Origin of the sequence: Brenneria alni, from assembly GCF_003666245.1 — a bacterium.
GTDB classification, from domain to species: Bacteria; Pseudomonadota; Gammaproteobacteria; order Enterobacterales; family Enterobacteriaceae; genus Brenneria; species Brenneria alni.
Genome location: NZ_MJLZ01000022.1, coordinates 1 through 57,671 on the forward strand (window position 1 = coordinate 1; position 57,671 = coordinate 57,671).

49 protein-coding genes, 1 tRNA gene, 1 rRNA gene and 2 pseudogenes (1 of these 53 running past the window's edge) are annotated in these 57,671 nt (G+C 50.9%); 26 read left to right on the plus strand and 27 right to left on the minus strand.

Features of this window, described 5'->3' with window-relative positions:
* Window positions 1-109 precede the first annotated feature (109 nt).
* Window positions 110-225 (plus strand): 5S ribosomal RNA (gene rrf, locus BIY29_RS11070).
* 20 nt (window positions 226-245) lie between these two features.
* Here rrf and mobB read toward each other — a convergent pair.
* Window positions 246-785: a molybdopterin-guanine dinucleotide biosynthesis protein MobB gene (mobB, locus tag BIY29_RS11075; protein WP_205680332.1), complete on the minus strand. Its 540-nt coding sequence runs from the start codon at window positions 783-785 to the stop codon at window positions 246-248.
* Window positions 782-1,348 (minus strand): molybdenum cofactor guanylyltransferase MobA, encoded by a 567-nt coding sequence (mobA, locus tag BIY29_RS11080; RefSeq protein ID WP_121575184.1) that lies wholly within the window; start codon window positions 1,346-1,348, stop codon window positions 782-784. The genes mobB and mobA overlap by 4 nt, the downstream gene beginning before the upstream one ends.
* Window positions 1,349-1,470: 122 nt before the next feature.
* On the opposite strand from mobA, the gene BIY29_RS11085 reads away from it, so the two are divergent.
* From BIY29_RS11085 to spfP, 5 genes are all read left to right on the plus strand, one after another.
* On the plus strand, window positions 1,471-1,740 hold the full coding sequence (locus tag BIY29_RS11085; RefSeq protein ID WP_121575185.1) for a YihD family protein: 270 nt from the start codon (window positions 1,471-1,473) through the stop codon (window positions 1,738-1,740).
* Between the two features lie 84 nt (window positions 1,741-1,824).
* The gene (locus BIY29_RS11090) at window positions 1,825-2,811 is read left to right on the plus strand and encodes a serine/threonine protein kinase (protein WP_121575186.1); all 987 of its coding nucleotides are present in this window, start codon (window positions 1,825-1,827) and stop codon (window positions 2,809-2,811) included.
* 23 nt (window positions 2,812-2,834) lie between these two features.
* Window positions 2,835-3,458: a thiol:disulfide interchange protein DsbA gene (gene dsbA, locus BIY29_RS11095; RefSeq protein WP_121575187.1), complete on the plus strand. Its 624-nt coding sequence runs from the start codon at window positions 2,835-2,837 to the stop codon at window positions 3,456-3,458.
* 369 nt (window positions 3,459-3,827) lie between these two features.
* Window positions 3,828-6,617, plus strand: coding sequence for a DNA polymerase I (gene polA, locus BIY29_RS11100; protein WP_121575188.1), 2,790 nt, complete (start codon window positions 3,828-3,830; stop codon window positions 6,615-6,617).
* 154 nt (window positions 6,618-6,771) lie between these two features.
* The gene (spfP, locus tag BIY29_RS21125; protein WP_071892919.1) at window positions 6,772-6,819 is read left to right on the plus strand and encodes a small protein SpfP; all 48 of its coding nucleotides are present in this window, start codon (window positions 6,772-6,774) and stop codon (window positions 6,817-6,819) included.
* Window positions 6,820-6,966: 147 nt separating this feature from the next.
* Here the strand turns inward: spfP and yihA are convergent, their stop codons facing one another.
* Complete coding sequence (yihA, locus tag BIY29_RS11105) at window positions 6,967-7,608, minus strand: ribosome biogenesis GTP-binding protein YihA/YsxC (RefSeq protein ID WP_121575189.1); 642 nt, start codon at window positions 7,606-7,608, stop codon at window positions 6,967-6,969.
* Between the two features lie 216 nt (window positions 7,609-7,824).
* Here yihA and yihI point away from each other — a divergent pair, with 216 nt between their 5' ends.
* From yihI to hemN, 3 genes are all read left to right on the plus strand, one after another.
* Window positions 7,825-8,358: a Der GTPase-activating protein YihI gene (yihI, locus tag BIY29_RS11110; protein WP_121575236.1), complete on the plus strand. Its 534-nt coding sequence runs from the start codon at window positions 7,825-7,827 to the stop codon at window positions 8,356-8,358.
* A gap of 3 nt (window positions 8,359-8,361) precedes the next feature.
* Complete coding sequence (locus BIY29_RS11115) at window positions 8,362-8,580, plus strand: hypothetical protein (protein WP_121575190.1); 219 nt, start codon at window positions 8,362-8,364, stop codon at window positions 8,578-8,580.
* A gap of 100 nt (window positions 8,581-8,680) precedes the next feature.
* Complete coding sequence (hemN, locus tag BIY29_RS11120) at window positions 8,681-10,054, plus strand: oxygen-independent coproporphyrinogen III oxidase (RefSeq protein ID WP_121575191.1); 1,374 nt, start codon at window positions 8,681-8,683, stop codon at window positions 10,052-10,054.
* Window positions 10,055-10,134: 80 nt separating this feature from the next.
* Here the strand turns inward: hemN and BIY29_RS20045 are convergent, their stop codons facing one another.
* From BIY29_RS20045 to glnA, 4 genes are all read right to left on the minus strand, one after another.
* On the minus strand, window positions 10,135-10,257 hold the full coding sequence (locus tag BIY29_RS20045) for a YshB family small membrane protein (protein ID WP_147437154.1): 123 nt from the start codon (window positions 10,255-10,257) through the stop codon (window positions 10,135-10,137).
* A gap of 155 nt (window positions 10,258-10,412) precedes the next feature.
* The gene (gene glnG, locus BIY29_RS11125) at window positions 10,413-11,825 is read right to left on the minus strand and encodes a nitrogen regulation protein NR(I) (protein WP_121575192.1); all 1,413 of its coding nucleotides are present in this window, start codon (window positions 11,823-11,825) and stop codon (window positions 10,413-10,415) included.
* An 8-nt stretch (window positions 11,826-11,833) separates the two neighbouring features.
* Complete coding sequence (gene glnL, locus BIY29_RS11130) at window positions 11,834-12,883, minus strand: nitrogen regulation protein NR(II) (RefSeq protein ID WP_121575193.1); 1,050 nt, start codon at window positions 12,881-12,883, stop codon at window positions 11,834-11,836.
* Between the two features lie 302 nt (window positions 12,884-13,185).
* Window positions 13,186-14,595 (minus strand): glutamate--ammonia ligase, encoded by a 1,410-nt coding sequence (glnA, locus tag BIY29_RS11135; RefSeq protein WP_121575194.1) that lies wholly within the window; start codon window positions 14,593-14,595, stop codon window positions 13,186-13,188.
* Between the two features lie 369 nt (window positions 14,596-14,964).
* Here glnA and typA point away from each other — a divergent pair, with 369 nt between their 5' ends.
* From typA to fabY, 4 genes are all read left to right on the plus strand, one after another.
* Window positions 14,965-16,788 (plus strand): ribosome-dependent GTPase TypA, encoded by a 1,824-nt coding sequence (gene typA, locus BIY29_RS11140; RefSeq protein ID WP_121575195.1) that lies wholly within the window; start codon window positions 14,965-14,967, stop codon window positions 16,786-16,788.
* 146 nt (window positions 16,789-16,934) lie between these two features.
* Window positions 16,935-17,546 carry a glucose-1-phosphatase gene (gene yihX, locus BIY29_RS11145; RefSeq protein ID WP_121575196.1) on the plus strand — a complete coding sequence of 204 codons (612 nt, stop codon included), beginning with the start codon at window positions 16,935-16,937 and terminating at the stop codon, window positions 17,544-17,546.
* A 65-nt stretch (window positions 17,547-17,611) separates the two neighbouring features.
* Window positions 17,612-18,049 (plus strand): D-aminoacyl-tRNA deacylase, encoded by a 438-nt coding sequence (dtd, locus tag BIY29_RS11150; protein WP_121575197.1) that lies wholly within the window; start codon window positions 17,612-17,614, stop codon window positions 18,047-18,049.
* Between the two features lie 31 nt (window positions 18,050-18,080).
* Window positions 18,081-19,022: a fatty acid biosynthesis protein FabY gene (gene fabY / locus BIY29_RS11155; RefSeq protein ID WP_121575198.1), complete on the plus strand. Its 942-nt coding sequence runs from the start codon at window positions 18,081-18,083 to the stop codon at window positions 19,020-19,022.
* A gap of 23 nt (window positions 19,023-19,045) precedes the next feature.
* On the opposite strand, the gene BIY29_RS11160 is transcribed toward fabY, so the two are convergent.
* The 7 genes from BIY29_RS11160 to gmk form a co-directional block, all read right to left on the minus strand.
* Window positions 19,046-20,740 carry an AsmA family protein gene (locus BIY29_RS11160; RefSeq protein WP_121575199.1) on the minus strand — a complete coding sequence of 565 codons (1,695 nt, stop codon included), beginning with the start codon at window positions 20,738-20,740 and terminating at the stop codon, window positions 19,046-19,048.
* A 160-nt stretch (window positions 20,741-20,900) separates the two neighbouring features.
* Window positions 20,901-22,292, minus strand: a complete 1,392-nt coding sequence (locus BIY29_RS11165) for a nucleobase:cation symporter-2 family protein (protein ID WP_121575200.1) — start codon at window positions 22,290-22,292, stop codon at window positions 20,901-20,903.
* Window positions 22,293-22,454: 162 nt separating this feature from the next.
* A complete protein-coding gene (gene recG / locus BIY29_RS11170; RefSeq protein WP_121575201.1) occupies window positions 22,455-24,536 on the minus strand; it encodes an ATP-dependent DNA helicase RecG in 2,082 nt (693 codons plus the stop codon).
* The gene (gene trmH, locus BIY29_RS11175) at window positions 24,536-25,228 is read right to left on the minus strand and encodes a tRNA (guanosine(18)-2'-O)-methyltransferase TrmH (RefSeq protein ID WP_121575202.1); all 693 of its coding nucleotides are present in this window, start codon (window positions 25,226-25,228) and stop codon (window positions 24,536-24,538) included. Before trmH ends, recG begins: the two co-directional genes overlap by 1 nt.
* 5 nt (window positions 25,229-25,233) lie before the next feature.
* On the minus strand, window positions 25,234-27,336 hold the full coding sequence (gene spoT / locus BIY29_RS11180) for a bifunctional GTP diphosphokinase/guanosine-3',5'-bis pyrophosphate 3'-pyrophosphohydrolase (RefSeq protein WP_121575203.1): 2,103 nt from the start codon (window positions 27,334-27,336) through the stop codon (window positions 25,234-25,236).
* Between the two features lie 18 nt (window positions 27,337-27,354).
* Window positions 27,355-27,630: a DNA-directed RNA polymerase subunit omega gene (gene rpoZ / locus BIY29_RS11185; RefSeq protein WP_121575204.1), complete on the minus strand. Its 276-nt coding sequence runs from the start codon at window positions 27,628-27,630 to the stop codon at window positions 27,355-27,357.
* A gap of 54 nt (window positions 27,631-27,684) precedes the next feature.
* Window positions 27,685-28,308: a guanylate kinase gene (gmk, locus tag BIY29_RS11190; RefSeq protein ID WP_121575205.1), complete on the minus strand. Its 624-nt coding sequence runs from the start codon at window positions 28,306-28,308 to the stop codon at window positions 27,685-27,687.
* 469 nt (window positions 28,309-28,777) lie between these two features.
* Here gmk and eptB point away from each other — a divergent pair, with 469 nt between their 5' ends.
* The 6 genes and pseudogenes from eptB to BIY29_RS20640 all read left to right on the plus strand — a co-directional run bounded on the left by eptB (window position 28,778) and on the right by BIY29_RS20640 (window position 33,195).
* The gene (gene eptB, locus BIY29_RS11195; RefSeq protein ID WP_121575206.1) at window positions 28,778-30,457 is read left to right on the plus strand and encodes a kdo(2)-lipid A phosphoethanolamine 7''-transferase; all 1,680 of its coding nucleotides are present in this window, start codon (window positions 28,778-28,780) and stop codon (window positions 30,455-30,457) included.
* 130 nt (window positions 30,458-30,587) lie between these two features.
* Window positions 30,588-30,664 (plus strand) — tRNA-Pro (locus BIY29_RS11200).
* 186 nt (window positions 30,665-30,850) lie between these two features.
* Window positions 30,851-31,900 (plus strand): annotated as a pseudogene (locus BIY29_RS11205) (integrase arm-type DNA-binding domain-containing protein); the annotation flags it as partial.
* A gap of 187 nt (window positions 31,901-32,087) precedes the next feature.
* The gene (gene relB / locus BIY29_RS11210; protein ID WP_121575207.1) at window positions 32,088-32,333 is read left to right on the plus strand and encodes a type II toxin-antitoxin system RelB family antitoxin; all 246 of its coding nucleotides are present in this window, start codon (window positions 32,088-32,090) and stop codon (window positions 32,331-32,333) included.
* A complete protein-coding gene (locus tag BIY29_RS11215) occupies window positions 32,323-32,607 on the plus strand; it encodes a type II toxin-antitoxin system RelE/ParE family toxin (RefSeq protein WP_121575208.1) in 285 nt (94 codons plus the stop codon). Before relB ends, BIY29_RS11215 begins: the two co-directional genes overlap by 11 nt.
* Before the next feature lie 108 nt (window positions 32,608-32,715).
* Window positions 32,716-33,195 (plus strand): hypothetical protein, encoded by a 480-nt coding sequence (locus BIY29_RS20640; protein WP_240630100.1) that lies wholly within the window; start codon window positions 32,716-32,718, stop codon window positions 33,193-33,195.
* Here BIY29_RS20640 and BIY29_RS11225 read toward each other — a convergent pair.
* A complete protein-coding gene (locus tag BIY29_RS11225) occupies window positions 33,148-34,752 on the minus strand; it encodes an EAL domain-containing protein (RefSeq protein WP_121575209.1) in 1,605 nt (534 codons plus the stop codon). The two genes, BIY29_RS20640 and BIY29_RS11225, sit on opposite strands and share 48 nt — an antisense overlap.
* Window positions 34,753-34,953: 201 nt before the next feature.
* A complete protein-coding gene (locus BIY29_RS11230; RefSeq protein WP_121575210.1) occupies window positions 34,954-36,153 on the minus strand; it encodes a BaiN/RdsA family NAD(P)/FAD-dependent oxidoreductase in 1,200 nt (399 codons plus the stop codon).
* 266 nt (window positions 36,154-36,419) lie between these two features.
* Between BIY29_RS11230 and pitA the strand changes: the two genes are divergently transcribed.
* A complete protein-coding gene (pitA, locus tag BIY29_RS11235; protein ID WP_121575211.1) occupies window positions 36,420-37,931 on the plus strand; it encodes an inorganic phosphate transporter PitA in 1,512 nt (503 codons plus the stop codon).
* 317 nt (window positions 37,932-38,248) lie between these two features.
* Here the strand turns inward: pitA and uspB are convergent, their stop codons facing one another.
* Window positions 38,249-38,584, minus strand: coding sequence for a universal stress protein UspB (gene uspB / locus BIY29_RS11240; protein ID WP_121575212.1), 336 nt, complete (start codon window positions 38,582-38,584; stop codon window positions 38,249-38,251).
* Between the two features lie 569 nt (window positions 38,585-39,153).
* Here uspB and uspA point away from each other — a divergent pair.
* Window positions 39,154-39,591: a universal stress protein UspA gene (gene uspA / locus BIY29_RS11245; protein WP_121575213.1), complete on the plus strand. Its 438-nt coding sequence runs from the start codon at window positions 39,154-39,156 to the stop codon at window positions 39,589-39,591.
* A 98-nt stretch (window positions 39,592-39,689) separates the two neighbouring features.
* Here uspA and rsmJ read toward each other — a convergent pair whose 3' ends face one another.
* Window positions 39,690-40,445 carry a 16S rRNA (guanine(1516)-N(2))-methyltransferase RsmJ gene (gene rsmJ, locus BIY29_RS11250; RefSeq protein WP_121575214.1) on the minus strand — a complete coding sequence of 252 codons (756 nt, stop codon included), beginning with the start codon at window positions 40,443-40,445 and terminating at the stop codon, window positions 39,690-39,692.
* The gene (gene prlC, locus BIY29_RS11255) at window positions 40,442-42,484 is read right to left on the minus strand and encodes an oligopeptidase A (RefSeq protein ID WP_121575215.1); all 2,043 of its coding nucleotides are present in this window, start codon (window positions 42,482-42,484) and stop codon (window positions 40,442-40,444) included. The genes rsmJ and prlC overlap by 4 nt, the downstream gene beginning before the upstream one ends.
* 241 nt (window positions 42,485-42,725) lie before the next feature.
* Here prlC and BIY29_RS11265 point away from each other — a divergent pair, with 241 nt between their 5' ends.
* Together BIY29_RS11265 and gorA are read left to right on the plus strand one after the other, a co-directional pair.
* Window positions 42,726-43,568, plus strand: coding sequence for a 23S rRNA (adenine(2030)-N(6))-methyltransferase RlmJ (locus tag BIY29_RS11265; RefSeq protein ID WP_121575217.1), 843 nt, complete (start codon window positions 42,726-42,728; stop codon window positions 43,566-43,568).
* A gap of 151 nt (window positions 43,569-43,719) precedes the next feature.
* Window positions 43,720-45,072: a glutathione-disulfide reductase gene (gorA, locus tag BIY29_RS11270; protein ID WP_121575237.1), complete on the plus strand. Its 1,353-nt coding sequence runs from the start codon at window positions 43,720-43,722 to the stop codon at window positions 45,070-45,072.
* 233 nt (window positions 45,073-45,305) lie between these two features.
* Here gorA and katG read toward each other — a convergent pair whose 3' ends face one another.
* Complete coding sequence (katG, locus tag BIY29_RS11275) at window positions 45,306-47,504, minus strand: catalase/peroxidase HPI (protein WP_121575218.1); 2,199 nt, start codon at window positions 47,502-47,504, stop codon at window positions 45,306-45,308.
* A gap of 360 nt (window positions 47,505-47,864) precedes the next feature.
* On the opposite strand from katG, the gene BIY29_RS11280 reads away from it, so the two are divergent.
* The gene (locus BIY29_RS11280; protein WP_121575219.1) at window positions 47,865-49,070 is read left to right on the plus strand and encodes a serine hydrolase domain-containing protein; all 1,206 of its coding nucleotides are present in this window, start codon (window positions 47,865-47,867) and stop codon (window positions 49,068-49,070) included.
* A 215-nt stretch (window positions 49,071-49,285) separates the two neighbouring features.
* Here the strand turns inward: BIY29_RS11280 and BIY29_RS11285 are convergent, their stop codons facing one another.
* Both BIY29_RS11285 and BIY29_RS11290 read right to left on the minus strand, forming a co-directional pair.
* Entirely contained in the window at window positions 49,286-50,266 is a 981-nt protein-coding gene (locus BIY29_RS11285; protein ID WP_121575220.1) for an HNH endonuclease, read from the minus strand.
* Window positions 50,223-51,353: a DNA cytosine methyltransferase gene (locus BIY29_RS11290; protein ID WP_121575221.1), complete on the minus strand. Its 1,131-nt coding sequence runs from the start codon at window positions 51,351-51,353 to the stop codon at window positions 50,223-50,225. Before BIY29_RS11290 ends, BIY29_RS11285 begins: the two co-directional genes overlap by 44 nt.
* Before the next feature lie 127 nt (window positions 51,354-51,480).
* On the opposite strand from BIY29_RS11290, the pseudogene BIY29_RS20645 reads away from it, so the two are divergent.
* Window positions 51,481-51,573 (plus strand): annotated as a pseudogene (locus BIY29_RS20645) (hypothetical protein); the annotation flags it as partial.
* A 228-nt stretch (window positions 51,574-51,801) separates the two neighbouring features.
* Window positions 51,802-52,719: an EamA family transporter gene (locus tag BIY29_RS11295; protein WP_121575222.1), complete on the plus strand. Its 918-nt coding sequence runs from the start codon at window positions 51,802-51,804 to the stop codon at window positions 52,717-52,719.
* An 85-nt stretch (window positions 52,720-52,804) separates the two neighbouring features.
* On the opposite strand, the gene BIY29_RS11300 is transcribed toward BIY29_RS11295, so the two are convergent.
* The 5 genes in view from BIY29_RS11300 to BIY29_RS11320 are tightly spaced (at most 39 nt apart) and all read right to left on the minus strand, a layout consistent with a single transcriptional unit that may run on beyond the window.
* Window positions 52,805-53,719, minus strand: a complete 915-nt coding sequence (locus BIY29_RS11300) for a polysaccharide deacetylase family protein (protein ID WP_121575223.1) — start codon at window positions 53,717-53,719, stop codon at window positions 52,805-52,807.
* A gap of 39 nt (window positions 53,720-53,758) precedes the next feature.
* A complete protein-coding gene (locus BIY29_RS11305; RefSeq protein WP_121575224.1) occupies window positions 53,759-54,688 on the minus strand; it encodes an ABC transporter permease in 930 nt (309 codons plus the stop codon).
* Complete coding sequence (locus BIY29_RS11310) at window positions 54,685-55,767, minus strand: ABC transporter permease (protein ID WP_121575225.1); 1,083 nt, start codon at window positions 55,765-55,767, stop codon at window positions 54,685-54,687. The genes BIY29_RS11305 and BIY29_RS11310 overlap by 4 nt, the downstream gene beginning before the upstream one ends.
* Window positions 55,760-57,280: an ABC transporter ATP-binding protein gene (locus BIY29_RS11315; protein WP_121575226.1), complete on the minus strand. Its 1,521-nt coding sequence runs from the start codon at window positions 57,278-57,280 to the stop codon at window positions 55,760-55,762. The genes BIY29_RS11310 and BIY29_RS11315 overlap by 8 nt, the downstream gene beginning before the upstream one ends.
* Window positions 57,280-57,671, minus strand: partial view of a BMP family protein gene (locus BIY29_RS11320; RefSeq protein WP_121575227.1) — the 3' portion only. 601 nt of this gene lie beyond the right edge of the window; 392 of the gene's 993 nt are visible here — the last part of the coding sequence; its start codon lies off the right edge, out of view; the stop codon is at window positions 57,280-57,282. The genes BIY29_RS11315 and BIY29_RS11320 overlap by 1 nt, the downstream gene beginning before the upstream one ends.

Genomic DNA, 57,671 nt, shown 5'->3' on the forward strand with positions numbered 1-57,671 from the left:
GGGGAGGGTATCAGGATGATACGAATAGACTCAGAAGATATTCAGCTTGTTTTGAGATTGGTTCCGGTGGTTGCGCGAAAAGCGTAACGGTCGGGATGAAACAGATTTGCCTGGCGGCGATAGCGCGGTGGTCCCACCTGACCCCATGCCGAACTCAGCAGTGAAACGCCGTAGCGCCGATGGTAGTGTGGGGTCTCCCCATGTGAGAGTAGGGAACTGCCAGGCATCAAACGAAGTAGAAAGCCTCAGTCGCAAGACTGGGGCTTTTTGCATTGCTGCGCCAGCCAGGCGGTAATAAACACAGCAATCTGACCGGTATCATCAATATCGAGCTGTGGCAGAGCTGTATTCTGATGATCATCGCTTGCTACGGCCAGCGTATGGCTGTCAGTCAACCCATTGAACGGGTATCCTGTGGCAGCCCGATACAATAGGATCTTAGGGATGGCTTCCTGCTTGAAACCTTCAACTAAAATCAGATCCAGTTTGCCGCTATCCATCCTGCTGGCAAGGTAACGAAGATTGGGTTCCTGTTGCCGGGGCGTTTCGGTCATCAACGCCCAGCGTTCCGCGCTTGCTACCAATGTTTGTTGTGCACCGGCCTTACGCAGTTCATAACTGTCCTTACCCGGTGTATCAACGTCCATCAGGTGATGCGTATGTTTGATCAAGCCGACCCGAATGCCCTGCTGGACCAAAACAGGAATCAGTTTCTTGAGCAGCGTGGTTTTTCCTGTTCCGCTATAAGCAACAATACCTAATATTGGTGGCGCGAGTTTATTCACGTTGTTGGCCATTTCTTTATATCTTCTGGTGTATTGAGATTGTGAAATGCCTCCGGCTGATCGGCGAAAGCGACCGGTTGAGCCTTAATGCGCTCGAGAAACAACATGAGCTTACGGTCACCATGATTAAGATATGCCTCCAGCGCGTTGCAGACGCTGGTATGCAGTAATAAAAGCGTAGGGTGGCTACGTGTGGCGTCAGTAGCAAAGGCTGCCAGCGCACCGTTTTTACCTTCCCTCAGGCGGGTAACCAAATCCAGAGGCAGCGCAGGCACATCGCAAGGAACAAAGACCACCCATTCGGTTTTTGCCGCTTTTAGCCCCGCGAGGATGCCAGCAAGCGGACCGGCAAATCCTTTAGTCTGGTCACGAATAATGCGCAATCCGCTATGCTGATAGCGGACAATATTCTGATTGGCACTGATAATGACCTCATCTACCTGAGGCTGAAAGCGCATAAGGACATGTTGATAAAGCGGCTTTCCGGCAAGCGGCAGCAGGCCTTTATCACTCCCCCCCATGCGTGTTGCCTGCCCGCCAGCCAGAATCACACCTGTGATCATTTTTCGCCCCAATTATCTAAGCCATAGGTTATTTTCTGAAAATAATTACCAAAGACCAAGTTCTTTTCACTCTCTAATAAGACTGTTATTTTGTCATTGTATTGGACTTCTGAGGATAAAAAATGAAATGTCATCGCGTTAATGAATTGATTGAACTGTTACATCCGGCCTGGCAATCAGAGCCTGATTTGAATCTTGTGCAATTTTTACAAAAACTTGCACAGGAGGCCGGGTTCGAGGGGCAGTTTAGTGAGCTGACTGATGATATCCTTATTTATCATCTGAAAATGCGTGGTTCGGATAAAGAACAGGTCATTCCTGGGCTTAAAAAAGATTATGAAGAGGATTTCAAAACCGCATTACTTCGTGCCCGTGGGGTAATTAAGGACTAGTGCGGGTGAAAATGGCGTCCAACTTGAATAACCTGATATCACCACGTATTTATCTTACATCGCATGTTACTGGCAGTGGTTGTTATGAACAATTCCGTTTTTAATTTTCAGACGTTGTTCCCTGAATTGATAATGGATGCATTATTGGACGCAGGGATACGTGTGGATTCTGGTTTAACAGCACTAAACAGTTATGAAAACCGGGTATATCAGTTTACTGATGAAAGCCGGAAGCGTTTTGTTGTTAAATTCTACCGTCCAGAACGGTGGAGTACGGCACAGATTATGGAAGAACATGCGTTTGCCTGTGAGCTTGCAGAAGATGAGGTGCCCATTGTCGCGCCATTAGAGCTTAATGGCCGTACGCTGCATATTTATGAAGGATTTCATTTTGCGGTTTTCCCCAGTGTTGGCGGGCGGCAATATGAAATGGATAATGAAGATCAATTAGAGTGGGTTGGGCGCTTTTTAGGCAGGATTCACCAGACGGGCCATAAATCCTTATTCTCGGAACGGCCTGCGATGGGTTTGAAAGAATACCTGTATGATCCCTATTTGCTATTGGAGAATTGCCCGTTAATACCGAAAAAACATCGAAATGCTTTTTTACAGACCATCAGTAAGTTGATTGATACCGTCAAGGTTTATTGGCATAGCGACTGGCATTCGCTTCGTCTGCATGGTGATTGTCATTCAGGTAATATCTTATGGCGTGATGGTCCTCTGTTTGTTGATTTGGATGATGCACGAAATGGTCCGGCAGTACAGGATTTGTGGATGTTGCTGCACGGCGAACGTCGTGAACAGCGTATTCAATTAGATATTCTATTAGAGGCTTACAGCGAGTTTGCTGAATTTCAGGATAAGGAACTGGCATTAATTGAGCCGTTACGTGCGATGCGCCAGGTTCATTATTTAGCCTGGATTATACGACGTTGGGAGGATCCTGCTTTTCCCCGAAATTTTCCCTGGATAACGGATGGGGATTTCTGGCTTAAACAGACATCGATATTTAACGAACAGGTTAAGCTGTTGCAGGAGCCTCCTCTGCAGCTAATGTCAATGTATTGAAATTGAATGGAGAGAGAGCGTTTATGAAAAAATTATGGTTTGCACTGATTGGCGTAATTCTGGCATTTAGTGCGTCAGCAGCTGATTTCTCTAACGGTAAGCAATATGTGGAATTAGATAAACCCGCGACTCAGGAACCTCAGGTTCTTGAGTTCTTCTCGTTTTATTGCCCGCATTGTTACCAGTTTTCACTGGTTTACCATATTCCGGAAGCCGTGGAAAAAGTATTGCCCACAGACACGAAAGTGACCCGTTATCATGTTGATTTTCTTGGCCCATTGGGAAAAGATCTGACTCAAGCCTGGGCTGTGGCCATTGCGCTGGGCGTTGAAGATAAAGTGAGTCCGTTGATGTTTGAAGCGGTTCAGAAAACACAAACCTTACAAAAGCCGGAAGATATTCGTAGCGTTTTTATTCGTGCTGGCGTCAGTGCGGAAGAATATGATGGCGCGTTAAATAGTTTTGTTGTGAAGTCGTTAGTGGTTCAGCAGGAAAAAGCAGCAGCGGATTTACAATTACGTGGTGTTCCTGCCATGTTCATTAACGGAAAATATATGATCAAGAATGATGGCCTTGATACCAGTTCAATGGATGCTTATGTAAAACAGTATGCAGACGTTGCAAAATTCCTGATCGATAAAAAATAAGTCATTTACGTTATAAACCACGCTGGCTATATCAGCGTGGTTTTATCATCCTTCTTAATCACTTGTTTATCGGTGAACATTAATATTTGATAGATTAATTTATATCCACAAAAAGGGGTTGTCTTTTATTGAGCATTAAAAATGATGATTTTTATCATAACTATATGAAAAATATGGGTATAAAAATAATTATTTTATCTACTGGCATGATAAATAATGAATCTTTTATTTCTATTCACAAACTTATCCACAGGTTGATCTTGCGAAGATCCGCGCAAAAACGATGAATATGGTGCGTTAAGGATCGTCTCTTTCCTTCAGCTATGGCATTCTTAGCAACATGGCAGACGACAAAGATCACAACAGGCTATGGCTCAGATTGCAGAAAACCCTTTAATTCTGGTGGACGGTTCTTCCTATTTATATCGTGCATATCACGCATTTCCGCCGTTAACCAATAGTGCGGGAGAACCAACAGGTGCGATGTACGGTGTATTGAATATGCTGCGGAGCTTGCTGTTGCAATATCGTCCCAGCCATATCGCAGTGGTATTTGATGCAAAGGGAAAAACGTTCCGTGATGAGTTATTTGAGAGCTATAAAGCTCACCGCCCCCCTATGCCGGATGATTTACGTGAACAGATTGAACCCTTGCATCGTATGGTAAAAGCGATGGGGTTGCCGTTACTGGCTATTTCCGGCGTCGAAGCCGATGATGTTATCGGTACGCTGGCACTACAAGCAGAGAAAGCGGGTATTCCGGTATTAATCAGTACCGGTGATAAAGACATGGCCCAGCTAGTGACGCCAAACGTCACGCTCATCAACACGATGAACAATACCATTTTGGGTCCACAGGAAGTGTGTGACAAATACGGTATTCCCCCTGAGTTGATTATCGATTTCCTTGCATTGATGGGTGACTCTTCTGACAACATCCCCGGCGTGCCAGGTGTGGGTGAAAAGACGGCGCAGGCCTTGCTGCAAGGCCTGGGGGGGCTGGATGTATTGTATGCAAATTTAGATAAGATTGCCGGACTGTCATTCCGTGGTGCCAAGACCATGGCGCCGAAGCTTGAGCAGCATAAGGACGTGGCGTACCTTTCCTATCAGTTAGCCACCATTAAAACGGATGTTGAACTGGATCTGACCTGTGAACAATTAACAGTGAACGAACCGGAAGTGGATGAGCTACATGGGTTATTCACTCGCTATGAATTCAGGCGCTGGTTGTCAGAGATCGAGTCTGGCACATGGTTACAGGGTAAAAAGAGTCATCAGCCTGTACAGCCGGTCATCAACGTTGCAGCAGAAAGTGCCGGGGATGATGAGAGAGGAATTACGCTTTCTACTGAAGGTTATGTCACCATTGTGGATGAAAAGACATTACTGGAGTGGATTGCGCGTTTAAAGAAGGCTGATGTTTTTGCTTTTGATACGGAAACCGATAGTCTGGACACCCTTACGGCTAATCTCATCGGGATGTCATTTGCCATAACGCCAGGTGAAGCGGCTTATCTGCCGTTGGCGCATGATTATCTGGATGCGCCGGAACAGTTGGATCGTGATCAAGTTTTGGCGTTGTTTAAGCCGTTACTGGAAGACGAAAAACTGCTCAAGGTAGGTCAGAATCTCAAATTCGATAAAGGCGTGATGGAACGTTATGACATCGAACTACGGGGTATTGCTTTTGATACCATGCTGGAGTCTTACGTTCTGAACAGCGTGGCTGGGCGCCATGATATGGATAGCCTGGCGGAGCGCCATCTGAAGCATAAAACCATCACTTTTGAAGAGATTGCGGGCAAAGGGAAAAATCAGCTTACGTTTAATCAGATTGCACTCGAACAGGCTGGCCCTTACGCTGCTGAAGATGCGGATGTCACGCTGTATCTGCATCAGAAACTATGGGCTAAATTGCAGCAGCACGTGGAACTGCGTAACGTGTTTCAGGCAATTGATATGCCGCTGGTGCCGGTGTTATCCAGAATGGAACGTACCGGCGTTTTGATCGATCCAAATATACTGGCTGAACATTCGAAAGAGCTCACAATCCGTCTGGATGAGTTGGAAGCGCAGGCCTACGAACTGGCTGGCGAAGTGTTTAATGTGTCGTCAACCAAGCAGCTACAGGGCATTCTGTATGAAAAGCAAAAGCTGCCTGTGCTGAAAAAGACGCCGAAAGGCGCACCGTCCACCAATGAGGAAGTGTTGGCTGAACTGGCGCTGGATTATCCGCTGCCAAAACTGATTCTTGAATATCGCGGCCTGGCAAAACTGAAGTCGACCTACACCGATAAGCTGCCGCTGATGATTAATCCATCGACCAAACGTGTTCATACTTCTTATCATCAGGCGGTGACGGCGACCGGTCGATTATCTTCCAGCGATCCTAACCTGCAAAATATTCCGGTGCGTAATGAAGAAGGGCGCCGGATACGGCAGGCATTTATTGCGCCGCAAGAGTACAGCATTGTTGCGGCGGACTATTCACAGATTGAGTTACGCATCATGGCGCACCTTTCTGGTGATAAAGGCCTGTTGAGGGCGTTCTCGCAAGGGTTGGACATTCATCGGGCGACAGCCGCAGAGGTTTTTGGCCTCGCACTGGATAAAGTGACGTCTGAACAGCGCCGTAGCGCCAAAGCCATTAACTTCGGCCTGATTTATGGCATGAGTGCGTTTGGGTTATCGCGTCAGTTGAATATTCCTCGTAGCGAATCACAGAAGTATATGAATCTGTATTTCGAGCGTTATCCCGGTGTTCATGACTATATGGAGCGAACGCGCCAGCAGGCTGCGGAACAAGGCTATGTTTCGACGCTTGATGGCCGCCGCCTCTACCTGCCGGATATTCAGTCGCGTAACGCGATGGCTCGCAAAGCGGCTGAACGTGCTGCGATTAACGCACCAATGCAGGGGACTGCTGCCGATATCATCAAGAAGGCGATGATCGCTATTGATGACTGGTTGCAACAGGACAAGCCATTAGTGAAGATGATCATGCAGGTTCATGATGAGTTGGTTTTTGAGGTTCATGACTCGGTTTTGGAAGCGTCTAAAAGTAAAATCAAAGCGTTAATGGAAGGCTGTATGCAGCTTAACGTCCCGCTACGGGTTGATATCGGCACTGGGCTGAATTGGGATGAGGCGCATTAAGTACGACACATTTCTGTAATTAAACAACAGGATTGTGTGACCTGGTTTAACTTTGTGCAATTGGTCGCCACTTTTCGTGAAAGTAAACAACAAAAAAAACTTTTGTCTCATGAAAAAATAGGGTAGAGTTAAAGACGTAGGGTACAGAGGTAAGATGTTCTATCTTTCAGACCTTTTACTTCACGTAATCGGATTTGGCTGAATATTAGCCGCCCCGGTCAGTTTTGACCGGGGCGTTTTTTATTGGCCGTTATTCAGGTTTTGCGGAAAATAGCTTGCAATGTAGGTGGAACGGTTAAGGAAATAAAGGTGTATATGGATAGGGTGTTACCCGTCACTTGCGTTATGATTACTCGCTTTCCTGTGGATTTTCCTCTTCTGCCTGCGACAGCGTATTGAACCAGCTATCAAGTTTTTGGCGTAGTTTATCGACACCTAATTTCTTTAGTGAAGAAAACGCTTCTACCTGAATATCACCCATAAATGGCAATATCGCTTCGCGCACCCTATTGAGCTGCGCTTTACGTGCGCCAGAAGCCAGTTTGTCTGCTTTGGTCAGCAAAACTAAAACAGGAATTTGCACATCAACCGCCCACAAAAGCATTTGCTGATCGAGATCTTTCAGCGGATGGCGAATATCCATCAGTACGACCAGCCCTTTCAGGCTATTACGTTTCTGGAGATATTCCCCTAATGCGCGTTGCCATTTAAGCTTCATTTCTTCCGGCACTTCGGCGTAGCCATAGCCGGGTAAATCGACCAGACGAATGCCTTCAGCGACCTCAAACATGTTGATGAGTTGCGTTCTTCCTGGGGTTTTACTGGTTCGCGCCAGATTTTTCTGATTGGTCAGCGTATTCAATGCGCTGGATTTACCAGCGTTAGAGCGCCCAGCAAAGGCAACTTCAATACCGCTATCTGTTGACAGGTGGCGAATATCCGGGGCGCTGATGACAAAGTGCGTCATATGGTAGTTATATTGCTGGGTCACAATTATTATCTCTATCTGGATCTATGTCTGGTTGGGGATTATACCTGTAACTGACAATAAAGGCGGTTTTATCTGTATTGAAGCGTTTATGTTTAACTGGTAAATGCTCCTGAATAACGAAAAGTACCATCGGTTGATGTGAGCACTTTTTTATTGCCAGGCTTTCTGCTAGATTCCGCCGCAATTACCTTCACCTGTGTACCTGAGAGCAACATGATGAACCAACCAGTTAAGGGATCTGGTGGTAATGCCACCAAACCAAAAATGAAAAGAAAAACCCGTGAGGAATTGGATCGGGAAGCGCGCGATCGCAAGCGCCAGAAAAAACATCGCGGCCATGCATCGGGAAGTCGTGCTCAGGAAACAGGGCAGGCAGGTAAAACTTACGGACAACATAAGGTTGTCGATCCCCGTATTGGTAGTAAGAAGCCTGTTCCGTTGGGTATTAAAGAAAAAGCCGTAACCAAGCCTAGATCCGTTGCACCGGAGACTAAACCCGTCACGCTGTCGCCAGAGGAAGAGCTGACACTGTTGGAAAATGACGCCCGCCTGGATGTGTTACTGGATCGTCTGGACAACGGTGAAACCCTGAGTGCTAAAGATCAGTCCTGGGTGGATGAAACATTAGATCGTATCGATATATTGATGGAGCAACTCGGCATTGAACTGGGTGATGACGACGATGAAGAAGAGCAAAAGGAAGATATGCTGCAACTTCTGAAACGTAATAGCCCGAAAGACGATTTTTAATCAATGAAGCTGTTGCTCCTGCTGCTAGCATTACTGGTTACGTTTTATCTTTTTTATCTGTTAAGCAAATTATGGCGGCTGTCGAAACGAAAGGCGCAACTACAACGTGCTGTTTTTAAAGGACGGCAGATGTCGTCGGGACGAATAAAAAAACGCCGGGAGCGTTTTTCAACGTCACGCAGTGACGGCCTGAAAGGTGAGTCCCAGGGATGGGACGAATAAAAAAACGCCGGGAGCGTTTTTCAACGTCATGCAGTGACGGTTTGAAAGGGAACGGGCGGGAATAGCCCGCTAATAAAAAAGACTGGGAGGAGTGAGCTGTATGTCTGAGCAGGCAATCGACTGGGACTTGGCCCTGATTCAAAAGTATAATTATTCCGGGCCACGTTACACGTCTTATCCTACCGCGTTGGAGTTCAGTGAAAGCTATGATGAGTCGGCTTTTCGGCAGGCCATTGTACGTTATACGCAGCGACCGCTTTCGTTATATATCCACATCCCATTTTGCCACCGGCTCTGCTACTTCTGTGGCTGTAATAAGCTGGTAACACGTCAGCAGCATAAAGCGGATGAGTATCTGGATGTTCTGGAGCTTGAAATTCGTAAGCGTGCGCCGCTATTTGTCGGAAGAACGGTGACTCAGATGCATTGGGGGGGCGGTACGCCAACCTATCTTGATAAAAGGCAAATCAGCCGTTTGATGTCGCTGTTACATGATCAATTTTCTTTTGCGGATCATGCCGAACTGTCACTGGAGATTGATCCGCGGGAAATTGAGCTCAACATTCTCGATCACTTGCGTGCTGAGGGGTTTAATCGCCTTAGTATGGGGGTGCAGGATTTTAATAAAGAAGTACAAAAACTGGTAAACCGCGAACAAGACGAGGCTTTTATCTTCACACTGATTGCGCGTGCTAAGTCGCTGGGATTTACTTCAACCAATATTGATCTGATTTACGGTCTGCCGAAACAGACGCCGGAGAGTTTTGCTTTTACGCTGCAACGCGTTGCTGAATTGAACCCTCATCGTCTCAGCGTATTTAACTATGCGCATTTACCCACTCTGTTTGCTGCGCAGCGGAAAATAAAAGAAGCGGATTTACCGGGAGCAGAGCAAAAACTGGAAATACTGCAACAGACAATCAGTACCCTGACTATGGTGGGCTACCAGTTTATTGGTATGGATCACTTTGCCCGCCCGGATGATGAGCTGGCCCTTGCCCAGCAGGCTGGAAAATTACACCGTAATTTTCAAGGGTATACGACTCAGGGTGATTGTGACCTGTTGGGTATGGGCGTATCGGCGATTAGTATGATCGGTGATAGTTATGCTCAGAATCAAAAAGAGCTGAAGCACTATTATGCTCAGGTAAAGGAAACAGGAAATGCATTGTGGAGAGGATTACAGCTTACGCAGGATGACTGCATTCGGCGTGACGTCATCAAGACGCTGATTTGTAATTTCCGGTTGACCTACGCTGTGATTGAGGCTGACTACCGCATTGATTTCAAATCGTATTTTGCAGAAGATTTGCAACAGCTTGCGCCTTTAGCTGTCGATGGGCTGGTGGAGATACAAGAATCCGGGATTAGGGTGACGCCGAAAGGCCGTTTATTGATCCGCAATATCTGTATGTGCTTCGATATCTACCTGCGTGACAAGATGCGAACGCAGCAATTCTCGCGGGTTATTTAATAAAAAACAGCCGCAGATACGGCTGTTTTTCTGATGATACGCCTTTAGTCATCATTCTGGCCATTAATACGGCCAGAACACTAGCTAAAGAAGTTAATCAGCGCGGCGCACAGTACGGCGGCGATGGCAGTTTGCGGTGAATGGCTCGCCGCAGAACTTATTTCAGCGCCGTGTACCACCACGGAAATTAATGAATCCAGCATAGTGCTCCTCTGCTCCTCCCGAATCAGCGACACGATCATACTGCTGACTCGGGGCAAGTAAAGGACAAATTAGTGACAATTTCGTGCGCCAGATTGTATTTTTTTGCTCGCCTTGTGCTTGGGGGTTCGTTCTTCGGAACAACGCGCAACGTTTGTTACTCCATTCCCAGCTCTTTCAGCTTCCGCGTGAGGGTATTTCGCCCCCAACCCAGCAAACGGGCGGCTTCCTGTTTATGACCCTGAGTATGACGCAATGCTGTGGTGAGCAGCGTCCTTTCCATCTCTGGTTGTGCTTCCGCCAGCAGGTTTTGATGACCGGAGCGCAACGCTCTGTCAGCCCACTGCGCCAACAATGTCGCCCAACTGTCCGGCAGCATATGTACCGTGGCATCAGGTGCGGTTGTTTCAAACAGCTCAGGCGGTAAATCCTGAATCAGCACTTCCTGTCCGGCAGCCATCACGGTTAACCAACGACAGGTATTTTCTAACTGACGCACGTTACCCGGCCACGGCAGTCGCGTGAGTGCCGTTTCCGTTTCCGGATGAAGATTTTTCGGCTCGACACCCAATTCTTTGGCGGTTGCCTGTAAGAAATAGCGCGCCAAACGGGGAATATCTTCACGACGCTCACGCAGCGGGGGCAAATGAACACGAATGACATTCAGGCGATGAAAGAGATCTTCGCGGAACTTACCTTCCTGTACCCGTAGCTCAAGATTCTGATGTGTGGCGGCAATGATCCGCACATCCACTTTAACTGCGGCATAGCCGCCAACCCGATAAAACTGACCATCAGCCAGCACGCGTAATAAGCGAGTCTGAACATCAAGCGGCATATCACCGATTTCGTCCAGAAACAGCGTACCGCCATCTGCCTGCTCAAAACGCCCCTGACGAATTTGATTGGCGCCGGTAAATGCGCCTTTTTCATGACCAAACAACTCTGACTCGATCAAATCTTTTGGGATCGCCGCCATGTTCAAGGCGATAAACGGTGCTTTGGCTCGTGGGCTGTGGCGATGTAAAGCATGAGCAACCAGCTCTTTACCGGTGCCTGATTCACCGTTGATCAATACGCTAATGGATGAACGTGAAAGTCGCCCAATGATTCGAAACACATCCTGCATGGCAGGCGCTTCGCCGATGATATCTGTCGTCGGGCCGTTAATCGGTTGGCTACGAACGGGCTGTTGCTGTTCCAGATAGTGACTAATCGCACGTTCTACCAGCGCAACGGCTTCGTCGATATCAAAAGGTTTAGGCAAGTAATCAAATGCCCCCTGCTGATAGGCGCTGACGGCGGCATCAAGATCGGAATGCGCAGTCATAATGATGACCGGCAGCATAGGATGCCGTTGTTTTATTTGCTGCAATAACGCCAGTCCATCCATTCCAGGCATACGGATATCAGACAGCAGCACGTCTGGCGTTTGTGTCGCCAACGCGTGCAGAGCCTGGTTTCCATTATCAAACGTTGCACAGGTTAAACCTGCACCAGTGAGCGCACGTTCGAGCACCCAACGGATGGAGCTATCGTCATCGACAATCCAGACTATCCCTCGTTGCATTGTGAACCTCACTGGCGAATGGGCAGGTAAACCGAGAATTCGGTATGACCTGGCCAACTGTTAAATTCAATTTTACCGGAGTGTTGGTCGATAAGGCTGCGGGCAATCGACAATCCCAGACCGGTGCCACCCTCGCGTCCACTTACCATGGGGTAAAACAGCGTATCCTGTAGCTGAGAGGGAACGCCGGGGCCGTCATCTTCTACATCAATACGTGCAGCAAGGCGATAACGCACGCCATGCAAGGTGAGCTGAAATGCGGTGCGGGTGCGTAAGGTAATGGTGCCGCCTTTTTCACCTAAAGCCTGTAGCGCATTACGCGTGATATTCAGCAGTACCTGCTCAATCTGATCCGGGTCGTGTGTGAGTTCCGGAAGACTGGGGTCGTAATCTTTCACCAGCGTTACATTGTCTGGCTTTTCCAGTGAAACGAGTTGGCATACCCGTTCTGCAACCTGATGAATGCTTTGAGTAACATGCAGGCCGGGTTGCTGCGGGCCGAGCAACCTGTCGACCAGATTGCGCAGGCGGTCTGCCTGCTCGATGATAACTTTGGTGTATTCGGTCAGCGACGGATCGGGCAATGCCTTAGAGAGCAACTGCGCAGCCCCTCGCAACCCACCAAGCGGATTTTTAATCTCGTGAGCCAACCCTCTGACCAGATCGCGGGCGGCCTGCTGTTGAGCGTGCTGGAGCTGTTCCTGGCTAAGGCGACGTTGGTTGTCCATTGGCGCCATCTCCAGCAGAATGAAGTTATTTTGTATCCGCTGGGCCGTGAGCGACATGATATGCGCTTTGCCGTCTACAACAATTGTCACTTCGTTATCCGTAAAACCTTGCCCTGAATCCAGGCTTTCGCGCATCAAATCTATATTCAGAGAAAAATATCCCAGCAAATCTGGCAGCGGCGTCCCTGATAATTTACGAGAGCTTTGCGCCAACAGTTGTTGCGCTGCCGGGTTGGAGTAATGAATAGCCAGATCGTTATCCAATAACAAGATGCTGTTTATTAAAGAATTTAGGATCTGCCCAGCATCGGGCAGCGTGCCTGTTGCCATAACGCAGACTCCCGCACCATATCGGTGCATAGTAGTGTAGATGATGGATATGATGTTGCAATTTCAGAGCCTGTGGAGAAAAAAGCCCATCCTGAGATGGGCTGAAAAGTTTCCACGGCAACAAAAAATTTTCAGAAAAAACGTCCAGGAGAGATTTTGCAGTTATGCCACGACAACTCCTGGGTGACGGGCATGGATAGCTCGTCGCAAAAACAAAACATCTTAAAAGCGGTAATTCCGACAGTAGCCTGAACATCAGGACGGTCAAACTACTGTCTTACTGTATGATTCAGCGCGAGTTATTAAACGCTATAGTACAGTTCAAACTCAACCGGATGCGGCGTCATGCGAACGCGGTCATTTTCTGCCTTACGCAGTTCGATGTAGGCATCAATGGTGTCATCCGTAAATACGCCGCCACGGGTCAGGAACTCGCGATCTGCATCCAGTGCGTTCAGCGCTTCTTCCAGAGAGCCTGCAACCGTTGGGATTTCACTTGCTTCTTCCGGCGGTAGATCGTACAGGTTCTTATCCATCGCATCGCCAGGATGAATCTTGTTGATGATACCGTCCAGGCCTGCCATCAGCAGCGCGGAGAATGCCAGGTATGGGTTAGCCGCCGGGTCCGGGAAACGGACTTCAATACGGCGAGCTTTCGGGCTGGCCACGACCGGGATACGAATAGAGGCAGAACGGTTACGGGCGGAATAAGCCAGCATTACCGGTGCTTCGTAGCCAGGGACCAGACGCTTGTATGAGTTGGTGGTCGGGTTAGCCAGGGCGTTAATGGCTTTAGCGTGTTTGATGATGCCGCCGATGTAGAACAGCGCGGTTTCAGACAGGCCGCCGTATTTGTCGCCAGAGAACAGGTTTGTCCCATTTTTGGACAGAGACATATGGCAGTGCATACCTGAACCGTTGTCACCGAACATCGGTTTCGGCATGAAAGTTGCCGTTTTGCCGAATGCGTGAGCGACGTTATGCACAACGTATTTATAAATCTGGATTTCGTCGGCTTTTTTGGTCATGGAGTTGAAACGGGTAGCCACTTCGTTCTGGCCTGCGGTCGCAACTTCATGGTGATGCGCTTCAACCACCAGACCCATTTCTTCCATGGTCAGACACATGGTGGAACGGATGTCCTGTGATGAATCAACCGGAGGAACCGGGAAGTAACCGCCTTTGACGGACGGACGATGACCTTTGTTACCGCCTTCATATTCCTTGTTGGAGTTCCAGGCGCCTTCAATGTCGTCAATCGTGACATGAGAACCGGAGATGCTGCTGCCGAAGCGAACGTCATCAAACAGGAAGAATTCGGGTTCAGGCCCAAACAGGACGGTATCCGCGATACCGGAAGAACGCAGGAAATCTTCGGCACGCTTAGAGATAGAACGCGGATCGCGGTCATAACCCTGCATGGTGCCGGGTTCCAGAATGTCACAACGGATGATCAGTGTGGATTCTTCAAAGAATGGGTCGATAACCGCAGTGCTGGCATCTGGCATCAATACCATGTCGGATTCGTTAATACCTTTCCAGCCGCCAATTGAAGAACCATCAAACATTTTGCCTTCTTCAAAGAAGTCGGCATTAACCTGGTGGGCTGGAATGGTGACGTGCTGTTCTTTGCCTTTAGTATCGGTGAAGCGCAAATCGACAAACTTCACTTCATGTTCATTCAGCATCGTCAAAACATGTTCTGCGGACATACTTGGTTCTCCCGGTTGTCATTTATCGTCGTGGAACGAATATCGTTGTGGATTGATGTTGTGACCGTGAGTAGACTAAAGCTAAAAGTGTGCCAACTTTTTAAATTAGTGCAATGTGTTGCCCTTTGGGGCTTTCCTCATTAAGACTCGCTGCACCATTATAGCCGACAGCACCAAACTGGTGCTTTATATGCGAATTATCGCACTCATTTGGTGCAATAATGATCGTTTGTGGCGTTTTTGCACCGTGAAAGGGATCACAAAGTAAGCAGCATCAGGTTGTTTATCATTGATGCTTGTGATCTTGTTTAGTCCCTCGATTAATACGTGTACAATAGCGCGCTATTTCTAAATGCCTGAGGCAAAGCTGTGATCGAAAATTTGCGTAACATCGCCATTATTGCGCACGTTGACCATGGGAAAACCACCCTGGTCGATAAGTTGTTGCAACAATCCGGAACTTTCGGAGAACGCACTGAAGCAACCGAACGTGTAATGGACTCCAACGATTTGGAGAAAGAGCGTGGAATTACCATCCTCGCCAAAAATACCGCCATTAATTGGAAAGACTACCGCATTAACATCGTCGATACCCCAGGACACGCCGACTTCGGCGGTGAGGTTGAGCGTGTAATGTCGATGGTTGACTCGGTACTGTTAGTCGTTGATGCAATGGATGGCCCGATGCCGCAGACTCGTTTCGTGACCAAAAAAGCATTCGCTAATGGTCTGAAGCCGATCGTGGTTATCAACAAGGTCGACCGTCCTGGCGCACGTCCTGACTGGGTTGTCGATCAGGTGTTTGACCTGTTCGTAAATTTGGATGCAACCGATGAACAACTCGATTTCCCCATCGTTTATGCTTCCGCGTTAAACGGTATCGCCGGTCTGGATCATAACGATATGGCAAGCGATATGACGCCGCTGTTTGAAGCGATTGTCGAACACGTTGAATCACCAAAAGTCGACCGTGACGGCCCTTTGCAGATGCAGATCTCCCAGTTGGACTACAACAACTATGTTGGCGTTATCGGGATTGGTCGTATCAAACGTGGTGTGGTCAAACCGAATCAGCAAGTTACGGTCATCGACAGTGAAGGGAAAACCCGTAACGGTAAAGTCGGTAAAGTGCTGGGCCATATGGGTCTGGAGCGCATCGAAACAACTCTGGCGGAAGCGGGCGATATTATTGCCATCACCGGTCTGGGTGAGCTGAATATTTCCGATACCATCTGCGATCCCGCTGCGGTTGAAGCCCTGCCGGCATTGAGCGTCGATGAACCAACGGTAACCATGTTCTTCTGCGTGAATACCTCTCCGTTCTGCGGTAAAGAAGGGAAGTATGTGACGTCTCGTCAGATCCTTGAGCGTCTGAATAAAGAGCTGGTTCACAACGTTGCGTTGCGTGTTGAAGAAACCGAAGATGCGGATGCTTTCCGCGTTTCGGGACGTGGTGAGCTTCATCTGTCCGTGCTGATTGAAAATATGCGTCGTGAAGGGTTTGAACTTGCCGTATCACGTCCGAAAGTGATTAATCGCGTTATTGATGGTCGCAATCAGGAACCGTTTGAAAACGTTACATTGGATATCGAAGAACAGCATCAGGGCGCCGTCATGCAAGCGATGGGTGAGCGCAAAGGTGATGTTAAAGACATGATCCCGGATGGCAAAGGCCGTATCCGTCTGGATTACCTGATCCCTGCTCGTGGTCTGATCGGTTTCCGTACTGAATTCATGACCATGACATCTGGCACTGGTCTGCTGTACTCCACCTTCAGTCACTACGATGATGTGCGTCCTGGTGATATCGGTCAGCGTCAGAACGGCGTGTTGATTTCCAACGGTCAAGGCAAAGCCGTCGCGTTTGCGCTGTTCGGCCTGCAAGACCGCGGTAAACTGTTCCTGGGCCACGGGGCTGAAGTGTATGAAGGCCAGATTATCGGTATTCACTCCCGTTCAAATGATCTGACGGTAAACTGTCTGACCGGGAAAAAACTGACCAACATGCGTGCTTCTGGTACGGATGAAGCGACGACCCTGGTTCCGGCGATTAAAATGTCACTGGAACAAGCGCTGGAATTTATCGATGACGACGAACTGGTTGAAGTAACGCCGCAGTCTGTCCGTCTGCGTAAGCGTCACCTGACTGAGAACGATCGTAAACGCGCAAACCGCGGCGGTAAAGAAAGCTGATTTATCAGTAACTTCTTGCCAATATCAGGGCGCCTTCGGGTGCCCTGAGTTTTATCTGATTCTCTGCGCTTTGATCTCCTCCCTGTTCAGTGTTGCCATTTCCCGCTACAGTGAAAAACCTACGCTTACGTCAAGAGGAAGGTGTCATGCTTTATATCTTTGATTTGGGTAATGTCGTTATTGATATCGATTTCAACCGGGTGTTGGGCGTATGGAGCAAGCTGAGTAGTGCGCCGCTGGCAACGCTGAAAGAGCGTTTTGTGATGGGTGAAACCTTTGAACAACATGAGCGTGGCGAAATCAGTGATGAAGCGTTTGCTGAACAGTTATGCCGTGAAATGGGTATCTCATTAAGTTTTGAGCAGTTTTCCACAGGGTGGCAGGCTATTTTCGTGGCGTTGCGTCCTGAAGTCATCAATATCATGCAGCAACTGCGTAAGGAAGGGCATCGGGTAGTGATCCTTTCTAATACCAATCGTCTGCATTGTAGTCATTGGCCGGTATTGTTCCCGGAAGTGGAAGAGGCTACCGATCGTCTTTATCTCTCTCAGGATATCGGCTTGCGCAAACCTGAAGCGGCCATCTATCACTATGTACTGACGCAGGAAGGGGTAACGCCCGATCAAGCTATCTTCTTTGACGATAATCCCGCTAATGTTGCCGCCGCGCAGACTCTGGGCATCCACAGCATCCTGGTAACAGACCGTCAGGTAGTTGCAGATTTTTTTGCCGCGCAGATGGTTATAGCCAGTGAGTGATTTATCTTGTGGTTTTGTGGCTATGAATCCTTTCAGAATAGTGAAAACAGAGGCGGTAACATTCGATGATTGCGTTAATTCAACGTGTTTCCAGCGCTAGCGTTACGGTGAAAAATGCCGTTGTTGGTGAAATCGGCGCCGGGCTGTTGGTGCTGCTGGGCGTTGAGCAAGGTGATGATGAGCAAAAGGCCACGCGACTTTGTGAACGGGTTTTGGGTTACCGTATATTCAGTGATGATAATGGCAAAATGAACCTTAATGTCCGTCAGGTTGGCGGAAGTGTACTGGTGGTATCGCAGTTTACGCTGGTGGCTGACACCCAGAAAGGAATGCGTCCCGGTTTCTCTCGTGGCGCGCATCCGGCAGAGGCCGATCGTCTCTATCAGTATTTTGTCGGGCAGTGCCGTGAACAGGATATTCGCACGGAAACGGGGCATTTTGCGGCGGATATGAAAGTGGCATTGGTTAATGATGGGCCGGTGACGTTCTGGCTGCAAGTGTAAAGGCGAACACATTTTTTAATGAGGCATGTTTATGTATCACCTGAGAGTGCCTGAAAGCGCAGAAGAACTTGATGCGTACTATCAATTCCGGTGGGAAATGTTGCGTAAACCCCTGCGCCAACCGCTGGGTTCTGAGCGTGATGCCTATGATGCATTGGCACATCATCAGACGGTGGTGGATGAACACGGGCGGCTGGTGGCGATTGGCCGGTTATCCATCAATGCCGACAACGAAGCGGCGATCCGGTTTTTAGCCGTTCACCCTGATGTGCGAGGAAAAGGTCTGGGAACGTTACTGGCCATGACGTTGGAATCGGTGGCGCGTCAGGAGGGGGTAAAGCGCGTGGTGTGTAGCGCCCGCGAGGATGCGATGGATTTTTTCGCCAAACTGGGTTTTGTGAACCAGGGAGAAATTGCTGCACCGCAAACCACGCCGATACGGCATTTTCTGATGATCAAACCGGTTGCGACGCTGGATGATATTTTGCATCGTCCTGACTGGTGCGGGCAGTTACAGCAGGCCTGGTACGAACACATTCCGTTGAGTGAAAAAATGGGCGTGCGAATAAGCCAGTATACCGGTCAGAAATTTATTACTACCATGCCGGAAACCGGTAATCAGAACCCCCACCATACGTTGTTTGCCGGCAGCATGTTTTCTCTCGCGACCCTGACGGGTTGGGGATTAATCTGGTTGTTACTGCGTGAAAGACATTTAGGCGGAACGATTATTCTGGCCGATGCGCACATTCGCTACAGCACACCGGTGACGGGCAGGCCGAGCGCCATTGCCGATCTCGGTTCGTTGAGTGGCGATTTAGACCGCCTGGCTCGGGGACGTAAAGCCAGGGTTCAATTGAATGTGGATCTGTTCGGAGACGATAAAAAAGGCGCATTATTTGAAGGCGTCTATATTGTGTTGCCCGCTACGCCGGAAGAGCCTCTGGAGCAGGGTGGATCTGAAATAAGGTGATGCGGCCCACCACCCCATGCTTTTCATTGTGACGTTTCTGTTACTGCCCCCTGATGCATCTGTTGCCTGATTGGTTGCCCGTTACTGTCAACGCCCTGCAATGAACCGCTTAACGTTGGTTTCAGCGGCGTATTGTCAGCCAGCCGCCCGTTCAGTTGTAACTGCAAGTTAGCGTTGCCTGACGGCGCGGCTGTCTGTGTGGGCCATCCCCAGCGCGTTAACATATCCAATGGCACTGATCGTCCGGTCATCGTAAGCGAAAATGCTCGGTTGGGATGTTGTTCGATAGTTGCTTTGGCTTCCAGCAAGCCGTTTTGTGTAAAGGCGCTAAGATCGCTGAATGAGATTTGCCCCTCATTGGCTGTTAATGCCAGTGAGGGCCGACGAACATCGACTTTATTGAATGTCGCATCGCTGGCGTTCAGATTCAGTGAGCCTGCCCAGATACCCCACTGGTGATGATGGGCCAGTAGCAGGTCACTGCCGTATCCATCCAGTGCGGTAAGCTGAAATGGAAAATCCGGGTTGATATCAATCAGCAGATTACGGTTGGCGGTGAATTTTTTGATATTCACTTCCGCCAGCCAGGTAGGCAGCGTGGTTTGCCAGCGCTGACGCCAGTCGCCGGGTAACGTGTATTCCATACCCGCGACAACGAATTCGTCCAGTTGTAACCGGTGATTGCTGCGCTGCCAGTTACCGTTGGTGCGCAACAAGCCTCCTTCCCAGCGAGTAGTAAACTGTTTGATTTCAACTCCGTTGGAGGAAAGTGCCAGATTAACGATAGGGTCGATCAGATGCATATTTCCGTTAACGATATCGGTGGCATTGAACGACAGCTCGCCATCATCACTCTGCCAGTCATCCTGTTTGAATGTGACGTTTTGCAGAGTGACGTCAAGATCGATAAACGCCCATCCCGGCCCTTCAATGCGAGCGTCAATCAAATCAAAACGGGAGACGGCAACGGAAGGCAACGCGGTAATCGGTTGCCAGAATTCTTGTATTGTTCTTGGCGTTTGCAAACGAACCTTGCTGAGACGCAGATTGTCGATCTGCCAGCTGCCATCTTCCGCACGGCTGGCGCTGCCGGTTAACTGGCCTTGTGCCACATCCGCACCAAAATTATCTAAAGTGAGTTGATTACGATTTATTTCGCCTTGTACCAACACCTGACTGGCGGGAATATCATTAAGCCGCAATGAACGGGCGCTGAGTTGGAAATGCCCCTGCTTGCCTAATAAATATCCCTTTTCTGGCTGCCAGGGCGTGATACCGCCATTGACCTGTTGACCGTTTAATTGCCAGTTATCATCCTGCGCCTGAAGCGCCATAGTCCGCAGTTGCAAAACATCGGCTTCGATGGGCAGGGTTGCAGCGGTTGGCGACAGATTCAGCGTGCCGCCTTCCAGTTGCAGGCTGGAAAAATGGCGTGGGTCGGTTATCTGCCGCACGCTTAGTCCTGCCGAAATCTGTTTTGCCGTAAGCGTTGGCGGCTGATCCTTATAGCCAAATATGACGTCTTTCAGCAGGATATGATCGGGTTTAGACCAGTTATGGTCAATTTTTCCCAATGAAATTTGATAGTCCGTATGCTGATTCACCCAATTGCTGACCTGGCCTGAAGCCCAGGTGCTTTGCAGTAATACATACAATATAACCAGTGCCAGTAATGCCAGCAGCAGGATGGTCAGCAATAATTTCCCGATAAATCTCATCGTGTCAGTCCATGCCAGTCGTCAGGGATAACTGTTTTTATGCCGCAATTACCCGAACGGCTCAATAGATAATGCTGTTACAGACAGTAAAAAGCGACCGGTGTTGCACCATCGGTCGCTTTTATTCATGCTTCTCACAGATTATTGAAGCAAGTACGAATTATTTTTCTTCCTGGGGAAAAACCAGATTCAGCACAATCGCCGTAATACCGCCAGCGGCAATACCGGAAGAGAGCAGAGTTTTCATCCAGTCAGGCGCGAATTGCAGAATGAGTGGTTGCTGCGAAACGCCCAGCCCTACGGCCAGAGAGAGCGCGATAATCATGATGGCGCGACGGTTCAGCGGCTCACGCGACACGATACGCACGCCGGAAGCCGCGATGGTGCCAAACATGACGATAGTTGCGCCGCCGAGCACCGGCTCTGGAATATGTTGTACGAAACCACTGACGGCAGGGAACAACCCCAGAACAATCAGCATCAGTGCAACCACAAAGCCGACGTAGCGGCTGGCGACGCCGGTAAGCTGGATTACGCCATTATTTTGGCCGAAACAGGAATTTGGAAAGGTATTGAAGACGGCAGACAGACAAGAATTCAGGCCGTTTGCCAGTACGCCGCCTTTCAATCTTCTCATATACAGTGGCCCGCTGACCGGCTGCTCTGATACATCGGATGTTGCGGTGATATCACCAATGGTTTCCAGCGATGTCACCATAAACACCAGCATCAGCGGGATCAGCAGATTCCAGTCAAAGCCCAGACCGTAATATAACGGCGTTGGAACCATGATAAATGAACGCGGTTCGGCTGGAGCGCCGCTCGGCAACATATCCATCAACCAGGCACCCAGATAACCGACGGCCATGGCGATCACCAGTGATGCCACGCGTAGGTAAGGGTTACGCTGGCGGTTCAGCAGGATAATGACCAATAGCACGATGCCTGCCAGCAACAGATTCTTCGGCGCCCCAAAGGTATTGTTATTCATCGCGGCATAGCCTCCACCAATAGAGGTCAGACCGACCTGAATCAGCGACAGGCCGATGATCATCACCACAATCCCTGATACCAGCGGCGTGATAATCCGTCGGGCAAGATGTAAAAAACGGGATAAAATGATTTCCGTAAAGGAGGCGACCATCAGCGTACCGAATAATGCCGCCATCATGGTGGGGACATCCGCGCCGCCGTTTTTCAGCGCCAGTCCGCCCATGATCAATGGCGTAACGAAGTTAAAGCTGGTGCCTTGAATGGACAGCAAACCCGAGCCAACCGGTCCCCAGGTTTTAATTTGCAGAATAGAGGCCAGGCCGGAGGCAAACAGCGACATGCTGATGATGTGTTGCGTATCTTGCGCGGGTAAGCCCAGCGCCTGACAGATCAACAGGGCGGGAGTAATGACGGCGACAAACATTGCCAGCAGATGCTGGCAAGCGGCAAACAAGGTTTGCGGCAGCGGTGGCCTGTCTTCCAGACGGTAGATTAATTCACTGCGCTGAGGCGCAACAGGAATGTTTGTCTGAGGGGTATCCGTGGTGGTGTCGGTCATAATAGTTGGCGTTCCTGAAACGACAAAGAGGGCATTGTAATGATCTGTTTTACAAAAGCAAACGTCTGCGGAACGGTGTTTCTGATATGCAATTTGTCAGGTTGTTAATGCCTTATTATTTAAAGGGATATTGGATGGGACATGGCGCTGAATGCCGTGTCGCTAGGCATTGGTATAGCGGGTTCGTTCCGGCAACCAGCGTTCAATCAATGCTTTGGCATGGTTGGGATAACGTTGGTGGAGATGGCGGGCAACGCGCTGTACCTGAGGGATCAGCGCCTGATCGCGCAGTAAATCAGCGACTTTAAATTCGGCATTACCCGTCTGGCGCGTGCCTAATAATTCACCCGGACCGCGGATTTCCAAGTCGCGTTGTGCGATAACAAAACCATCATTGCTGTCACGCAATACCTGAAGCCTTTTTTGTGCGGTTTTGCTTAACGGGGTTTTATAAAGCAGCACGCAGTGAGAGGCAACCGCCCCCCGGCCAACCCGTCCACGTAACTGGTGGAGCTGTGCCAGCCCCAGTCGTTCCGGGTTTTCGATAATCATCAGGCTGGCATTCGGCACGTCAACCCCCACTTCAATCACTGTTGTCGCCACCAATAGCTGAAGCTCACCTTGTTTAAAGGCCAGCATGACGGCTTGTTTTTCCTGTGCTTTCATCCGTCCGTGTACTAATCCGACGGTGATATCAGGCAAGGCTGCTTTCAATTCCTGACAAGTTGCTTCGGCAGCCTGAGCTTCTAACAAATCAGACTCTTCAATCAATGTACAAACCCAATAGGCTTGCCGTCCCTCCTGCTGACAGGCGTTGTCGACTCGTTGGATAATGTCATTGCGGCGCGAATCCGGTATGGCGACGGTGGTGACCGGCGTTCTGCCTGGCGGCAATTCATCGATCACCGAGGTATCCAGATCGGCGTAAGCGGTCATCGCCAGCGTGCGGGGGATCGGTGTGGCAGTCATAATCAACTGGTGCGGGTGGAACCCCTGCTCTTCGCCTTTTTCCCACAGCGCCAGACGCTGATGCACACCGAAACGGTGCTGTTCATCAACAATCACCAACGCCAGCCCGTTGAATTTTACCTGCTGCTGAAAAATGGCGTGCGTCCCCACCACCATTGATATCTGACCACTGGCAATGGCGTCTTGCTGTGCCTGCCGGGCTTTGCCTTTCTGCTTGCCAGCCAGCCAGCCGACTTCGATACCCAGCGGCTCAAACCACTGGCGAAAATTATGGGCATGTTGCTCGGCCAGCAACTCTGTCGGCGCCATAAGCGCGACCTGCTTGCCGTTGGCAATCGCCCGTAGCGCAGCCAGTGCGGCAACCAGCGTTTTTCCTGAACCAACATCCCCCTGTACCAAGCGCATCATGGGGAAAGGCTTTTCCATATCGGTTTCAATCTCACCCACCACCCGCTCCTGCGCCTGGGTAGGCGTAAAAGGCATGGCCGCAAGCAGGCGCTGTTTGAGGGCGTCATTTACCACCAGTGGCAATGCCTGATAACGTTGCGCGCCAGCCCGTACAGCCAGCATACTTAAGTTATGCGCCAGCAGTTCTTCCATAATAAGCCGTTGTTGCGCCGGGTGTTTACCTTGCTCCAGTTCACTAAGCTGCACATCCGGCGGGGGACGGTGCAGGATGTGCAGGGCTTCGGGCAGGCTGATGAGCGATCGGCTCAACTCTTCCGGCAGCAGTTCGTCGATAGGATTGGCGTCCAGCAACGCCAGCGCCTGATCGGTGAGCTTACGCAGTGTTGCCTGGCGAACGCCTTCGGTGGAGGGATAAACCGGCGTCAGGGATTCCTGTAATTTGATTTGGATGTTATCGCCCTGTATACGGTATTCAGGGTGGATAATTTCAGCGCCGATTTTGCCCCGTTTAATTTCGCCATACGCGGTGACCCGCTGACCCGGAGCCAGACTGTTCTTCATCGCCGCATTGAAATTAAAAAAAAGCATGGTCAGTACGCCGCTACCGTCACTGATCTGGCAGGTCAACATACGGCGACGGCCAGAGGTTATGTCGTTGCGCAGGATTTCACCTTCCACCGTGGCGTACATACCGGGGAGGAGATCGCCAATGGGATAAAGGTGAGTACGGTCTTCGTAGCGTAATGGCAGGTGCAGTAATAGGTCCTGCACGGTCTCCAGCCCGAGGCGAGCAAGTTTAGCCGTCTGGCTGGCACCCACGCCAGCAAGGGTGCTCAACGGTTGGGTAGTCAGCAGGCGGCCTTTCATCAGCACTCCGAGGATTGCATTGACGCCCACCAGGCGGTATCAGCAACGATCTGACCACTGTTATCAATATAAGGGCGGGGCAAACCTTTACGTTTGGCGACACGCGCCAGTACCGGGTAGCCGCCTTCAAACAGCAACCGCTGCTGTTCTTCTGCGTCCAACGGACTGTTTTCACGCTGGTACATTCCGGCTAACTGACGTTGGCGCTGGGCTTCATACAAAATTAATGCGGATGCGACGGAAACATTCAGCGACTGTACCATGCCGGTCATCGGAATGATGATGTCTTGATCGGCCAGCTTTAGCGCGTCCATGCTGATTCCGGTTTTTTCTTGCCCTAGTAAAATGCAGGTCGGGCGGGTGTAATCAATCTCGCGGAAATCGACAGCCTGTTCAGAAAGATGGGTTGCCAGAATCTGCATACCTTCCGTTTGCAGATGGCTTACCGCGTCATGAATGGTGCGGTGTGTTTTAACCCGAACCCAGCTATTGCTGCCTGCTGCGGAAGACACCAGCGTTTTCATTCTGCTGGTAGGCCATACGGCATGAATCTGATGGACGCCCACCGCATCGGCGGTACGGATAACGGCGGAAACATTATGCGGCTTATGCACCTGCTCCATGCAAATTGTCAGATCCGGCTGGCGGCAGGTCAGCATCTCTCTTATGCGCGCATAGCGTTGAGGTGTCATAACGGTTAATTTCGGTTACGGTTAACTTTTATTACATCCGGCATTACGCGGATCTTACGCATAACATTCGCCAGATGAACGCGGTCGAGCGTGGTGAGACGAATAAACGCGCTGTATACGCGGCCATCTTTTTCTTCTGTATTAATACTCTGAATATTCGAGTTTGCGGTATTGATGGCGGCGGCTAAATTTGCCAGAGCGCCTTGATGGTTGAACATATCCACTTTGATTTCGGCAATAAATTCCTGCTCCGCAACTTTATCATCCCACTCTACAGCCATAAATTTCTCTGGCTCTTTCTGATAACCGCGAATATTGCGGCAGGATTCGTGATGGATAACCAGACCTTTACCGGGGCTGATATGAGCAATAATCGGATCGCCCGGGATAGGACGGCAGCATTTGGCGAAAGAAACCATCACACCATCCGCACCTTTAATCGGCAACTTGCGCAGCCCGGTGTTATCTAACTGGGATTGCTCATTCAACAGGTTTTTCGCCACCACCACGCTCATGGCATTACCCATTCCAATTTCCGCCATCAGATCGTCCAGCGTGGCGAGCTTCATTCTATCCAGTTCAAGCTGAATATTCTTTTGCGGGATATCTGAAAGTTTACGACCGCTGCCTAACGCGTGATTCAGCAGGCGCCGGCCCAGGCTGACGGAATCATCTCGTTTGAGATTCTTCAGCATCTGGCGGATTTTGGCCCGCGCTCGGGAACTGACGACGAAATTCAGCCAGGCGGCATTGGGTCTGGCGCCTGGCGCGGTAATGATCTCAACGGTCTGCCCGCTGGTTAGCGACTGTGACAGCGGGTAGGGCTGGCGATCGACTCTGGCGCCAACACAGGCATGGCCAATGTCAGTATGTACGGCATAGGCGAAGTCGACCGGCGTGGCGCCCGCCGGTAATTCCACAATCCGGCCTTCCGGCGTGAAGACATACATTTCATCCGGAAAGAGGTCAGACTTAACGCTTTCGATAAACTCAAATGAACTGCCCGCGCTCTGCTGCAACTCCAGCAGGCTTTGCATCCAGCGTTGTGCGCGAACCTGTGCGGTGGTGCTGCTTTCGCCTTCTTTATAGGCCCAGTGCGCAGCCACCCCCATTTCCGCCATCTGATCCATATCATCGGTACGGATCTGCACTTCTACCGGCACGCCGTGAGGGCCAATCAGCGAGGTGTGCAGTGACTGATAGCCGTTAGCCTTAGGAATGGCGATATAATCTTTTACCCGCCCGGGACGCGGCTTATACAGGCTATGCACCTGGCCTAACACCCGATAGCAGGTATCCAGTTCTTTAACTATCACCCGAAAGGCGTAGATATCCATAATGGAATGAAAACGCTGTTCTTTCAGGTGCATTTTGCAGTAAATGGAGTAAAGATGCTTTTCGCGGCCACTGACGCGGCAGGCAATCCCGGCTTCGGTCAAACGACCTTCAATCTCGGCGAGGATTTTCTGGATCATCTCTTTCCGGTTGCCACGGGCAGCCTTAACGACCTCTTTAATCACGCGGTAACGATTAGGATAGAGCGCTTCAAAACCCAGCTCTTCAAGCTCGGTCTTTAGGTGATGAATACCCAGCCGATGCGCCAGCGGACTGTATATTTCCAGCGTTTCGCGGGCAATCCGGCGGCGCTTGTCCGGGCGCAGCGAACCCAGCGTGCGCATGTTGTGGGTGCGGTCAGCCAGTTTGATTAGAATGACGCGGATATCCTGCACCATCGCCATGATCATTTTGCGAAAGTTTTCAGCCTGCGCTTCTTTCTTATCGCGGAACGTCAGCTTGTCCAGTTTGGAAACGCCTTCCACCAGCTCGGCGACGCTTTTGCCAAAAAGCTGTTCCATATCATGATAGGTGGCGGGGGTATCCTCTATCACGTCGTGCAACAATGCGGCCATCAGCGTTTCATAGTCGAGGCGCATCTCAGCCAGAATACAGGCAACGGCGACCGGGTGAGTAATATAAGGTTCGCCACTGGAGCGAGTCTGCCCCTCGTGAGCATCACGTGCAACGAGGTAAGCCTGCTGTAAACGTTTAATCTGCTCTTCTGGCAGATAGCGTTGAATCAGCAGATTAAGGCTTTCAAAAAGGTACAAGGGCGACTCGCAGTCTGATTAACGACGGCCTTCAGCAATCGCGGTGACCGCCTGAATTTCTGCGGCTTCCTGCTCTTGCTGTTCCTGGCGGTCACGAACGTCCATAATCTGGGCGTTGATCAGACCTTCTTCGATCTCGCGCAGCGCGATCACGGTGTATTTGTCGTTTTCTTCCGGCACCAGCGGATCTTTGCCACCAATCTGGATCTGGCGGGCGCGACGAGCAGCGACCAACACCAGGTCAAAACGATTACCAATTTTCTCTACAGCGTCTTGAACAGTTACGCGTGCCATAATGTGCTACTCCACAGGGAAATAAAATGACTGGGCATCATACTGAAAGAGCCGTCAGTCTGCCAATAGTTTGGTGATTAAGGCGTCATGCCGTACTTTTTGTCTGCTCAACAGCAGACGTTCAGCGCGAATAATGGTTTTCAGATCGAGCAACGCCAAATCGAAATCATCATTAACGATTAAATAATCATATTCTGCGTAGTGTGTCATTTCAGCCACCGCCAGCGCCATACGGCGGGCGATGACGTCGTCACTGTCCTGACCGCGGCCACGCAGGCGGCGCGCCAGTTCTTCTTTTGACGGCGGCAAAATGAAAATACTGCGCGTCTGCGGCATATGGGTGCGGATCTGTTGAGCGCCCTGCCAGTCAATATCCAGAAATACATCTACGCCTGTCGCCAATATCTGTTCAATTGCCAACCGGGATGTGCCGTAGTAATTGCCGAAAACTTCAGCGTATTCCAGAAATTCATTTCTTTGGATCATACGCTTAAATTCATCAACCGGGACAAAGAAATAGTGCTCGCCGTGGTTTTCTCCCGGTCGTTTGGCTCGTGTGGTATGTGAAACCGATACCTGAGTGTCGTAAAGCGGCTGCGTTTTTAATAGCGCCTGAATCAAACTGGATTTCCCCGCCCCACTGGGAGCGGAAACGATATATAACGTGCCTTGAGCCATAATTGAAGTTGTATTAATTGCGATTAATTATTGATATGGATGCAGCAGAACGCGCATTTCCCCACATTATACACGCCGATATGCCATCAGTCGCGCTGCGATAAATATCATCGCAGAATGTTTTACCGTTATGCCACCAGAAATATCCTCTGCCAACCCTTTTCGCGTGCTTTGCGTAGCCGATTCCTGTGGTTTTTTATGTTAATGGCAAACGACAAAAATTTTGCGGAACGCTTTGCATTCTCCGGTTTTCTCCCTGGGTTAAAGACCTTATTTTTATTGAATTAATTGGGAGTTAGCGATGTTGACGCAATAATCATAAACAATACTTATGATTTAAACCTGAAACTAATAATAATCTTTCCATATGCGAACAACATCGATTAGGTGAGGTGGTACTGAACTCCCGTATTGCGCCGTTGTCCTATAGCTTCGGATAATAAATAAGTTTGCCGGAGCACTTGCAGCAATGAAGTTTGGTACCTCTTTTTCACAACCCAAGTTATCGTTTGTTCTAGCAATATATATTGGCCTTTTCCTCAATATCTCAGTCTATTATCGGCGGTTCGATAATTTTTCAACCTCTACAGGCGTAGCGCTGTCGAAATTCATCCCTGCGATGATTGAACTGATTGCCTCTGTATTGTTTACCTTTTTCCTGATGCGCATTATTTCACTGGGCGGGCGCTATTTTTATCGTATTGTCGCGTCATTGTTGGTGCTCATCTCCGTTGCCGCCAGTTATTACATGACGTTTTTTAATGTTGTCATTGGTTACGGCATCATTGCGGCTGTCATGACAACGGATATCGATCTTTCCAAAGAAGTTATCGGCTTGCATTTTATCTTATGGATGCTGGTGGTCAGCGCATTACCCTTATTACTGATTTGGAAAAACACGTTGCGCCATACATTGATTGAGCAACTGACATCGCCGGGAAAACGCCTGTCGCCGGTTCTGATCCTGCTGGCTGTTGTTGCCCTGGTCTGGCTACCAATCCGCTATATGGATAGGAATCAGTCGGTCTCCGAAAAGCTCTCCAACGTTGACTTGCCCAGCTATGGCGGTGTGGTTGCTCACTCTTATCTGCCGTCAAACTGGCTATCCGCGTTGGGGCTTTTTGCTTACACCAAATATGATGAAAGTCAGGATGAGACAAATTTGTTCGATCCCGGCAAACACTTTACCTATATTCCGCCAAAAGGCATTGATGACACCTATGTAGTCTTCATCATTGGGGAAACCACCCGTTGGGATCATATGGGGTTACTGGGATATGAGCGCGATACCACTCCCAAGCTGTCTAAAGAAAAAAATCTGGTCGCTTTTCGTGGTCAATCCTGCGATACCTCGACCAAACTTTCCATGCGTTGCATGTTTGTGCGGGAAGGGGGAACTGAAGATAACCCTCAGCGAACGTTGAAAGAGCAAAATATCTTTGCGGTACTAAAGGAACTGGGATTTACATCCGAGCTATTCGCAATGCAGAGTGAGGTTTGGTTCTATAACAGTATTGAAGCTGACAACTACTCTTTCCGTGAAATGATTGCGTCGGAAAAAAGCAACGATGGTAAGTCAGTGGATGACATGCTGTTGGTGGATGAAGTAAAGGAATCGCTGGAACGTTACCCGAAAGGCAAGCATCTGATTGTGTTACACACCAAAGGCTCCCATTATCTCTATTCGATGCGTTATCCCCGCAGCTATGCCCGCTATCAGCCGGAATGTATGGGGGTAGATGCGTCCTGTTCCCGTGAGCAACTTATTAATGCTTTTGATAATAGCGTGTTATATACCGACAGCTTCATAGACAAGGTTATTGATCAGGTACGGGATAAGAAAGCGCTGGTGTTTTATGCCTCCGATCACGGTGAATCCATTGATGATAACTCTCATCTGCATGGTACGCCGCGCCATATGGCGCCACCGGAGCAGTTCCGATCGCCAATGATGGTCTGGGCATCGGATAAGTTCCTGGCTGAACCCAATAATCTCTACGCATTCGATCAGCTCAAGGCCCAACAGCGGATAGGTAAAACGCACCGTCACGAAGAGTTGTTTGATACCATCCTGGGCTGTCTTGGATATAGCTCGCCGGATGGTGGTATCAACCCTAAAAATAACTGGTGCCACAAACCTGGAAGTTGATAAAAATCACTGACTGCGATGTCTGTTTCCGGTGGCTGAACGCAGGCCGGACACTTTACCAACAGCCATAATCCTTTTTCCAAAAAGGGATTGACGCCTCAATAGGGGAGCAGTAATATGCGCCCGCGTTCGGTGAGTGGCGCAGCCTGGTAGCGCACTTCGTTCGGGACGAAGGGGTCGGAGGTTCGAATCCTCTCTCACCGACCAAATCGACTTTCGGTAGGTATCAGTTACCACCGGAAAAGATAAGAAACCCGCCTTCTGTCTGGATTGGCGGGTTTTTTATTGCCTGTTATCTATCGGTGTACCCCGTTTACAGCCGGAAACTTTGGGACCACATTTAGGACTACATCTGCATAGTCCCATAATAGCGTAGTCCCAAAGGTAACGATCATGGCAGTCCGGGCAAAGCCCCTCACTAACACGGAAGTCAAGGCCGCTAAAGCAATAGATAAAGAGCTATCTTTGCACGATGGCGGGGGACTGGTGTTATTCGTAAAACCCACCGGCACAAAGACATGGCGTTTTCGCTATTAACACCCACAGACCAAAAAGCGCACCACCCTGACGTTTGGCAGTTATCCTGCAATCTCTCTGGCTGATGCCAGACAAATGCGCGAAGCAGCCAAAGCGCTCTTAGAAAAAAAGCATTGATCCGCAATTCCACCAGCAACAGCAGCGCGAACAGGCGGATGCTGTTAACCAGAATACTGTCGCCAAAGTTGCCGCCGACTGGTACGAGATAAAAATATCCCAGCAGTTGGCAGCAAACACAATTAAGGATATTTGGCGTTCTCTGGATAAATACATTTTGCCTGATGTCGGTTCTGTGCCGATCTCTCATCTTACCGCCCGCCATTTTATTACCGCATTGGAACCGTTACAGGCCAGCGGAAAGCTGGAAGCCCTCAAGCGCGTTATGCAACGCATTAACGAGGTAATGATTACGCCGTTAATGGCGGCTTAATCCCGGCCAATCCAGCGGCAAAAATCAGAAAGGTTTTTCAGTCTCCTGTTAAAAAGCATATGCCAACCATCCGGCCAGAAGCGTTACCCGGTTTGATGAAGATGTTATTGATAGCCAGTATCGAGCTACAAACTCGCCTGGTTATTGAATGGCAACTACTGACCGTGACCCGTCCCGCTGAAGCGGCGGAAGCGCGTTGGGATGAAATAGACCTAGTAATAAAACGTGGACTATTCCAGCGGGCAGAATGAAGATGCGACGTGAGCATGTCATACCGTTGCCAGATAAGCGCTGGCGGTTCTGGAAGCCATGAAGCCGATCAGCGGCCACAGAGAATACGTGTTCCCATCGTTCCGAGATCCAAAGCGCCCGATGAACAGCGCAAAGTGTTGATGTGCTGGTGGGGGGGATTTGTGGAAAGTGCCGCTACTGGCAAGACGTTGGCATCCGAAGGGGCGCGAGGTTTACGGGTAGCGGTGGAGCAGACGCCGGCTAAGGAGAGTGGAAGGAGTATTTATAAAGACCGATTTTTGGGGCTGAAATTAGTAGCTCATGAAGTTTATGTAATGGCATCTCCCAATACACTATTTTGTGATAACTTGCTTCCCTCCATGCTGATAACTACAATGTATACAAAAAACACACTGTAGTGAGGGAAATAGTATGGGTGTCATGTCCGTTCGATTAAATGATGAAACAACCGCGCAGCTTGATGCGCTGGCTAAAGCCACAGGGCGTACACGCTCTTTTCTGGCTGGACAAGCCATTGAAGACTATCTTGCGCGGGAAGCCTGGCAGATTACAGAGATCGAGCAAGCCATTAAAGAAGCCGATGCGGGTGATTTTGTCTCATCAGATGAGATGAGCAATCTGTTTAAAAAGTTAGGTACTGCAAGACATGGAAATTAAATGGCTGCGTAAAGCCGCGGCCAATTTGGAAGCCGAGTATCTCTATATTGCGCAAGACGATCCACAAGCTGCCAGTGAGTTTGTGGATGAAGTTCAAAGGTTAACGGAATTACTACCACAACAGCCAGCAATGGGAAGACCTGGCCGTGTGCCGGGAACGCGTGAGCTTGTGTTAACACACTATCCCTACATCATCCCTTACCGCGTGAAAGATAATATGTTCCAGATTCTACGCGTCTTTCATACGCACAGGCGTTTACCGTCAAAATGGTGAACACAGAGCCTTTACAAAAGTAAGCCTAAATACACAGGTGAAAATCTTTAACGTTGTATTTTCTGATTTGTGAAGAACGCACATTCACCAGCTAATAACCAAGCAGTCATGAAAAACAACAAAAAACACCACCAACAATCAAGATCGTCCGGCTGGGGCGGTAAGCGTACCGGTGCTGGCGCACCAGTCGGTAACACCAATGCGGTGAAGCATGGAGAAGGTAGCCGCCGGTCGTTCTTTGCTTTGGCTGGTGATAACAGACAACGCACTCCGCTGGAATTACTGCGTGTAAGAAATTTGCTGCTTGCGAAACGTGTGGGCGAATTGATGCACAGCTCTCTTTCTTTTGGTACAGCCGAGTGGCGTGAGTTTATGTTGCTAGATGGGATTTTTATTGTTTGTTATCTATCGGTTTGCGACGGTTTTACCCGGATTTTTAGGCATACCTCACCGGTATACCTAAAAAGTATGTGGAGGGAAAACATGGCACGACATACCTCGTGGTATCTCACGCTCTGGACGGGCGTTTTGGTTCGTCGGTTATTCCTCGCGCTGCGTTTCGTCTTTTATCATAAAACTCTCCAGTGACTTATTGTTGTTGTAATGAAGCCAGACGATTAAAGATTCACTGTTCATAGGTTTGGCGTAAAGAAACCCCTGGATGTAAATAACGCCACGCTGTTTCAGGTAAGCCAGTTGTTTCGCGGTTTCCACGCCTTCCGCCACCATTTTAAGGTTCATCCGCTGGCTAAGGTTGATGATGGCATCGAGTATTGGCGCTTCCTCATCCAATGACGAGATGGTACTGATAAAACCCTGATCTATTTTCAGATAATCCAATGGGAAGTTTTGCAGGTATGAGAGTGAACAATGGCCGGTGCCAAAATCATCAATAGCTATCAGGAACCCATCGTCACGCAGTTTATGTAACCGTTGTATGACGTCGGAACCGTTGCTGATAAGGCTGCGTTCCGTTAGCTCCAGCGTGATATTTAGTTGATGAGACGCCACTTTTGCTGCGAAATTGCGCACGTCTGAAACAAAATTCGGGTGCTGTAAATGTTCCGCGGCGACATTAAGACCAAGATGAAACCCTGGTCTTGCTTGCCAGCCAGCGACGTCTGTTGCGACGAGATCGAACAGGTGGCGAGTAATGGGAATAATCATCCCTTCCGCTTCGGCAGCGGTGATAAAAACGTCTGGCCTGATCCATTTCCCGTTGCTACGCCGCCAGCGCAGCAGGGCTTCGACGCCGAGGCAATGCTTTGACACTGAATCGTAGATTGGCTGGTAATAGACGGAGAATTCACCGTTAACAATCCCTTTTCGAATTTCATCCCGAAATAACAGCTTGCGCTTTTGCCTGTTCCACACAAAGACGATGAAAAACAGGGACAAGATAATCGCAACTGGCAGAAAGGTAAAAAATGTTTGTTTCCAGGTTCTTATAGATTCTTCGATTGGCGCAACCACGCGCACGGCAATCGGAAACTGATCCGATTTACTTTCAAACTCAGCAGTGGAAAATATGCCTGAAACGTGGGGGATTGTCCGGCCAACCTTAATGGGATAGCCATTATTCACCGTTAATGTTAACTGATATTCGCGCTCATCTCCGATAGCGAGCATCAGGTCAATAAGATACTGAGCATCAACCATAGCATAGGCGCCGTAGCCATTGAGCGGCATTTGAACGAATATGATCGCCGGACGGCCTTGCACGCTCGACGAGCCAGCCATTGACAGACTCCATCGCTTGGGCAGGGGAGATGGGAGGGGCTGCATAATCACAACGTCCATGGGGGTTGAGGTGTGACGGAACGTCGACGAACAGTAGACGTTGGTATCCTCGGTGACGCCGATTGCGCGAAAGTAGGAAAATACTGAGCCAAGCCGCTGCAATTCAGCGCCAATCTCGCTACAGGGCTGACCGCTAAAGCGATCGAGTTCAGTCACCATAGCCCATGCTTGCTCGGTGATGTTTTCAGCGTGATGCAGAGCGATTAACGCGGTAGATTCGAGGTTTCGTTTAACCATCACCCGTGATTCGACAAAAGTGAACAGCAAACCAAGTAGCAGCGGTAACAAACCTGCTGCCAGTAATAGCGGCCAGTTACTTTTATGCTTGCCATGCCCGGGAATCATCCATATCTCCTTTATTTGGCGGATCCAATGCCTTGGATGAGAATACGTGAGTCGACAGTAGTAGCAAGCCTGTAGAACCAGAAAATATTGTATTGTCTCTCAATTTCTGACTCGGTGCGAATAAGTCGCTTCTGTAGAAAGCGCTTCTCTCAAGGTTATGGTGAGTGGATTAAACCTGGCAACTATAATTAATTATAGTTTTTATTTCGCACAAGAGAGCGCTTGAGCGCAGGCCCAGGCTGAACTCCAGGCCCATTGGAAATTGTAGCCCCCAAGCCAGCCGGTGACATCGACCACCTCGCCAATGAAATACAATCCCGGTACGTTGCTGCTTTCCATCGTTTTGGAGGATAGCTCACGGGTATCCACACCGCCCAATGTCACTTCCGCTGTCCGGTAGCCTTCTGTGCCATTGGGTTGTACCCGCCATTGCCTTATATTTTCCTCAATCTGCAATTGCTGTGTGCTGTTCAGTTGTTTCAGTGTGACATCTGGCAACTGTCCCAACGTTTGCAGACATTCGACCAGCCGTTTGGGGAGCCACTGCGCCAGCGTATTTTTCAGACTTTGATTAGGGTGGGCGGTGCGTTCATCATTAAGACATGCGCGGAGATCCCGGTCGGGTAACAGGTTTATCGTTACAAACTCGCCCGGTAGCCAGTAGCTTGAGAGCTGGAGAACCGCCGGGCCGGAGAGTCCGCGGTGGGTAAACAAAATATTTTCGCGAAACGTAGCCCCGTTTTCAGCGGTAACAACGGCGGGAACGGAAACGCCGGATAGCGTCTGTAAATTTTCCAGTAACGGTTTGTGCAGCGTAAAGGGCACCAGCGCCGCCCGTGTTGGCAAGACATTTAATCCGAATTGCCGGGCGATTTGATAACCGAATGGCGTCGCTCCCAGACCCGGCATGGACAGGCCGCCGCTGGCAATCACCAGTGCCGGGCTATGAAGTGCTGTACCGTTGGCCAATTGCAACATGAATACGTCACCCGGTTTTTCCACCAAAACCACTTCACTGCGCAAACGTATCGTGACGTTAGCCTGTTCGCATTCTTTAACCAGCATATCGACGATTTGTTGGGCTGAATCATCACAGAATAGCTGACCGAGGGTTTTTTCGTGGTAGGCGATATTGTGGCTATTCACCAGGCTGATGAAATCCCATTGGGTATATCGCGCCAGGGCCGATTTACAGAAATGAGGATTTTGAGACAGATAAGCCGCGGGTTCGGCGTACATATTGGTAAAGTTGCAGCGCCCTCCTCCAGACATCAAAATTTTACGTCCGGGCTTTTTACCATTGTCGAGCAGTAGAACGCGTAACCCCCGTCGCCCAGCATGGGCCGCACAGAACAACCCCGCCGCGCCAGCGCCGATGATGACAACATCAAACTGTTCCACAATGATTTCTCCGGTTATTGGCCCTAATGTGAAAGACGGGAACCTTCAGGGCGGCAAATTGTAGTGTCCGTTTCTGTCAGATACTAGCGTAACAATTTGCGTTTTTTGGTAAAACTATATAATTGTTTGATTTTTATTGATTAAATGAGCTTGTTGCCATAGTGCTTTACACGCTAAGTCAAAAAAATGTCATATTTCCCTTTTCCCTTCCCCTGCTTGTCGCAGATAATGCGCCGCGTTCATGACCACTAAATGGCCTAACGCTTATGCTACATTTATTTGCCGGACTGGATTATTACACCGGTCTGATGTTGATACTGGCTTTGTTGTTTGTACTGTTCTATGAAGCCATCAATGGTTTTCACGATACAGCCAATGCCGTCGCTACCGTTATTTATACCCGTGCTATGCGAGCGCAGTTCGCTGTTGTCATGGCGGGTGTGTTTAACTTTTTTGGCGTGTTGCTGGGGGGATTAAGCGTTGCTTACGCCATTGTCCATCTGCTCCCCACGGATTTATTGCTGAATGTCAGTTCGGCTCATGGTCTGGCGATGGTTTTTTCCATGCTGCTGGCCGCCATTATCTGGAATCTCGGAACCTGGTATTTTGGGCTTCCTGCCTCAAGTTCACACACGTTGATCGGCGCTATTATTGGGATTGGCTTAACCAATGCATTACTGACGGATACGTCGGTGGTGGATGCGCTTAATGTTCCCAAGATGATCGCTATTTTCCTGTCGTTAATTTTATCGCCGATTGTGGGGATGATTATTGCGGGTCTGATGGTCTTTTTATTACGTCGTTTCTGGAACAACAGTAAAAAACGCCAGCGCGTACACCTCACGCCAGGCGATCGTGAAAAACAGGATGGTAAACGCAAACCGCCGTTCTGGACGCGTACCGCGCTGATTTTATCTGCGATTGGGGTCAGTTTTTCACATGGCGCGAATGACGGTCAGAAAGGTATTGGTCTTATTATGCTGGTGCTGATTGGTGTGGCCCCCGCCGGGTTTATCGTCAATATGAACGCGTCCGGCTATGACATCAGTCGTACCCGAGATTCTGTTGTCAATTTACAGGAGTATTATCAGCAGCACGGTGCGGCATTGGCGCATGTTATCGATCTGTCGCCGCCGCTCATTCCGTCACCGGAAAAAACCATTCCGGTAAACGGGAATGGCACGACCGAGTTTCACTGTGACAGCTCCCGCGTCATGATTGCCATTGAGCAGACAATGGATCTGTTGAACAACCTGAAAAGTTACGAGCAGTTGAATGCGGACGATCGCGGTAATGTTCGCCGATTACTGATGTGTATTGCCGATACCATGGATCGGATTATCAAACTGCCGGAAACCCCAACCGATGACAGACGCTACCTGAGCAACCTGCGTAAAGACCTATTGCAGACTATCGAGTATGCGCCGATTTGGATCATCATTGCTGTCGCGCTCGCTCTTTCATTAGGGACGATGGTAGGCTGGAAGCGTGTGGCAACCACAATTGGTGAGAAAATCGGTAAGAAAGGGATGACGTATGCACAGGGTGTTTCGGCGCAGGTAACCGCCGCCTTGTCGATTGGCGTCGCCAGTTATACCGGTATGCCGGTTTCCACCACCCACGTGTTGTCATCGGCGGTGGCCGGGACGATGATCGTTGATGGCGGTGGTGTTCAGGGGAAAACGGTGAAAAATATCCTGCTGGCCTGGGTACTGACTTTACCTGTATCGTTGCTGTTGTCTGGCTCACTGTACTGGCTGGCATTAAAAATCATTTAGCGACGGCCCGCAGGGGGATGGGCAGGGATAGCCCATCATAAAAAATTTCCGGGAGAAATTTTCAACGTCGCTTGCGACGGCCCGAAGGGGGATGGGCAGGGATAGCCCATCATAAAAAATTTCCGGGAGAAATTTTCAACGTCGCTTGCGACGGCCCGAAGGGGGATGGGCAGGGATAGCCCATCATAAAAAATTTCCGGGAGAAATTTTCAACGTCGCTTGCGACGGCCCGAAGGGGGATGGGCAGGGATAGCCCATCATAAAAAAGGCGATTCTTACAAGATTCGCCTTTTTACTTTCTATAACATTCCATTTGTTCAATACCAGATCAACATCGCCACTAAACTGATAACCACCAATCCACACAACGCGGTCGTCAGCAGAAACTGACCTCGCACCCTTTCGCAGCGGCGCACAAACTCAGGATCATGATGTTCAAGATAACGCTGCGCGTAGATATAACGTACCAGTCTGATTTGTTTGCTCGGCTGACCATGCGATGTGAAGAAACCACCCCCATCCACGTACTGATAAAGCAACGGGTCACAGTCACGTAATATCAGAAGTAACACGCGTAATGAGGAATAATATCGCGCCATATTGATGATGCAGACAACACATAAAGCCCAGAAAAGCGCAAATGAACTGATCATACTTCCCTCCCGCTTCCCGATTGTATTATTCGTCAGAGATAATGGCAGTGCAGGTTTTGCCAATGACCAATCTGCGAATATTTATGCCACACGTTCTTCACGTGATTTTATAGTACGACCGGATGACCAAAGCACCACGGTTAACCCTATTGTTATTTCCCACCCCCTGAGGGTGAACGCATGTACTGATCACCCCCCACTTTTATTGTAGAAGAGGAACATATTTTTTTGCTACAGATACAGTAAAATCGGCGCAGTAAGCGACTTTCTCTGTCGTTATGACCGGAATGAAAGAAGAAATCGCGTGATTTAACCCTAAAAAGAAGCGCTTTCTACTACACTTATCAATAATATTGACAGGATTGAAAAGCGGTCTTTGATGGAGGAATCAAGGTGTTAGGTCGTTATAATCTGGTTTTTCCCCCACCATAGGCTAAAACATGGCGTTGTGATCCGCTGAACATAACCATAGCGCAGCGAAATGCTATTCTATAATCCACTGTTAAGTATCAGATTGGCAGGAGAAAATCTGCTGGCCCATCATTAGTCTTTACGGAAGGAGTCTTATTATGGCTTACAAACATATCCTCATTGCTGTTGACCTTTCTCCAGAAAGTAAGGTGTTAGTGGAAAAGGCGGTATCTATGGCGAGGCCGTATAACGCAAAGGTTTCTTTAATTCATGTCGATGTGAATTACTCTGACCTCTACACCGGTCTTATTGACGTCAATCTGGGGGATATGCAGCAACGGATCTCTGAAGAAACCCAGAATGCCTTGACTGAGCTTTCTCAGAATGCCGGTTATCCCATTACTGAAACACTGAGCGGCAGTGGCGATCTAGGGCAGGTATTGGTGGATGCTATCAACAAATACGATATAGATTTGGTGCTCTGCGGCCATCATCAGGATTTCTGGAGCAAACTCATGTCTTCCGCACGTCAGTTGATTAACACGGTACATATCGATATGTTGATTGTCCCGCTGCGGGAAGATGACGAAGAATAAAACGTCGTCAGTTGTTGCGAGGCAGCGTATAAAACCACTATAACGCCTTGCGAAAGCAAGGCGTTAGGTTAAGACCTCGCGCAAAGGAGGATTGAGTGTTATTCCTGAGCTTGCGGCAGATAAAAATCGAAGCGGTGACTTTTGGTTTCGAGCGAGGACTGGGCCGGAATGCCAGCCAGCGGCGGCGCGTAGTCCGGTCGTTTCACCACCACGCGTTTTTTGGCAAGCCACCGTGCGGGCGCCAGTAAAGCGTCTGCATCATTATCCTCTCCCACCAATGATTGAAACACCCGCATCTCTTTTTTCACCAACGCGCTTTTTTGCCGGTGCGGAAACATCGGATCGAGGTAAACCACATCTGGTGGTGGGGTAATGCCGCGTAGCGCATCCAGGCTGGATGCGTGCAACAGCGTTAGTCGTTCGCGCAGCCACAGGCCGATTTCCGCATCCCGATAGCCGCGTTGCAATCCGTCATCCAGTAACGCGGCCACAACTGGATTTCTCTCCACCATCCGTACCCGGCATCCCAATGCCGCCAATACAAACGCATCACGCCCCAGCCCTGCGGTGGCATCAACCACATCGGGCCGGTAATCCTTTTTAATGCCTACTGCTTTGGCGACGGCTTCACCGCGTCCGCCGCCGAAACGACGGCGGTGCGCCAGTGTGCCGGAGACGAAATCGACATAGATCGCCCCCAGTCTGGGCTCGTCCTGTTTGCGTAACTCCAGACGATCTGGCGTAAGCGCCAGCGCCAGGGTGGCGCAAGGATCGCATACCAATCCCCAGCGTTCAGCCAGTGCGGTTAAGGCGCCGTTATCGGCGCCTTGCTCCGCCAACAGGCAGATCCTCATCCTTTAATACCATAGTGGTGCAGCATGGCATCCAGTTGCGGCTCGCGGCCACGGAAACGTTTGAACAGATCCATTGGTTCTTCAGATCCCCCGCGAGACAGGATGTTGTCCAGGAAAGACTGACCGGTGGCGCGATTGAAAATGCCCTCTTCCTGAAAACGGGAGTAGGCATCCGCCGCCAGTACATCGGCCCACAGATAGCTGTAATAACCCGCTGCATAACCACCGGCGAAAACATGGCTGAAAGCGTGCGGGAAGCGCCCCCAGCTCGGGCTTGGCACCACGGCAACCTGCGCTTTGATTTCGGCCAGCCTCGGCAGAATTTGCGCGCCTTTGGCGGGATCAAACTCGGCATGGAGGCGGAAATCGAACAAGCCAAATTCGAGTTGACGCAGGATGAACAACGCTGCCTGATAATTTTTCGCCGCCAGCATTTTATCCAGCAGTTCCTGCGGCAGCGGCTCGCCGGTCTCATAATGGCCGGAGATGAAGGCCAGCGCTTCCGGTTCCCAGCACCAGTTTTCCATAAACTGGCTGGGCAGTTCGACGGCATCCCACGGCACGCCGCTGATACCGGCAACGCCCGCGGCATCAATCAAGGTCAGCATATGATGCAGACCGTGGCCGAATTCATGGAACAGCGTGGTGACTTCATCATGTGTGAACAGTGCCGGTTTGCCGTTGACCGGACGGTTGAAGTTGCAGGTCAGGTAGGCGACCGGTTTTTGCAGTTCGCCATTGCCTTTGCGCAGGCGACCTACGCAGTCATCCATCCAGGCGCCGCCGCGTTTATGTTCGCGGGCATAGAGATCGAGGTAGAAGCTGCCGCGCAGCTCGCCCTTTTCATCAAACAAGTCGAAGAAGCGCACTTCAGGGTGCCATACGTCTACGTCTTTACGCTCTTTGGCGGTGATGCCATAAATACGCTTAACGACTTCAAACAGCCCTTCGACCACTCGCTGCTCCGGGAAATAAGGGCGTAGCTGTTCATCGCTGATAGAATAGAGATGCTGTTTCTGCTGTTCACTGTAGTAGGTGATATCCCACGGTTGCAGATCATCAACGCCGTAGTGCGTCTTGGCAAAAGAGCGCAACTGCGCCAGCTCTTCTTCTGCCTGAGGGCGAGCGCGCCTGGCCAGATCGGACAGGAAGTCGATCACCTGCTGCGGGTTTTCCGCCATTTTGGTGGCCAGTGACTTATGCGCATAACTGTCGAAACCGAGTAATTGCGCCAGTTCATGACGCAGCGCCAGTTTTTCCGCCATGATGTCACTGTTGTCCCATTTACCCGCATGTGGCCCCTGATCGGAAGCGCGGGTGGCATAGGCGCGGTACATTTCTTCACGCAGCGCCTGATTGGCGCAGTAGGTCATTACCGGCAGGTAGCTGGGCATATCCAGTGTCAGCAGCCAGCCATCCTGCTCTTTGGATTCAGCCAGTGCTTTGGCGGCGGCCAGCGCGCTTTCCGGCATTCCCTCCAGCTCGGTAATATCCGTTACCAGCTTGTTCCAGCCCATAGTGGCATCCAGCACATTGTTGCTGAACAGCGAACTCAGTTCGGACAGGCGGGCGGCAATTTCACCATAGCGTTTCTGCTTTTCCGGGGGCAGACCAATACCGGACAGTTCAAAATCACGCAGGGCGTTATCGACGGATTTCTTCTGCGCCACGCTCAGGGCGGCATAATGCTCACCGTTTCTCAGGTTACGGTACGCCTGATACAGCCCGTCATGCTGGCCGACCCAGGTGCTGTGTTCAGACAGCAGCGGCAGACATTGTTCGTAAGCGCCGCGCAGTTCCGGGCTGTTTTTCACTGAGTTCAGATGGCCGATCGGTGAAAAGATGCGGCTGAGGCGATCATCGCTGTCGGCCAGCGGCTGGCAAAGGTTATCCCAGGTAAAGGGGCCGGGTTGCGCCACCACGCGTTCCACAGTCTGACGGCACGTTTCCAGTGCGGATTTTACCGCCGGGACAATGTCTTCCGTTTTTATTTTGGAAAAAGGGGGCAGGGTGAAAGGAGTCAGTAGTGGATTCGTCATAGCGCCGTCCTGATAATTGTGGGTAGCTGGTTGCCGTTATTAACCGACAAGGCGGAATATAAATTGCAGGTTAACCCCTAACATGAGGTTAAATGTAGTGAAAATCAATGGCAGCGAAAGCGAACCGGGGGAATGCTGCTGCGCCTGCTGCGATGCAGTTAACTTTTTATCGGCCAGACAGTCTATACTGGCAACGATTTTTACCGTGCCATTCTGAAACGCCAAAAAGCAAGAGAGTCTAATGCTAAGTTACCGCCATAGTTTCCACGCCGGCAATCATGCTGATGTGGTCAAGCACACTGTTCAGAGCCTGATCATCACCGCGCTGAAAGAGAAAGAAAAACCCTTCCTGTATCTGGATACCCATGCGGGGGCCGGGCGCTATCAGTTGAGCGGCGAACATGCGGAGCGTACCGGAGAGTATCTGGACGGTATCGCCAAAATCTGGCAGCGCGACGATATTCCCGCCGAACTTGGGCCATACATGCAGGCGGTTCGCACCTATAATCATCATGGTCAGTTGCGCTATTACCCCGGCTCGCCGCTGATTGCCCGTCAGTTGCTGCGCGAGCAGGACAAAATTCATCTGACGGAGCTGCATCCCAGCGATTTTCCACTGCTGCGTAATGAGTTTCAGAAAGACGCTCGCGCCAGGGTATTGCGTGATGACGGCTACCAGCAATTGAAATCGCAGTTGCCGCCGCTGTCGCGGCGCGGTTTTGTGCTGATCGATCCGTCGTATGAATTGAAAACGGATTATCAGGCGGTGGTGAAAGGTATTCAGGAAGGCCACAAGCGTTTCTCCACCGGGGTGTTTGCTTTGTGGTATCCGGTGGTGCTGCGCCAGCACATCAAACGGTTGCTGAAAGAGCTGGAAGCCACCGGCATCCGTAACATATTACAGATTGAGTTGGCGGTGTTGCCGGATAGTGATCGGCACGGTATGACGGGTTCCGGGATGGTTGTGATTAATCCGCCGTGGAAGTTGAAAGCGCAGATGGAAAGCGTTCTGCCCTGGCTGCATAAGGTGCTGGTTCCGGCAGGAACCGGGCATGTACATGTTGAGCAGGTTGTACCGGAGTAAGTTGTTGTTATCCGGCGAGGTTGGCAGTGGTTCGGCGTTCGACGCATCGGCGGCTTTTCCCTATTGCAATCATAGACACAATCTTTACGGGCAGCCGGGCTCTGACGTTACACTCTAGGCAAATTTTATTCACCCAAGCATGGATATTCTGATGACTAAACACTATGACTACCTGGCTATTGGTGGCGGCAGCGGTGGGATTGCCTCTATTAACCGTGCGGCCATGTATGGGCAAAAATGTGCGTTGATCGAAGCGAAATATCTGGGCGGTACTTGTGTTAACGTCGGTTGTGTGCCGAAAAAAGTAATGTGGCACGCGGCGCAGATTGCCGAGGCAATCCATCAGTATGGGCCTGATTATGGTTTTGATATCACGGTTAACCGGTTTGACTGGTGTACGCTGATTAAAAACCGCAGCGCCTACATTGACCGTATTCACCAGTCTTACGATAAGGTGCTGGGTAAAAACAATGTGGATGTGATCCACGGTTTCGCCCGTTTTATTGATGAGCATACCGTGGAAGTGAATGGTGAGAAAATCACCGCCGACCATATATTGATTGCGACAGGGGGCCGTCCCACGCGTCCTGATGTTCCCGGCGCCGAATACGGTATTGATTCTGACGGCTTCTTTGCGCTGGACGCCTTGCCGAAACGCACGGCCATCGTGGGAGCTGGCTATATCGCGGTGGAGATCGCCGGGGTGGTGAACGCGCTTGGCTCGGAAACACACCTGTTTGTGCGTAAAAAAACGCCGCTGCGCAGCTTTGATCCGCTGATTATTGACACCCTTGTTGAAATAATGAACAGCGAAGGGCCGACTCTGCATACCGAGTCAACGCCTAAGTCGGTGGTGAAAAATACCGACGGCAGCCTGACGCTGGCGCTGGAGAACGGCAAGACGCAAACCGTTGATTGCCTGGTTTGGGCCATTGGCCGTGAGCCAGCGACGGATAACCTGAACCTGAGCGTGACCGGGGTTGAACTGGATGATAAAGGCTATATCCAGGTCGATAAATTCCAGAATACCAACATACCCGGCATCTATGCCGTAGGGGATAACACCGGTGCGGTGGAGTTAACGCCGGTCGCCGTGGCCGCAGGCCGTCATTTGTCTGAGCGTTTGTTTAACAACAAACCCTATGAGCACCTGGATTACCACAATATTCCGACCGTGGTCTTCAGCCACCCGCCTATTGGCACCGTCGGCCTTACCGAGCCACAGGCGTGCGAACAGTATGGCGACCATCGGGTTAAAGTCTATACCTCGTCTTTTACCGCCATGTATACCGCCGTGACGCAGCATCGCCAGCCGTGCCGCATGAAGCTGGTGTGCGTGGGCAAGGACGAGAAGATTGTGGGTATCCACGGTATTGGTTTCGGTATGGACGAAATGCTACAGGGTTTTGCAGTGGCGGTAAAAATGGGCGCGACCAAACAAGATTTCGACAATACGGTTGCCATTCACCCGACGGCGTCCGAAGAGTTTGTGACGATGCGGTAATGCCCGACGCAGGGCGCAATCGCCAGCGCCCTGATATCCCGTGCTTTCGCGGCGTCATGTCGCTCCCCCGGCAGTCATGTCCACTCAGCATCATTAAACCATGTTAGTTCGTTGCGCGTTTCAACTGCAGCCTGATATTGCTTTAATCCTCATTTTGATCAAGAGTCGGCAAAAAAATCCCGCCCGGCGTGACATCACACCGGGCGGGAGCGGGTTAGTTTTGCGTCGTGGCGTTACGCCAGATCAAAACGATCCAGGTTCATCACTTTGTTCCAGGCGGAGACAAAGTCCTGCACAAACTTCGCTTGTGCGTCTGCGCTGCCATACACTTCCGCCAGGGCGCGCAGTTGCGAGTTTGACCCGAAGACCAGGTCGGCGCGGGTGGCGGTCCACTTCAGTTCGCCGGTTGCGCTGTCGCGCCCTTCAAACACGTCTGTGCTTGCCGGAATCGCTTTCCATGAAGTACTCATGTCCAGCAGGTTGACGAAGAAGTCATTGGTCAGCAATTCAGGGCGTTGGGTAAAGACACCGTGCTGAGACTGCCCGACATTGGCATTCAGTACGCGCAGCCCGCCAACCAGAACCGTCATTTCCGGCGCACTGAGGGTCAGCAATTGCGCCCGGTCAACCAGCAATTCCTCGGCGGATATGCTGTATCGACCTTTCAGGTAGTTGCGGAAGCCGTCAGCGATCGGTTCAAGCGCGTCGAAACTTTCCACATCAGTTTGTTCCTGCGAGGCGTCCATCCGTCCCGGCGTAAAGGGAACGGTAACGCTCTGGCCCGCGCTTTTTGCCGCCAGCTCGACCGCCGCACAGCCACCCAACACGATCAGATCCGCCAGTGAAACCCGCTTGCCGCCGAATTGTGCGTTGTTGAAGTCGCGCTGGATAGCCTCAAGCCGGTTCAGTACGTTCGTTACCCGCGCCGGCTGGTTGGCTTCCCAGTCCTTTTGCGGGGCGAGACGGATGCGTGCGCCGTTCGCGCCGCCGCGTTTGTCGGAGCCACGGAATGTGGAGGCCGACGCCCAGGCGGTGAACACCAGGTCTGACACCGACAGATCCGATGCCAGAATGGTTTGCTTCAGGACGGCAATGTCTTGCTCATCAATCAGTACATGGTCGACTGTTGGAATCGGATCTTGCCAGATCAATTCTTCTGCCGGGACTTCCGAGCCGAGATAGCGAACGCGTGGCCCCATGTCGCGGTGCGTCAGTTTGAACCAGGCCCGGGCGAAAGCGTCTGCGAACTGATCCGGGTTCTCAAAGAAGCGGCGCGAAATCTTTTCGTAGATCGGATCGACACGCAGCGCGATATCGCTGGTCAGCATGGACGGGGCGTGACGACGCGAGGGATCGTGCGCATCCGGTATTGTTCCTGCTCCTGCGTCCTGTTTCGGTTTCCACTGATGGGCGCCCGCAGGGCTTTTCGTCAGTTCCCATTCATAACCGAACAGGTTGGCGAAGAAGCCGTTGCCCCACTGAGTCGGGGTGGAAGTCCAAGTCACTTCCAGTCCACTGGTGATGGTATCTCCGCCTTTACCGCTGCCAAAACTGCTGCGCCAGCCAAGACCCATTTCTTCAATACCGGCGGCTTCCGGGTCTGCGCCGACATGGGCGGCGTCACCCGCGCCGTGGGTTTTGCCGAAGGTGTGACCACCGGCGATCAGTGCGACGGTTTCTTCATCATTCATTGCCATACGGCGGAATGTTTCACGGATATCCCGCGCCGACGCCAGTGGGTCCGGGTTGCCGTTCGGCCCTTCCGGGTTGACGTAGATCAGCCCCATCTGCACGGCGGCGAGCGGGTTTTCGAGATCGCGATCGCCGGAGTAGCGTTTATCATCCAGCCAGGTTTTTTCCGCGCCCCAATAGATGTCTTCTTCCGGTTCCCAGATGTCTGCACGACCACCGGCAAAGCCGAACGTCTTGAACCCCATCGATTCCAGCGCCACGTTGCCGGTGAGGATCATCAGGTCGGCCCATGAAATCTTCCGGCCATATTTCTGCTTGATTGGCCACAGCAGCCTGCGCGCTTTGTCGAGGTTGACGTTGTCAGGCCAACTGTTGAGGGGGGCAAAGCGTTGGCTGCCGCTGCTGGCGCCGCCACGCCCGTCGCCGGTACGATAGGTGCCCGCGCTGTGCCATGCCATACGAATGAATAACGGCCCGTAGTGACCGAAGTCCGCTGGCCACCACGGCTGAGACAGCGTCATCAGCGTATGCAGATCTTGTTTAACCGCAGCCAGATCAAGGGTTTTGAATTCTTCAGCGTAGTTGAAGTCGTTGTCCATCGGGTCAGACACCGAAGTGTGTTGGTGCAGTATTTTCAGATTCAGTTGATTCGGCCACCAGTCACGGTTGGTAGTGCCGCTACCGGCGGTGTGTTTGCTGGCGGCGCCATGGCCAAATGGGCACTTTGCTTCAGTTGACATAATATCCTTACCTTTATTTTTGAGTAATTAGCTACCCGGTCTTATTGGAATGCCGGGTTCCCTGATATTGTGCACGACAATATTTTTGTTGAAGGCGCAGACTGATGTCTCTGCTTTTTAACCGGATGATTCATCTTAGAGATTGTCGGGTTATAGGTAAAATCGAATAATATTAATATTGCGATAGAGTTAAACTATCATCCATCTGTTAATTGATGGTGAGGGCGCTTCCAGAAAAGCGGCTTTGACTTATCAGGCGGAGTAGAAAACGGATGTGAATAAAGCGTAGCTATCTCATCGGGATCCCCGGTAAAATCATTCAATTCAACGCAACCCCTTTAGCCCTCAGAAAAGATAATTATGTTTGCAGCCCTTAAATTAGCGTTCTGTACTGCTTTTGTATTGACGCTTGCCGGTTGTGGCACATTATCAAATATGCCGATTGACGCATCGAATGTTGACAGCCAGTCGTTGGCCTGTGGTAATGATTTGAAAGGGGAAATCGATCGCCTCGCCGTTCCATTACTCAAAAAGAATATGACTCCGGGTTTAGTCGTTGGGGTGCTGACCGCCGATGGGCGAATGCGCAGTTGGGGCTATGGCGTAACTGACCATAATCATCGCTACCCGATAACCGGCGATACCCTTTTTGCCGTGGGTTCGGTGAGCAAAGGTTTTACGGCGGAAACCACGGCTATTCTGGTAAAACGCGGCGTATTGAAATGGGATGATACGCTTGAGCAATTGATGCCTAAGAACATTCGCTTAAGTGAACGGGCAAAGAAAATCACCCTGTTGCAACTGGCGACGCATACATCCGGTTTACCACGGCAAGTGATGGATGTGCAGATGCTGAGGTTGTTCGCCGAGTATCTGTTCACCGGAAACAACTTTTATACAACACTGGATGATGATCGCGTGCTGAACTATCTGGCTAATTTTAATGCGCCGGACAATCCCGCGCCCATCTATTCCAACCTCGGCTACGCCATTTTGAATTACATCCTGCGGTTGAAGACCGGCGAGCCGATCGACCGGTCAGTGAACGACAATATCATCCAGCCGCTCGGGCTAAAAAATACCAGCTTCACGCCGGAAAAATTAAAACAATTCCCTTATCGCGCACTTGGTCATGCGGGCGATCAGCCAAAATTTATTTTACGCGGCACACCGATACCCGACTGGCATTTTTCTTCTTATATGATGGGGGCTGCCAGCCTCTATACCAGCGCTAATGATTTACTGAAATTTGCTCACGCGCACCTCTACCCGACAGGCGACCACGCGCTGGATGAAGCCATCAGCGATTCCCTGAAAACCTATTACAACCGCACCAAAGAGGCGGCGAATATTGCCTGGATTACCGATGAAATCGGCCTGCAACGTATCACCTATCAGGTGGGATATATTGGTGGGTACTCAAGTTATATCGGGTTGGATCGCCAGCACAAGATTGCGGTGGTGGTGCTGCAAAATAGCTTCAACTGGAATAATCACCTCGGCCATTTGCTTATTCAACGTATTGGGAAAGCGATGGATTATCGTGGCAAGTGTCGAATGGATTAACCTCTTTTTGCCTTCGCCAGAGCGCCGCTTTTCATTTGGCGACGGCCTGTAAAAACTTTGTTTCCACTGACCACCGCGCTATTAGTGTTTTTGATGGAGATGACAACTATCCTGACAAAGGGGGGGAACGCGTACCCGTTCACCTTTAACCGAATGTCAATTACATAGAATTATTTACAGGGTCAATTAAAATTCACTCTTGCCGACCTCGATATCTAATCTTTGATTAAGTCTAATAAATACATATTTGTTATTTTTTTCCTATGTACTTCATCGTGACAAACATTGCATAAAGTTATGAGATTTTCTAAAGAGTTTTCTCCGCCGTCTACATGGTATTCGATATGGTGTAGTTCAAGGAATGTTCTCGGATCGTTAGGTTTTTTATTGTCATGTGACCAATGACAATTTCTGCACGAATGATGATCCCTTTCAAGGACTTTAACTCTTAATGAATCAGGGATATTTCGGTCGTGTACTTCCGCTTGTCGGTCTTCTTCAAGTAGATAAGCGCCGACTTCAAGCTCAGGACGTCCAGAATTCTTAGTGGCAATAGGCCAGCCATCTTCTGTACGCAGCTCACGCGTGCGTCGTGCCCACTCTTTACTATCGTTAGCCAGATATTTTAATTCTTCGCCAGTAACAGGGCGACCAACATTTCTTCTCAAATATGTAAGAATTTTGTCTTTAGTAGAAGCTTTGCTTCGACGAAGAACATTTGCTTCATTCCATCGTAATGCAGCTTCTCTATCTTGTTCTATGCCCATAATCGCATAGATATCGGTTTTCAGACTGCTTGATGAACTTGCCTGGATTTGTTGTAGGGTAATTTCATTCTGTTCCACCATTTCTTTGAGGGTAGTACCGCTTAAAACTGACCATCCAAACTGTACACGCAGCTCACGAATCCTGCGGGCATATTCACTAATGCCAGCAACAACCATCAATTCATCACCATGAATAATGATTTTCGGGTATTTCAATAAATATGCCAGTATGCGATCACGGGCTGAGTTGCAGTTATCTTCATTTAACAGAGAACTGCCTAAATCACGTAATAGATGGTTTGCGGGAACAAGTGCCAGTACCTGTTCCCGAAGAGACTCATCCAAAAGCTTATGCTCAAAATCAGAGATAAGCATTAAAAGCTGTTTACGCAGCGTTTCCGGTTCGCTCTTCTTCGATCTTCTCGCCATTTTGAGTTCTATATTCCATTAAATTAATAACATAGGATGCTATTTGTTGAGCAAAAACAGGCGGAACAGCATTACCAATTTGGCGAGCTATTTCCGTTTTGCTGCCGACAAAGACAAAATCATCAGGGAAGCTCATTAACCTTGCAGCTTCACGATGAGTTATCGGGCGGTGTTTTTCTGGGTGGAGGTAACGCCCTTTTTCTGGTTTAAAAAACTCAGTCCGAATTGTTACTGATGGACGTTCCCACCACAGCCGACCAAAAAGATCTGTACCACCAGATTTCTTCTTAATCCAGCAGGCAGGGGTTATATCCGGTCTGTTTTTCTGTAAATCGAATCGATTTCCGCCTATCGGCACTGCACGATAGCGTTCCTGAGAGAGATCTGTAGGGTTTCTGCCAAAATGCAGATCCAGAGGTGGTTCAGTATTACGAATCTCGGTTCCTACTGGTTCAGGTAGATCATAAATAAAATCTTTCACAGTATGCCAAGTGGGAAGCGTACCGGGTTTATCAGGACCTTGATGAGTGGGAGGGGGTGGAAAATCAGGAATGCAATCCTGGAAGAAACGATCTTTTTTTATGCCTACAGCAATTGCACGTTTACGTGTTTGAGGGGCACCATAGTCAGCAGTATTGAGCACTGATGGGTTAAGGAGGATAAATCCCATACTCTCAGCGCGGTTTAAAATATCCTGAAATTCATTGCTTGACAGTAAACCAGGCACATTTTCCATTACAAACACGGAGGCTGATGATTTCTCGATGATGTCCATGTAGGGTTCCCAAAGAGCACGTCGATAGTCGCCTGCGCGGTTTTTGTTCAGCAAACTGAAGCCTTGGCATGGAGGGCCACCAATGACAACGTCAGCCTTAGGAACCGGATTATCAGCTATCCAGTCTTCTATGTTTGCGACAACTCCGTGCTGACCAAAGTTTGCGTTATAGGTTTTGATTGCAGCACTATCATTATCAAGTGCCAGAACGCTTTCGAAATGAGCGCCATTTTTACCTCTCATAAAGCCGCAGGATAAGCCCCCAGCCCCGCAAAAGAGATCTATGACTTTTAATTTATTGATTTTACTCATTTAAATATGTTCCTGATTTTGACGTAAATGATAACTATCTGAGTTTATCATAAGTTTATGCTGTATACATATACAGCATTAACCAGGGCCGATAAAGATCAAGGGGTGAAAGTCCCCGATCGAAAGGGCGGAGTCAGTGGAGCGAAGGAGCGGGGCCAAAGGGAACGCCAATCAGCCACACATGTGCCGGACTCAGGGCCTGGAAAGCATGTCACAGCGGTGGATGGACTACGCTGTGTGATCGTTCGTGATATCTTCACCCTCTTTATCACGTCAATAGTTACTCTAATCTAACCGCAATTTCATCCTTCGGTGCAGTGGTTGCTGAAGGTGTCTGATAACATCTGTAGTGCCCTAAATCACAGGGATTTTTTCATATTCATGCGCTCACTTTAACTGTATTTTGGTTATCAATGGCTCTGCCTGATGGGGTAATAAGAGGTTTTTGATGTCGGTAAAAGACAGGCTGCTCGCACTTTGCGTCGTGATTTTATGGGGCGTGAACTTCGTCATGATTAAGGTTGGTTTGCAGGATATGCCGCCTTTTTTACTGGCGGGGCTGCGTTTTTCGCTGGTGGCGCTCCCGGCTATTTTCTTTGTGCCCGCGCCCTGCGTCCCTTTCCGCTGGCTGCTGGCCTACGGTATGACCATCAGTTTCGGCCAGTTCGCTTTTCTGTTCTGCGCCATCAAGCTAGGGATGCCGGCGGGCATTGCTTCGCTGGTGCTTCAGGCGCAGGCGTTTTTTACACTGCTTATCGGCGCTGTGCTACTGTCGGAAAAACTTAAATGGAACCATATCACCGGTATGCTGGTGGCGGCGCTGGGGGTAGTTGTACTGGCTGAAGGTCGGCTGGCTGCACAGACGGCGTCCGGCATGACGCTGACCACGCTACTCCTCACGCTGGCCGGTGCGCTGTCCTGGGCGTTCGGTAATATCAGCAACAAGACGATCATGACTCAGAACGGTAACGTAAAAATCATGTCGCTGGTGGTATGGAGTGCGCTGATCCCCATCTTGCCTTTCTTTGCCTGTTCGTGGCTGTTTGAGGGTGAAGCGGTCATTCTCTCCAGCCTGGCGAATATTCAACTGCCTACCATACTGTCACTGTTTTATCTGGCTTTTGCCGCCACGATAGTCGGTTACGGCATATGGGGAAATTTGCTGGCGCGCTACGAAACCTGGCGCGTGGCGCCGCTCTCTTTGCTGGTGCCGGTGACCGGTCTAATCAGTGCGGCGGTATTCCTCGACGAATCCCTTTCCGCCTTACAGGTAGTCGGTGCGCTGATGATTATGCTGGGGTTGTTGATCAATGTGTTTGGCGCCCGTCTGCGATCATTGAGGTTGCTCCATAGGCGGGCAGGATAGCCCGCCATAAAAAATCGCCGGGAGCGATTTAAAACGTCGCTTGCGACGGCCCGGAGGGTGGCGGGCAGGATAGCCCGCCATAATCTCAGAATTTGTCATAGGTGACCGGCCCCGGATAGGGCGGCATGGGTTCTTCTCGCAGCTTGACCAGCCCTTTGGCGTATACCTTATTGACGTGGGCCGCTATCTCCTCAAGAGAGGCGAACCAGACGCCGCCGCGCGCCTGCATATATTCAATAAAGCGCACCGTTTCGTGCCAGCGGGCCAGTCGCCCGGTGACAAAGGGGTGCCACACCGCCACCACCAGCCCGCCGTACTCCCACATGGCGTCGAACTCCGCCTTATAGACTCCGATCGCCTCCTGCGGCGAGCGGATCGGCATCACGTAGTCGATGTCGCTCATATGTACGTAAGGGGGCCAGTCGTCCATCGCCCAGTGGGTGGGCAGCTCCACCAGATGGCCTTTTTTCCCGCGCAACAGGTAAGGCATGTCGTCGCCCATTAGCGAGGCATCGTACTGAAATCCTTCATCGATCAGCAGGTCGGTGGTGGCCGGGGAAAAGTTATACAGCGGGGCGCGGAATCCGCGTGGCCGTTTGCCGGTATGCCGTTCGATAATCTCAATCGCCTTACGTAGCCAAAAGCGCTCTTCGGCTTCGCTCAGTTCGTTGACGTGCTCATGGATGTAACCGTGGTGACCCACTTCATGACCGTCCCTGACGATGGCCGCCACCATGTCCGGGTAGCGTTCGATGCACCATGCCGGGACAAAAAAGGTCTGCTTAAGGCCCAGCTCGCGGTACGTTTGCAGGATGCGGGGTACGCCGATCTGCGGATCGTATTGCAGTGTTGAAAGGGTGCTCACCCGCTTATAGCTGTCTGCCGGGCGTTGCAGATGGAGAAAGCTGTCCACATCCACGTCAAAGGTGATCGCCACGGCGCAGCGTGCTCCGTTGGGCCAGGGGATGGGGTTTTTGATCATACTGTGTTTTGTCGTCATACCATTGCCTGATAATAAAGGTGAAAAGGACGCCGTGCGTTATTTTCCGCCGCGCTGATAATGCTCCCCGGCCGCCGCCGGTGGCCTGATTTTCCCGGCAAAGATAATCAGCGCACCGATCGACGCCACATAAGGCAGCATCACAAACAACTGATAAGGTACGTCGGGATGACTGAACTGTAGCCGTAGTTGCAGCGCATCCGCCAGACCGAACAACAGACAGGCCGCCACGGCGCCGATTGGGTGCCAGCGGCCAAGTATCAGCGCGGCCAGCGCGATAAAGCCTTTGCCGGCGCTCATATGTTCGGTGAACATAAACACCTGTGACAGCACCAGATAGCAGCCGCCAAGACCGGCAATCACTCCCGATCCGACCACGCTGATAAAGCGAATGCCAAACACCGACAAACCGGCGCTGTCGACCGCCCGCGGATACTCGCCGGTGGCGCGCAGGTTCAGCCCCCAGAAAGTATGAAACAGTAACCACCAGGCCAGCGGCACCAGCGCGTACATCAGGTACACCAGAAAATCCTGATTGAACAGCAGGTTGCCGACTACCGGAATGGACGACAGACCGGGAATGGCGAAAGTGGAAAAGCCCGTCAGGCTGTCAGACGCGCCTTGTCCGCTGAACACGATGCGCGAGAGAAAGGCGGTTATCCCGATGGCGAACATATTGATGGCAATGCCCGCCACCATCTGATTGATCGACAGCCAGACGGTCATCACCGCGAGCAGCAGGCCGGTCAGTCCGGCGGCGAACAACCCGACCGCCAGCCCCGCCCAGGCGCTGTGGAAATAGAAACTGCCCAGCGCCGCGCCGAAAGCCCCGCACAGCAGGCTGCCTTCCAGCGCAAGATTGAACACACCGGCGCGTTCTGACCAGATGCCGCCCAACGCGGCGAAGATCAGCGGGACTGACAGGCGCAACCCTGTCGAGACAATCGCAAGATAGGTGGCATCCATCATTTTTGCCTCTGGGAAGAGAGAGTGGAAGAGACGAGGGGGTCGACGGCGGCGGGCGGTTTTTGCTGCCGGAGTTTCCAGATCAGACCTGCCGCCACAAAGATGACGATCAGGCCGCGCAGGGCTTCAATCGCCGTAACATCAAGCCCGATGGCCCGCTGCATGAATTGCGCCCCGGTGCTTAACCCGGCGAGGAAAAAGGCGGACAGTGCAGCGAACAGCGGATTGAGGCCGGCCATAAACGCCACCACGATGCCATCGTAACCGTAGCCGGGACTGAACAGATGATATAGCCGGTATTTGACGCCCACCACCTCAATGGCACCGGCCAGCCCCGCCACCGCGCCGCCGGCTGTCATGCTGCCGATGATATGGCGCTTGATGGACATGCCGGCATAGTGCGCCGCTTTTGGGCTTTTGCCCACCGCCGCCATGGAAAAGCCGACGGTGGTGTAGCGCAACACCCAGAACACCAGCAGACTTAGCGCGACGGCAATAAACACGCCGATATGGGTGTCGGTGTGCGGCAGAAAGATCGGCAACCACAGGCTGTCGCTGATTTCATTGGAGTAGGGGTAAGGCGCGCCGTCCTGCATCATCGGGCCGCCAGCGAAATAGCTGACGATATTGATACCGACGTAGTTCATCAGCAGCGTCACGATCACCTCATTGATGCCACGGGTGGCGCGCAGATAACCTGGGATCGCGCCCCACAGCCCGCCGCCCAGCATACCGGCCAGCAGGCACAATAGCAGATGCAGCCAGGCGGGCGCCGCAGGCAGGTAGAGGGCGACCGCCGCCGCCGCCAGCCCGCCGATGTAAATCTGCCCTTCGCCACCCACGTTCAGCAGGCCGCAACGCATCGGAATGATCACCGCCAGCCCGGCCAGCAGCATAGGGCACATTTTGATCAGCGTATCGGCCAGACCGTAGTAGTCGAAAAATGCGCCCTGAAACAGCGCGCCATAGGCCTCGATAGGATTGTGATCGGTCGCCAGAATCAGTAATGAACCGACGGCAAAGGCGGCCAGCACCGCCCACACCATGCGTAAACTATAGAGCGCTTGCCGCAGGTTATTCATGGTGGATATCCTCGACGGCATCGCTGGTCATCAGCTCGCCGATACGTTCTGTGGTTGCTTCTGCCCGCGTCAGCATCCCGGTGAGCTGCCCGGCGCACATCACGCCGATGCGATCGGAAATGGCCATGATCTCATCCAGTTCGGTCGAAATATAGAGGATTGCCTTGCCCAGCTCGCGCTGTTGGCGCACCACGCGCTGTACCGCCTCAATGGCGCCGACATCAAGCCCTTTGCAGGGCTGCATCACCACCAGCAGCGCCGGATCGCATTCCACTTCACGGGCAAAGATCAATTTTTGCTGATTACCGCCGGACAGGAAGCGAACCGGCTGGTTAACCGAGTGCATACGAATATCGTATTTTTCGCACCAGCCGCGGGTGATGTCCTGGGTTTTCCGGGCGTTGATCAGCCCGCGACGGGCAAAGGGGGTACGGTGGGCGTCACGCAGCATGGCGTTTTGCCACAGGGAAAAGTCCAGAACCAGGCCGGTACTGTGGCGATCTTCGGGAACATACCCTACGTTGAAGCGGTGACGGCGTTCGCCCACGTCATAATCCAGCATCGACTCCCCCCGCACGCTGACGTCGCCGGAGGTGGGTTGGCGCAGCCCGGTGATGGTTTCGGCCAGCTCTGACTGGCCGTTGCCATCAACCCCGGCGATACCCAGTACCTCACCGGCGCGGATCTGGAACGAAATATCATGCAGCGCCTGCATACCCCGATCGTTGCGGGCGTTGAGCGTGGTTACCGCCAGCACCACCTCTCCCTGCGGCATTGGCGGCAAATCGGGCGGCCTGGTCAGGTCGCGTCCGACCATCATGCGCGACACCGCCTGTGGCGTAGTGTCGGCAATTTCCGCGTGCCCGGCGACTTTGCCGCGGCGCAGCACCGTCACCCGATCGCACACCTGGAACACTTCATCCAGCTTATGGGTAATGAACAGCATGGTTTTTCCCATGCTGCGCAGTTTGGCCAGAATCTGCAAAAACGATGTTATCTCGTCGGGGCCGAGTACGCTGCTGGGTTCGTCGAGGATCAGCACATCCACATTGCGATAGAGCACCTTGAGGATCTCAACCCGCTGGCGCATCCCGATAGGCAATTGCCATATTGGGTGGTTCGGGTTGATATCCAGACCGACCTGCTCGCTCAGTTCGATGAGCCTGCGGCGGTGTTCCGCCAGCCTGAGCCGCAGCCCGCCGGAGTAGCCGAGAATGACGTTTTCCAGCACCGTTAGGTTATCCACCAGCATAAAGTGCTGGTGGATCATCCCCAGACCGCAGTCCAGCGCCTGTCTGGGGGAGGAAACTTTCAGCGGCTTGCCCGCCAGGCTGATGCGCCCGCTATCGGGCTGGTACAGACCGTACAGGATATTCATCAGCGTGGTTTTACCGGCGCCGTTTTCGCCCAGCACCGCATGGATACTGCCCTGGCTGACGTTAAGCGAAACCGTATCCAGCGCGGTGAAATCGCCGAACCGCTTACTCAGGCCTTCAATGCTGAGATAACTCATTACGGCTGTACTGCCGCGGCGGCGTTGCGTTGCTTGATCTCCTCAATCAATGCGGCGACGTCGTTTTTGGTCTGTTCTGACACCGCTTTGCCATAACTGCCCAGACGAAACGCGGCTGGGGTTTCGAAGCCGTAGACATAGGCTTTGCCTGCCAGCGGCCCGCTTTGGGCTTGCGTCAGGATAGCCAGCAGTGCGCCGCGCATATCCAGTACCGCCGATTGCAGCAGGTTGTCCGGCCAGTCTTTCAGCGCATCATAATAAATGCCGAAGCCCTGCTTATTTTTCTCTCTGACGGCTTGCAGGCTGCCAAGCACCGCATTATCCATAGTGGGGAACAGGGCATCCGCCTGCTGGTCGATCAGATTCAGCGCCGCTTCTTTCCCTTTGGCCA

Coding starts and splice junctions, on each gene's coding strand:
- mobA (WP_121575184.1), bottom strand. CDS start 1,348: ATGATCACAGGTGTGATTCTGGCTGGCGGGCAGGCAACACGCATGGGG.
- BIY29_RS11085 (WP_121575185.1), top strand. CDS start 1,471: ATGAAATGTCATCGCGTTAATGAATTGATTGAACTGTTACATCCGGCC.
- BIY29_RS11090 (WP_121575186.1), top strand. CDS start 1,825: ATGAACAATTCCGTTTTTAATTTTCAGACGTTGTTCCCTGAATTGATA.
- dsbA (WP_121575187.1), top strand. CDS start 2,835: ATGAAAAAATTATGGTTTGCACTGATTGGCGTAATTCTGGCATTTAGT.
- polA (WP_121575188.1), top strand. CDS start 3,828: ATGGCTCAGATTGCAGAAAACCCTTTAATTCTGGTGGACGGTTCTTCC.
- yihI (WP_121575236.1), top strand. CDS start 7,825: ATGAACCAACCAGTTAAGGGATCTGGTGGTAATGCCACCAAACCAAAA.
- BIY29_RS11115 (WP_121575190.1), top strand. CDS start 8,362: ATGAAGCTGTTGCTCCTGCTGCTAGCATTACTGGTTACGTTTTATCTT.
- hemN (WP_121575191.1), top strand. CDS start 8,681: ATGTCTGAGCAGGCAATCGACTGGGACTTGGCCCTGATTCAAAAGTAT.
- BIY29_RS20045 (WP_147437154.1), bottom strand. CDS start 10,257: ATGCTGGATTCATTAATTTCCGTGGTGGTACACGGCGCTGAAATAAGT.
- glnG (WP_121575192.1), bottom strand. CDS start 11,825: ATGCAACGAGGGATAGTCTGGATTGTCGATGACGATAGCTCCATCCGT.
- glnL (WP_121575193.1), bottom strand. CDS start 12,883: ATGGCAACAGGCACGCTGCCCGATGCTGGGCAGATCCTAAATTCTTTA.
- glnA (WP_121575194.1), bottom strand. CDS start 14,595: ATGTCCGCAGAACATGTTTTGACGATGCTGAATGAACATGAAGTGAAG.
- yihX (WP_121575196.1), top strand. CDS start 16,935: ATGCTTTATATCTTTGATTTGGGTAATGTCGTTATTGATATCGATTTC.
- dtd (WP_121575197.1), top strand. CDS start 17,612: ATGATTGCGTTAATTCAACGTGTTTCCAGCGCTAGCGTTACGGTGAAA.
- fabY (WP_121575198.1), top strand. CDS start 18,081: ATGTATCACCTGAGAGTGCCTGAAAGCGCAGAAGAACTTGATGCGTAC.
- BIY29_RS11160 (WP_121575199.1), bottom strand. CDS start 20,740: ATGAGATTTATCGGGAAATTATTGCTGACCATCCTGCTGCTGGCATTA.
- BIY29_RS11165 (WP_121575200.1), bottom strand. CDS start 22,292: ATGACCGACACCACCACGGATACCCCTCAGACAAACATTCCTGTTGCG.
- recG (WP_121575201.1), bottom strand. CDS start 24,536: ATGAAAGGCCGCCTGCTGACTACCCAACCGTTGAGCACCCTTGCTGGC.
- trmH (WP_121575202.1), bottom strand. CDS start 25,228: ATGACACCTCAACGCTATGCGCGCATAAGAGAGATGCTGACCTGCCGC.
- rpoZ (WP_121575204.1), bottom strand. CDS start 27,630: ATGGCACGCGTAACTGTTCAAGACGCTGTAGAGAAAATTGGTAATCGT.
- gmk (WP_121575205.1), bottom strand. CDS start 28,308: ATGGCTCAAGGCACGTTATATATCGTTTCCGCTCCCAGTGGGGCGGGG.
- eptB (WP_121575206.1), top strand. CDS start 28,778: ATGAAGTTTGGTACCTCTTTTTCACAACCCAAGTTATCGTTTGTTCTA.
- relB (WP_121575207.1), top strand. CDS start 32,088: ATGGGTGTCATGTCCGTTCGATTAAATGATGAAACAACCGCGCAGCTT.
- BIY29_RS11215 (WP_121575208.1), top strand. CDS start 32,323: ATGGAAATTAAATGGCTGCGTAAAGCCGCGGCCAATTTGGAAGCCGAG.
- BIY29_RS20640 (WP_240630100.1), top strand. CDS start 32,716: ATGAAAAACAACAAAAAACACCACCAACAATCAAGATCGTCCGGCTGG.
- BIY29_RS11225 (WP_121575209.1), bottom strand. CDS start 34,752: ATGATTCCCGGGCATGGCAAGCATAAAAGTAACTGGCCGCTATTACTG.
- pitA (WP_121575211.1), top strand. CDS start 36,420: ATGCTACATTTATTTGCCGGACTGGATTATTACACCGGTCTGATGTTG.
- uspB (WP_121575212.1), bottom strand. CDS start 38,584: ATGATCAGTTCATTTGCGCTTTTCTGGGCTTTATGTGTTGTCTGCATC.
- uspA (WP_121575213.1), top strand. CDS start 39,154: ATGGCTTACAAACATATCCTCATTGCTGTTGACCTTTCTCCAGAAAGT.
- rsmJ (WP_121575214.1), bottom strand. CDS start 40,445: ATGAGGATCTGCCTGTTGGCGGAGCAAGGCGCCGATAACGGCGCCTTA.
- prlC (WP_121575215.1), bottom strand. CDS start 42,484: ATGACGAATCCACTACTGACTCCTTTCACCCTGCCCCCTTTTTCCAAA.
- BIY29_RS11265 (WP_121575217.1), top strand. CDS start 42,726: ATGCTAAGTTACCGCCATAGTTTCCACGCCGGCAATCATGCTGATGTG.
- gorA (WP_121575237.1), top strand. CDS start 43,720: ATGACTAAACACTATGACTACCTGGCTATTGGTGGCGGCAGCGGTGGG.
- katG (WP_121575218.1), bottom strand. CDS start 47,504: ATGTCAACTGAAGCAAAGTGCCCATTTGGCCATGGCGCCGCCAGCAAA.
- BIY29_RS11280 (WP_121575219.1), top strand. CDS start 47,865: ATGTTTGCAGCCCTTAAATTAGCGTTCTGTACTGCTTTTGTATTGACG.
- BIY29_RS11285 (WP_121575220.1), bottom strand. CDS start 50,266: ATGGCGAGAAGATCGAAGAAGAGCGAACCGGAAACGCTGCGTAAACAG.
- BIY29_RS11290 (WP_121575221.1), bottom strand. CDS start 51,353: ATGAGTAAAATCAATAAATTAAAAGTCATAGATCTCTTTTGCGGGGCT.
- BIY29_RS11295 (WP_121575222.1), top strand. CDS start 51,802: ATGTCGGTAAAAGACAGGCTGCTCGCACTTTGCGTCGTGATTTTATGG.
- BIY29_RS11300 (WP_121575223.1), bottom strand. CDS start 53,719: ATGACGACAAAACACAGTATGATCAAAAACCCCATCCCCTGGCCCAAC.
- BIY29_RS11305 (WP_121575224.1), bottom strand. CDS start 54,688: ATGATGGATGCCACCTATCTTGCGATTGTCTCGACAGGGTTGCGCCTG.
- BIY29_RS11310 (WP_121575225.1), bottom strand. CDS start 55,767: ATGAATAACCTGCGGCAAGCGCTCTATAGTTTACGCATGGTGTGGGCG.
- BIY29_RS11315 (WP_121575226.1), bottom strand. CDS start 57,280: ATGAGTTATCTCAGCATTGAAGGCCTGAGTAAGCGGTTCGGCGATTTC.